The following is a 52,753-nucleotide window of genomic DNA, read 5'->3' as shown; positions in this document are numbered from 1 at the left end:
ACCCTGCCAGGCGACACCTCCGCCTCACGCCGCTACTACGCCACCGACATCACCGAACCGTTCGAGCTGTCCGACGGCCACCTGAGCGTCCCGGCAGGGCCGGGGCTCGGCGTGGAGCCGATCCCGGCCGTGCTCGACGAGGTCACCACCGCCACCGAGTGGATCCCGCTGGGAGGTTGACCTTCGGGCGCGCCGGGGGTGACGCGGGCGGCCGGGTCCCGTACGGAACCCGGCCGCCGTCATGCGGCTAGTCGAGGACGGTCAGCACGGTGCCCGCGCCGACCGTCAGGCCGCCTTCGCGGACCGCGAAGCCCATCCCCGGCTCCAGGGCCACCGCCCTGCCCAGCTCCACCAGCGCCTCGACCGTGTCGCCGGGCCCGGCCGGCGCGTCCATGACGATCTCGCCCGGCACGTCGGTCGTGCGGAGGTAGAACTGCGGCCGGTAGCCGCTGGCGATGGGCCTGCGCCGCCCGCCCTCGGCCTCCGTGAGGAGGTAGAGCCTGGCGGTGAGGCGCCGGTGGGCGCGCTGCGAGCCGGGCGCCGCCAGCACCTGGCCGCGACGCACCTGCTCGCGCCGGACGCCACGCAGCAGCACCGCGGCGTTGTCGCCGGCCTCGCCCCGGTCCATCGTCCTGCCGAAGGTCTCGACCCCGGTCACCACCGCGGAGAGGCCCTCGCCGAGGCCGACGACCTCGACCGTGTCGCCGACCTTGACCGAGCCGCGCTCGATCGCGCCGGTGACGACGGTGCCGCGCCCGGTGACGGTGAGCACGTTCTCCACCGGCATGAGGAACGGCGCGTCGACGTACCGGACAGGGACCGGGATGTGCTCGTCGACCGTCCGGAGCAGCGTCTCGATGGACGCCGTCCACTCGGGGTCGCCCTCCAGCGCCCGCAGCCCGGAGACCCGGACCATGGGCACGTCGTGGTAGCCGTGCTCGGCCAGCAGCTCGCCGAGCTCCAGCTCGACCAGGTCGAGCAGCTCGGGGTCGGCGCCGTCGGCCTTGTTCAGCGCGACGACCAGGTGCTCGACCCCGACCCGCTTGGCGAGCAGCACGTGCTCGCGGGTCTGCGGCATGATCCCGTCCTGTGCGGACACGACGAGGATCGCCCCGTCGAGCTGCGCCGCCCCCGTGATCATGTTCTTCACGTAGTCGGCGTGCCCGGGCATGTCCACATGCGCGTAGTGGCGGGTGGCCGTCTCGTACTCGACGTGCGAGATGTTGATCGTGATGCCCCGCCGCGCCTCCTCGGGCGTGCGGTCGATCCTCTCGAACGGCGTGTACGTCGCGCCGCCGCGCTCGGCGAGCACCTTGGTGATCGCCGCGGTCAGCGTGGTCTTGCCGTGGTCGACGTGGCCCATCGTGCCGATGTTGAGGTGCGGCTTGTTGCGCACGTAGGCCTGCTTGGCCATGGTTCCTTCCTTTGACGCCTGGGAGTTCGCGTGACCCGTCGTGGGCCGGTCAACCTCCCCCCGCCGGGTCACCTCAGGACTTACGGGAGGAGGTCAGCGCTCCAGGCCGTCGCAGGCACGCTCGAAGACGCCCGCGGCGGCGGGCGTCGTCAGCTGAGCGTGCAGGAACATGAGCGTCATGGTGACGTACCAGAGCATCACCGGGCAACGGATTATTCCGCCGCCCGGTGTCTCGACGGGGCCGCCGCGGAGCGGGCACCCGATGTGACGACGCGGGCACCCGGTGTCTCGGCGGAGCCGGTCAGCCCGCGGCGACCGGCACGTCCGGGCGGTGGGCGGTGGCGAAGCGCACCGTGCGGGGCAGCACGAACCGCTCGTACGGGAGCGCCGACTCCAGGGCCGCCCTCGCCTCCGGGCGCAGGTGCTCAGGGATGGTCTCCAGGGAGGCGCGGCGGGCGGCCGACCACAGCCAGTCCCACACCTGCTCCGCCTCCACCACCACCTCGAACACCACGTCCTGGCAGCGGACGTCCTCCAGGCCGCCCTCCTCCAGCAGGTCCGCGAGCTCTCCTGGGCTGTTGAGCGCGCGCTGGAAGGGGGCGGCCCCGGCGCCGGACGTGTACGGGGCCAGCGCGTGCGCGACCGCGCCCAGGAACTCGAGCTCGGCGGGGGCGGGCTGGGCGAGCAGGCTGGCGGCCAGCCGTCCGCCCGGCCGCAGCAGGCCCGCCATGGAGCGGACGGCGGCCAGCGGGTCGGGCAGGAAGTACAGCATCATGCCCGCGAGCACGATGTCGAACCGCTCCCCCGCCAGCAGGTCGTCGGCCTGCTCGGCGTCGCCCTGTAGGACGCTGGCGTGGCTGAGCCCGCTCCGCTCGATCTCGGCCTCGGCGGCGGCCACCATGCCCGGGGCCAGGTCCAGCCCGACGACGCGCCCGTCCGGGCCGACCGCGTCGGCGGCGGGGAGCAGCGAGGCCCCGGTGCCGCATCCGGCGTCCAGGACGCTGTCACCGGGGGCGGGCGCGGCCCGCCGTACCAGCTCGGCGGCGACCGGGCCGAAGAACGGCACGCCGACCCGCTCGTAACTGGCGGACGCCCGGTGGAACACTCCGGCCATGTACTGCTTTTCGTCCACGACGACTCCTCAACGGGTCCGTTTCTACGGAGACGGGGCGGAGCGCCTTCGTCGGACACTCCACCCGGTGCGATCAGGCAGTGCGATCAGATGGGGCGATCAGATGGGGCGGCGGAAGGCGCTGCGGTATGCGCCCAGGCCCCTCAGGTGGGTCGGACGGGTGAACGCGGTGCCGGGGGTGTGCGCCAGGCACCGCGCGGACGGGTGAACGCGGTGCCGGGGGTGTGCGCCCCCGGCACCGCGCGGACGCGGGTCAGACGGATGAGAAGCGGAGCCGGAGCGTGGTCGGCCCGGCTTCGAGCACGTACGTCGGAAGGGCGCCGGGCCCGCACGAGGCGGTGCCGACCCCCTGCTGGGCCAGGTCCAGGTTGACGTGGACGCGGTCGCCCGGCACCAGGTCGGGCCGGTGGGCGGCGCGTTCCAGATCGGCGGTGGTCCAGCGCCGGGCCGTCAGGCCGAAGACGGGCGCGCCCGTCACCCTGATCCCGGTGCCGTCGGCGGCGGTCAGGTCGGCCCAGCGGACGTCGGCCCGGTGCCCGTTCTCCTGCGGGTAGACGTACGGCGTCTGCAGCTCCTCGACGGTGGCGGACCAGCGTCCGACCCGCGCGGCCATCCCCGTGTCGGGGTAGGCCTCTCCGGGGCCCCGGCCGAACCAGGTGACGTCGCCTATCGCGGCCGGCAGCGACATGACCACGCCGATCCTCGGGACGGGCTCGCTCCAGTCGCCTTCCGGCTCGACGTCCACGGTCAGGTCGAGCGCGTCGCCTGCCGCGCTCCACCGGTAGGTGGCGCGCATCCCGAGGTCGGTGTCGGCCGGCGCGACCCTGGTGCGGACGACGAGCTCGTCGCCGAGCTCGACCTCGTCCACGCGGTGGGTGAGCCGGTGCAGGCCGAGGGCCCGCCACCTGGTCGCGAGGCCGCCGAAGCGGTCGTTGTCGATCGGCGCCCGCCACAGCTCCAGCCGCGGGCCCTCGACGTCCAGGCCGAAGAGCCCGGTGAGCCTGCCGGTGCGCGGGTGGAAGGTGCCGCCGCCCAGGGCGATCTCGCCGGACCGGGCGACGGGCGCGGCGGTCCGCACCGAGACGGCGGGCCGCTCGGAGGATGGCAGGCGGGTCTGGCCCCACGCCACCTCGTGCCCGGCCGGCCCCCACGGCTCGTCGGCGGCGAGGACGGCGCGCACGGTGAGCCAGCGCTCCCCCTCCCCCGGCGGCAGGTCGGGCAGCTTGACCTCGCCGCCCGCCGCGGGGACGTCCAGGGCGAACTCCGCAACCTGGACGCCCTCCGCCTCGACGACGGCGTGGAAGCTCAGGTGCGACAGGTCGCGGAAGCCGTGGTGGTTCGACACCTGCGCGACCCCGTCGCCGAACGTGAACCGGACCGGCTCGTACACCTTCTTGAGGTCGAGCAGGCCCGGCGACGGCGTCCGGTCGGGGAAGATCAGGCCGTCGATGACGAAGTTGGAGTCGTGGACCGGCTCGCCGTAGTCGCCGCCGTAGGCGTACTCCAGGGACGGGTGCGCCAGCCCGTGGTCGATCCACTCCCAGATGAAGCCGCCGGCCAGCCGCGGGTACCGCTCGAACAGCTCCTGGTACTCGGCGAGCCCGCCAGGCCCGTTGCCCATCGCGTGCGCGTACTCGCACTGCAGGAACGGCATCTTCCGCCGTCTGGCGTCGAGTTCCGGGTCGTCCAGCGGGTCCTCGACGCCTCGCCCGATGGCCTCCACCTCGGCGTGGTCGGCGTACATCCGCGAGTAGACGTCGGTGCTGGCACAGGACCAGTCGCCCTCGTAGTGGAGGGGACGCGACGGGTCGCGCTCGCGGGCCCAGTCGGCCATGGCGGCCAGGTTCCGTCCGACGCCCGCCTCGTTGCCGAGCGACCACATGATCACGCTCGGGTGGTTCTTGTCCCGTTCGACCGTGCGGCGCATCCTGTCGAGGCACGCCTCGGCGAAGCGCGGGTCGTCGGTGGGGTTGCCGCGCCAGCCGACCTTGGTGAAGCCGTGCGTCTCCAGGTCGCACTCGTCGATCACCCACAGGCCCAGCTCGTCGCACAGGTCGAGGAAGTCGGGGTGCGGCGGGTAGTGGCTGGTCCTGACGGCATTGACGTTGTGCCGCTTCATCAGCAGGACGTCCGCGCGCATGGTCTCGTACGGGACGGCCCGGCCGTGCTCGGGGTGGAACTCGTGCCTGTTGACGCCCTTGAGCAGCAGCGGACGCCCGTTGGCGAGCAGGACGCCGTCCTCGATGGAGATCGTCCGGAAGCCGACGCGCAGCCGCACCGTCTCCTCGGGCAGAGTGACGGCCGCGTCGTAGAGCCGCGGCGTCTCGGCGGACCACGGCTCGGCGTCGACGCTCACCTCGACGCCTGGCTGGAGGTTCGTGACGCCCAACTCGGGGACGCTGAGCAGGCCCGGCCCGTCGAAGCTGATCGTGCCGTGCCCGTCGCGGTAGGAGGCGTGGACGAAGACGTCGGCGGTGGAGCGGGTGAGGGTCACGTCGCGGAAGATGCCCGGCAGCCACCACATGTCCTGGTCTTCCAGGTAGCTGGCGGCCGACCACTGGTGGACGCGCACGGCGACCACGTTGCGCCCCGGCCTGAGCCAGGGGCCCGCGTCGAACTCGACCGGCAGCCTGCTCCCCGTGGAGAAGCCCAGCTCGTGGCCGTTGAGCCAGACCCTGGCGAACGACTCGACGCCCTCGAACCTGAGCCGTCCGCCGGTCCAGCCGTCGGGCAGGTCGAAGGCGCGCCGGTAGTCGCCCGTCGGGTTCTCGTCGGGGACGCGGGGCGGGTCGATGGGGAAGGGGTAGGAGACGTTGGTGTAGGCGGGGGCGCCGTGGCCGTGCAGCGGCCAGTGCGACGGCACCGGCAGGTCGTCCCAGGACGAGTCGTCGTATCCGGGGTCGGCGAAGTCCGGCGGCACGTCGGCCACCGGGGAGAGGCGGAAGCGCCAGTCGCCGTTGAGGTCAAGGGTGGAGGCGTCGGAACGCAGGGCTGCCCGGGGTTCGAGGCGGCCCGAGCCGGGGGTGAAGGTCTCGAGATCCATCGTCGCCGAGCCTACGGGTTCGAGGCGATTTCGTCAGCGATGAGTCTCGTGTCCTGAGATGGCGTCCTTCGACGACGCTCCCTCATCCCGCCGCCGTGAGGTACCCGGCCAGCAGCGCCTCGGCGACCGCCGCCACGTCGTCGTCGCCCGGCAGGAACTCCGGGCTGTGCAGCCCGGCCGCCGTGTCGACGCCGACGAACATCATCAGCGACGGCGCGATCGCGCCGTAGTAGGCGAAGTCGTCCGCGCCGCACGACCGCAGCTCCTCGGTGACCGTCCGTCCCGCGTGCCTGAGCAGCTCGCCCGTCCGGACGGCCAGCGCCGAGTCGTTGACCAGGACGGGCTCCCCGCGCACGATCCGCACCTCGGCCGCGCACCCGTGCGCCCTGGCGACGTCCCGCACCACCTGGGTGAACCGGTCGTGCAGGGCCTCGCGCCAGGTCTCGGACATCGTCCGCAGCGTCCCCCGGGCGACGGCCTCGCCGGGGACGGCGTTCGGCGCGGTGCCCGCGTTGACGGTGCCGAACGTCACCACGGTCGGCACCATGGGGTCGGCGGCGCGGCTGACGAGCTGCTGCGCGGCGACGATGACCTGCGCCATCGCGACGACCGGGTCGCGGGTCAGGTGCGGGTAGGCGGCGTGCCCCTCCGCGCCCGTGACGATCACCTCGAACTCGTCGGACGAGGCGTTGACGGCTCCCGGCGTGCAGGACACCACGCCGGAGTCCAGCACCGGCTGGACGTGCGCGCCGACCATGGCGGCCACCTGGTGCCGCTCCAGCGCGCCCGACCGGACGACGTCCAGCGCGCCGGACGGGTAGCTCTCCTCCCGCGGCTGCAACACCACGACCAGCGGCTTGGCCGCCTGGACCCGGGACAGCGCTCCGGCCAGGGCGACGACGGCCGCCAGGTGGACGTCGTGGCCGCAGGCGTGCATCGCGCCGTTCACGGCCGCCCACGGGACACCGGTGCGCTCGCTGATGGGCAGCGCGTCCAGCTCGCCGCGCACCGCCACCGCCGGGCCCGGCCCGCCGATCCGCAGCACGGCGCCGGTCTCGGCGACGTACTCCAGCTGCGCGCCGGGCAGCGCTTCCAGGACGCGCTTGAGCGTCGGCCCCTCCTCGCCCGACAGGCACGGCTGCGCGTGCAGCTCCCGCCGCAGCGCCACCGCCCCCGGCAGCTCGGCGGCCAGCGCCTCGCGCAGCAGCGCGCCGCCGGCCCAGTCGCCGGCCCAGCGCTGGGCCGCGGCGGACTCGCTCCCCGTCACGCGCTCTCCCTCCGGCCCGTTCGCGGCCCTCTCATGTGCCCGGTCACGCGCCCGCTCCCAGCCCGTACACGCGCCGGGCGTTCTCGGCTCCCACCATGACGGCGACCCGCGCCGCCTGCTCGGCCGACCACTCCCCGGCGTCCACGAAGCCGCCGAGGACCCGGGACATCGCCCGCCGCCACAGCACCGCCCCGAGGTGGTGCAGCTCGGCGGGGCCCCAGGCGTCGGACGAGAAGAGGAGCTTGGCGAACGGCGCCAGCTCCAGGCTCTCCGCGACCACGGCGACGCTGCGCGCGCCGGTGTAGTTCACGCCCAGCCCCACGTCGAAGTAGACGTTCGGGTACACCTGCGCGAGGAAGCCCGCGTGCCGCTGGTACGGGTAGCAGTGCAGCAGCAGCAGCGGCACCCCGGTCGGCTCGGCCAGCTCGATCAGCCCGCGCAGCAGCAGCGGGTCGGAGCGGTGCAGGTCCACGTCCGGGTCGCCGTAGCCGATGTGGAACTGCAGCGGCAGGCCGCGTTCGAGGCCCGTCCAGATGAGGTGGCGCAGCAGCACCGGGTCCTCGACGCGCCCACCGGACGCGAGCCAGCGCCCGGCGGCCTCGGTGACCTCCTCGGGCGTGGGCGGCGCGGGGTCGAAGTCGAGGCCGTGCCGGTAGGCGACGATGCTCTTGAGGCCGCGGGCCGTCCGGGTGCGGTCCCAGAGGGCCTCGGCGAACCGGCCGGCGAACGCGTCGGCCTCGACCCCGTCGGCGGCGACCTGCTCGGCGACCGCCTCCAGCCGGACGACCTCGTCGGCCGGGACACCGGCGACCTCCGCCATGCCGGACGGGCTGAGGATCTCCTCGCCCCGGTAGCCGGTCTCGATGAGGAAGTGGCCGATGCCGCTGGCCTCCAGGAGCCTGGCGTTGACCTCGTCCGCGCCCAGGACCGCCCGCCTGGCCAGGTACTCCTCGGGCGAGGCGTGCGGGTCGAGGCCGAGCACGGGCGCGCAGTGGCGCAGGATCGCGTACCCGACCTGGGAGTCGAACTGGGTCATCCAGCCGGGCACCGGCCGGTCGGACTCGGTGATCAGCTCTTCGAACGCGGTGCGCGACAGGTCGTGCGCGGACGCGCCGTGCACGTGGTGGTCCACCAGGGGCAGGCTGTCGATGAGCGCGGCGAGGTCAGTAGACATCGGCGATCCTCCGGCAGCACTCGGCGTCGTCGAGCCCGTCGAGAGCGGCCAGTTCGGCGCGCTTGACCGACAGGTACGTGGTGATCAGGTCGGCGGGGAAGAAGCCGCGCACCACGTCGTCGGCCTCCAGCGCGTCGAGCGCCTCGGCCTGCGACTTGGGCAGCGGCGGCACGCCGGCCAGTTCCGCCTCGGTGACGCTCTCCGGCCAGACGCGCGGCGGCTCGTACCCGCGCCTGATCCCTTCGAGGCCGGCCCTGAGCAGGACGCCGAGCGCGAGCCACGGGTTGGCGGTGGCGTCGGCGGCGCGGAACTCCAGGTTGAACTCGGCGGGCGAACCCGGGCAGATGCGCAGCAGCGCCTCCCGGTTGCGCTCGGCCAGGAACACGCCGCCCGCGCTCCACCGGTGCGGGGTCAGCCGCAGGAACGACACCGGGCTGGGGGCCGTGACGGCGGTGATCGCGGCGGCGTGGCGCAGGATGCCCGCGCTGAACGCGGCTCCGGCCCGTGACAGCCCGCCGGGCCTGTCCGGGTCGGCCAGCTTGCCGCCCTCGAACGACACGTGGATGTGCACGCCGTTGCCGCTGCCGTCGGGGTGCAGGATGGGCGCGAAGCAGGCGCGCAGGCCGCGCCGCCTGGCGAGGTCCCGCACCAGCTCGCGCAGCAGCACCGCCCGGTCGGCCGCCTGGAGCGCACCCGCCGGGGCGAGCGTGATCTCGTGCTGCGCCTCGCCGTACTCGGGCAGCCAGGACTCGGGGGCGAAGCCGTTCGACTCCAGCAGCGCCACCAGATCCGAGCCGAACGGCTCCGCCGTCCGGTAGCGGTCGAAGGAGAACGGCAGTGACGAGGGCAGGCCGTCCAGGGTGAACTCGTGCTCGAACGAGGCGACGGGCGTCAGCCCGAGCCCGGCCAGCTCCGCCACGGCGGCCGAGAGGAAGCCGCGCGGGCAGCACTCCCACGGCGTGCCGTCGGGCAGCGCCTGCCCGGCCAGGTAGAGCCTGGTTCCGGGCACGTCGCCGTCGGCGGGGACGTCCACCCGGGTGCCCGGGTCGGGCAGCAGCCGCAGGTCGCCCGTGGAGCCGAACGGGTTCTCGGCGATCGGGCCGAAGCAGGTCAGCGCCAGGTCGGCGGGCACCCAGCCGGTGCTGCCGCGCAGCGCCGCGTCCTCCCTGGAGGCGGGCACGGCCCGGCCGCGCGTCTGCCCGGCCAGGTCGCACGTGGCGACGAACACGTTGGTCATGACAGGACGTCCTCCTCGACAGGGCCGGCGAACTCGGCGGTGAGCCGTTCGCCGATGCGGCGCACCAGGCCGGGCGCGGCGAACACGGCCACCAGCCCGGCCAGGCACCAGGCGCCCGCGATCCACGGGAACAGGCTGAGCGACTGCTGGTAGAACACGTAACACAGGTAGGCGATGGCCAGCACCGGTACCAGGATCTCGTATGTGGGGATCCGGCCGCGTCCCGACACGATGAACGCGACCACTCCCGCCGCCGCCACCGCGTAGGCGACGAGCAGGCAGAGGACGCCGAGCGTGGCGAACCAATAGTAGGCGTCGAACGCCGTCACGCCCGTCAGGTTCAGGATCGCGTCGCCGACCAGCCCGGCCACCAGCGCGACGACCAGCGCCACCGTGGGCGAGCCGGTGCGGGGGTGGGTGCGGGCCAGCCGGCGCGGCCCGAAGCCGTCGCGGGACAGCGCGAACAGCAGGCGGCTGGCCGCCGCCGAGGAGCTGATGGTGGCGGCGAAGGCTGACGCCATCGCGGTGAACGCGATCACCAGCGAGAACCAGGTGCCGATGTAGGACGCGGCGAGGGCCGACAGCGACGACTCGGTGCCCGCGAAGGCGTCCGTGCCGTCCTTGCCGGTGCCGAAGCCGATCGTCTGGGCGAACATCACCACGATGTACAGCCCGCCGGTGAGCAGGACGCTGCCGGCCAGGGCGCGCGGGATGTTGCGCTTCGGGTCGTCGGTCTCCTCTCCGAGGGAGGCGCACGCCTCGAAGCCGGCCCACGACAGGAACGCGAACACCGTGGCCGTCATGACGGCGCCCGTGCTGGTGCCGTCCAGGGTGAACACGGACAGGTCGAGCGTCTGCCCGGAGGGGGCGGTGCCGGTGCCGGTGCGGGCCACGACGACGGCGCTGAGCACCAGCATGCCGACGATGCCGACGCCCTCGACGGCGAGCAGCGTGCGGGCGGTCACCCGGGACTCGCGCGAGTTGACCGCCCACACCCCGGCCGCGGCGGCCAGGGCGACCACGAACCACGGAATGTCCCAGCCCAGGCCGAGCGCCTTGAAGAAGGCCTCGGCGAACACCGCCGTCGCGGCGAGCGTGCAGACGGTGAAGAACAGGTAGGTGCCCAGCAGCGCGAACCCGCCGAAGAACCCGGCCTTGGGGCCGAGCGTCACGCCGGCCAGCGCGTAGACGGACCCGGCGTGGTTGAAGTGCCGTGTCAGCCTGACGAACCCGTACGCGACCAGGGCGACGCCGGCGAGGCCGAGCACGAACACCAGGGGCACGGCCTTGCCCACGGTCGAGGCGACGCCCTGGCCGTTGAGCGCCATGGCCAGGGTGGGCCCCATGAGGCCGACCGACAGGGTCAGCGCTTCCCATAGTCGCAGCTTGCGCGGTGGGCGCGGGTCATCGGTCACCTGGCACTCCAGAGGCTCGTCGGGGGGCTGTTCAGGAACGAAACAGAACATTCACCTCTCGCGTCAAGGAGTCTTTGTGAAATTTATATTTCATCCCGTCCACCGCCACCGCACGGCGACGCCCGCCGAAGGGAACGGCACGGCACGGCGCGTCCACGACAGGAACGCCACGCGCGGCGTCGCTCCCCTGACGGGAGCGGCGGCGCGTCCACGACAGAAACGCGACACGCGGCGTCGTCCGCCCGGAGGGAGCGGTGCCGGTGCCGTGGCGCGGCGGGGGTCAGTCGATCGTGACGTCCCCGGAGATCTCCTCGATCCGGCGCAGCCGGTCCTGCCCCAGCCTCGCCGTCACCCGGGCCACCACGGTCTCCACCAGCGCCATCGCGGGGACCAGGCTGTCGAACGGGCTCGGCGCCTCGACCCTGGCGGGGATCACCAGCTCGGCTGAGTCGGCGGCGGGCGACAGCCACGGGTCGGTGAAGAGCACCACCTTCGCGCCGCGGGCGTGCGCGGCGCGGGCGAAGCTCACGATGTCGCGCTGGTAGCGGCGGTAGTCGAAGACCACGACCACGTCCTTGCGCCCGGCGTCGACGCAGGCGGCGCCCATCGCCTCCGGCCTCGGGTCGAGCACCCGCGTGCCGGGCCTCAGCAGCCGCAGGTGCAGGTCCAGGTACTCGGCGAGGATGTGCGAGTACCGCCCGCCGACGGACGTCACCCTCCTGGCGGGGTCGGAGAGCAGGTCGGTCACCCGGTCGAGCTCGGGGTCGGACAGGGCGGCGAACGTCTCGTCCATGCGCTGCCGGTACACCTCGGCCGCCGCGACGCGCAGCGACCCCTCGGCGGCGTGCCGGCCGAGGGTGAGCGGTGACGCCCGCCGCGCCTCGATCTCCTCCCGCAGCGCCTGCTGGAACGCCCGATACCCGGGAAAGCCGAGCCGGGCGGTGAACCGCACCACGGTGGGAGCGCTCACCCCGGCCCGCTCGGCGAGCCGGGACGCGGTCTCCAGCCCGGCGGCGGGGTAGTTCGCCAGCAGCGCCCGGGCGACCAGCCGCTCCCCCGCCGAGGCGTCGTCCAGCCCCCGCCGGACCCGCTCGGCCACGGACACGACCACCCCATCATCGCCGGCCATCGATCGCCTCTTCCTCGTCGCCGTCCCGAACTCCCATTCTGTCGGCTGCGGCGAACGGGAGAAGCAGGCGAGGAAGCACGAAGGGCCCGGCGGGACGGGCGTGACGGCCGGTCAGGCCGTCACCCGAGTTGCGCCGGGCCCCTGTTCACGGGGTCAGGAGGCGGCCACCACGACCACCGCCTCCTTCCGGACGCCGCTGACCGTCACGCCGACCGTCACCCGGCCCTCGCGCAGGGCCGTGAGGGTGCCGGTCGCGGGGTCGAGGGCCGCCACGTCCCACGGCTTGGCGCCCGCGCGGGAGCCGATGTGCAGGTTGGACGAGCCCGACCACTCCACCGAGACCGGGTAGGCCGCCGGGACCGTGCGGCTGCCCTGCTTCAGCGTCGCCGTGACCTGCGCCGTGCCGCCCGCCGTGACGGTGGCCGGGGCGGCGAGCGTCAGGTCGTCCACGTGCGGCCGGACCTGGGTGCCGATCCAGGTCGGCGCGTCCACGAACCAGTTGTGCCTGACCTTCTCGGCCTCCTTGGACGTCACCGGGTCCACGCCCCACAGCGACCAGCCGGTGAAGCCGCCGTCGTCCGCGGCCGTGGCCGGGTTCTTGCCGGAGTTGCCGTTGATGAAGTACGGCACGGCGTCCACGTGGGAGGCGTGGAAGGTGCCGACGTGCCCGCCGATGTAGGCCGCGCCCTTGCCGGTGGTGCGCTGGAAGTCCGCCAGCCAGCCCTCGACCAGCGCGGCCTCCTTGCGGTCGCCGAGCTGGCTGCCCTTGCCGGGCGTGGGGTCGCGCGGCGGGACGTGGAACAGCACGGCGACCGACCCGACCGCGTCGTCCTTCGCCGCGGCGTCGAGCTGGGAGCGCAGCATGGCCACCTGGTCGTAGCCGCCGCCCCGCAGGTTCAGCCGCGAGGTGTCGAGGGTGACGAACCGGGTGCCCTTGTGGTCGAACGTCTGGTAGGTGTCGCCGAACACGGCCCTGAAGTTGTCGATCTTGCCGCCCATCACCTCGTGGTTGCCGGGCACGTAGTGGTACGGCAGCGTCCCGCCGAGCTCCTCGTCCAGGATCTTCTTGGCCAGCGCGAAGTCGGCGGGCGACGCCTCGTCCACGAGGTCACCGTTGATCAGCAGGAAGTCGGGCTTGGCCGCCTTGATCTCCTGCAGCGTGCGGCGGGCGTTGCGGACGATGTCGCTGTCCGGCTCCCTGGCGACGAACTGCGCGTCCGACATGACCGCGAACCGCCACGGCATCGTGGCCACCTCCGGCCTGACGACCGGGTCGGCGACCTTCTGGGCGGGCGGCGCGGACACCGACGGCGGCACCTTCGCCACGAGCCCGTCGATGAGGATGTCGTTGGTGTAGCTCTGGTCGGCGCGCGTCTCGGCGACGTAGAAGCGCCGCAGCTTCAGCGGGTAGTTGACGCCGGGCGGCACGGCGAACTCGACGTACTTCCAGCCGGTCCACGTCATGTACGGGCCGCGCAGGATCTGCGACTGCCCGAGCGCGTCGTAGAACTCCAGGCTCGGCCACTCCCCCTTGCCGGTGGAGTTGATCCAGAGCCCGAACGCCTGCGGCTGGCCCGGCACCTCGATCTGCTGCGGCGGGCCGGCGTAGGCGGCGCGGGTGGCGGTCGACTGGGTGAAGTCGTAGGACAGCTTGAGCCCGCCCCCGGTCTGCCCGGTCGCGGCCGACAGCGAGCCGGTGGCCCGCGCGGCGGCGAAGGTCCACTTGGCGGCGTCCTCGAAGTCGGCGACCGGCTTGTCCTCGAAGCCGACCGTGACGGGCACGGCGGTGGTGATCGACCCGATCTTGGCGGTGATCAGCCCTGAGCCCGTCGCCTGCTTGGCCTTGACGGTGAAGAAGCCCTGGTCGCCCGGCGTCACCTCGAACAGGTTCCGGTCGTAGCCGAGCGTGAGGTCGCCGGGCTCGATGGGCGCGGAGTTGCCGTTGCGGTCGTAGCCGACGACGCCGAACGTGCCGGTGCCGTCCTTGCCCGCCAGGCCGAGCCGGTCCGTGGTCGCGCCCAGCCGCTGCAGCGGCTGCAGGACGGTCAGCTCCAGGGTGCCCTTGGCGCCGTCCTTGGAGGCGGTGACCGTCGTCTGGCCGGGCACCAGGGCGTGGAACCTGCCGTCGCGCACCACGCCGTGCACGGCCGGGTTGGCGCGCCAGGCGGGGGTGCCGGAGGCGGGTCCGTACGTCTCGTCGTACCCGGCGGCGGTCAGCCGGCGCGTGAGGCCGGGGAAGACGCGGTCGGGACGGCCACCGGCGACCGGGCCGACGCCCGGAGCCTTGGCCGGATCGCCGGCCGTCTCCAGCCAGAAGCCCTTGAGCTTGCCGCTGCCCTCGGGCGCGTACAGGGCGAGCCCGTTCGGGACGGACCGCTCGCCGCCGTCGGACGGGCTGTTCTCCACCTGCACGTCGGCGGAGCCCGGCTCGCGGGCGAGCAGCGTGGACGAGCCGCCGCCGTCGAGGTTGAGCGCGTTGGCGGCGCCCAGCTCGACCATCATGTCGGCCAGCTCGTTGAGCGTGACGCCGCGGCTGTCGACCTGGCGGCCGTCGACTGTCAGCAGGTACATCTTCCTGCCGTCGGCGGAGAAGCCGACCGCGGTGCGCGGGTGGGCGGCCGGGTCGCCGGAGTTCTGTGCGACACCGTCCTTGACCAGGACGACGTTGCCGCCGACGGCCGCCTTGACGGCGCTGCCGTCCGACGCCTTCGGCTGGTACTTCACCTCGACGCGGTCGCCGGCCTTCAGCGCCGCCAGCGCGGTGGCGCCGGCGTCGCGGCCGAGCAGGATGGTGGTGCCCGCCGGGATGGGCCCGGTTCCCGGGGCGTTCCGGACGGCGGTGACCACCCCGCCGGTCAGCTCCACCTCGGTGACGGAGGTGGCGCCCTCGACGGCGCGGGCCCGGGTGTAGGAGCCCCACAGCGGCGTGAACAGGCCGACGCCGCCCTTCTGGACGACCTGGTTGAACTGGGTGAGCGCGACGGGCGAGCCGCCGGCGGGGGTGGCGGTGCCCTCGAAGTACATCTTCAGCACGCGCCCGACGCCGTCACCGGTGATCGCGACGGCGTTGTCGTGGCCGGAGACGGGCGACTGGACGAGCGTGCCGTCCTGGACACCGATGCCCTGCGCGGCGCTGGAGTTGTTGATGTCGAAGAAGTCGCCGTTGACGGCGGCGACGGCGTGGGAGCGCTTGGCGGGCCCCGACAGCGGTTCGGCCTTGGTCACCTCGCCCGACGTCAGGTAGTCGGCCTTCGCGCCGCCGCCGAGGTCGGCGGTGAGGGCGTCGGCACGCAGCCAGCCCAGCGCGTCGTAGGTGTCGAACGAGGTCAGCGAGATGCCGGGGGCGACGGGCCTGGTTCGCTTGTCCGTCGCCAGCCGCTGGGCGGGGGCGTTCTGGACGAGCAGGGTGGAAGGGGGCGGGTAGGACGACGCCTTCAGCGTGTCCTCCGCGGTTGGTGAGGGAGGTGTGGGTTCTGCCTGGGCGGGCGCCGCGATACCTAACACGAGCGCGGCGGCGGCCACATAACGGAGGGTGTGCACGACCGAACTCAATCGCCCATGGATATAAGTTTCAAGACTTGCGAATGAACTAAAAGAAAATTTCAGATCTTGCCGGTCCCGTGACCGGCTTGCACGATGGGACGCGTGGATCAAGAGGCGTTCTACCGCGATCCGTACCCCCGCTACGCCGAGGCCCGCGCGGCTCCCGGCCTGACGTTCGTCCCCGAACTCGACGCCTGGCTGGTCGCCAGGCACGCGGACGTCCGCGAGGTGCTCGGCAGGCCCGAGGACTTCTCCTCCGTCGGCGCGCTGCGTCCGGACGTCATCCCCGGGCCTCCCGCGCTCGCCGTGCTCTCCGCCGCGCCCGGCGGCGGCCCGATCGTGCTCGGCGCCGACGGCGAGACCCACCAGCGGCTGCGCAGGCCCCTCACCCGCGGTCTGTCCCCGGCCAGGGTGGCGACGGCGCTGCCCTTCATCACCGGCCGCGTGGCCGAGCTGATCGCGTCCTTCAGGGACGAGGGCCGGGTCGAGTGGATGAGCGGGTACGCCGGGCCGCTGCCCGCCTCGGTGACCGGCCACCTGCTCGGCCTCGACCCCGGCGACGTCCCGGCCGCGATCCAGGCCGGGCACCGCGCCGAAGCCCTGCTGTTCACGCCGATGCCGAAGGACGCGCAGGTCGCCGCCGCCCACGAGGTCGCCGCCCTGCGCCACCTGCTGGACGCCCACGCGCGGGCCTCCGCCGACCGCGACGACCTGACCGGCGAGCTGGTGCGCGGCCTGCCGTGGGCGGAGGTGGTCGGCAACCTGGAGAACCTCATGCTGGCCGGGCACCTCACCACGACCGCGCTGCTCGGCAGCGCCGTGCACAACCTGCTGCGCGACCGCGGCCAGTGGGAGCTGCTGTGCGAGCGTCCCGAGCTGCTGTCGGCGGCGATCGAGGAGGCGGCCCGGTTCGACGCGCCCATCCAGGGCTTCAGGCGGCGGGTCACCCGTCCGCTCACGCTGAGCGGCACCGACCTGGAGGAAGGAGCCGTGCTGTTCGTCTCGTACGCCTCCGCGGGCCGGGACGAGACGGTGTACGAGCGGCCGGACGTGTTCGACATCGCCCGCGCCCCGGTCAGGCACCTGTCGTTCGGGCACGGCGTGCACGGCTGCCCGGGGTCGCAGCTCGGCAGGGAGCAGGTGCGGATCACCCTGGAGACGCTGACCCGCGAGCTGCCGGGGCTACGGCTGGCCGAACCGCGGGTCACGATGGCCGCCACGTTGATCCACCGCGCCCCCGAAGAACTCTTCCTCACCTGGTGACGCCCGGGCCGCACCCCGCACCCCGCACCCCGCACCCCGCACCCCGCACCCCGCACCCCGCACCCCGCACCCCGCACCCCGCACCGGCAGAGATTGGACCTCTCAGGCGCTCCCCTGGCCGCACCCCAGCATCCGTGCGGTTACACATCCGATGTCTTTGGGTGAGGAGGGGGACCGCGCGTGGGCTGCCAAGACGCGCGGAGGGGTGGGCCCAGCTGGGCGAACGGGATCCCCACCCGCCCAGGCGGACCGGCCGCCCGCCGCACCCCAGCAGACCGGGAGAGGAACCCGCCCACTCAGGAGAACCGAGACGAACCCGGCCGACCTGGGAGGACCGAGACGGGCCTGGCCGACCTGGGTGGCCGAAGGAGCGGCCGGGCGGGCCTGTGAGGGCCCGGCCCGGCCGGGGTGAAGGGGACGGGCGGGCCGGAGGATTCGGCCCGCCCGGGTGGACGTCAGGTGCTGGCGTTGGAGTTGCCTGCCAGCTTGACGCCGGCCAGGTCGTGGGCCTGGATCGCGGTCTCCACCGCGGCCACCGTCGAGCTGGAGGTGACCCCTGGCAGGGTGGCGGTGTCGAGCGCGTACAGGGTGAACTCGTACTTGTGGGTCGAGCCGCCCGGGCACGGCCCGAAGTACTGCAGCGCCTTGTTGCCGCTGCTCATCGCCTTCTGTTTGGCCGGCGACTGGTTCGGCACGTCGTAGCCGAGGCCGAGCCCTTCAGGCAGCGAGCCCTTGGTGGCCGGGATGTCCCACATCACCCAGTGCTTGTTGCTGTTGGCCGTGTCGATGAGCGTGATCGCGTAGCTCTTCGCCGCCGCCGGGCTGTTCGACCACGCCAGCGGGGGCGAGATGTCGTTGCCCGACACGCCGTCCTGCTGGCAGGTGTACTTCACCGGAATCGTCCCGTTGTTGGCGAAGGCCGTGCTGGACAGGGCGAACGGCGCGGCGGCGAACTTGAGCCGCACGATCACGTTGTCCAGCGTGGACGGGGTGCCGCCGTTCTTGTCGTTGTTGGTGGAGGTCAGCCACAGGCCGCCGTCGGGGGTCTTGACGACCGTGCGCAGCCGTCCCCACCTGCCGTTGAAGAACGCCCGCGGGGTGTCGGTGGTGCTGCCGTTGATCTTCATGACCCACAGGCGCTCCCCGCGGACGGCCGCCATGTAGATCCAGTCGTTGACGATCTCCAGGCCGCTGGGCGAGGCGGCGGCGACGTCCCACTGCTGCACCGGGTTGACGTAGGCCGCGTTACTGCACTTGCCCTCGCAGTTCGGCCAGCCGTAGTTCTTGCCCGGCTGGATCAGGTTGAGCTCGTCCCAGGTGGCGTCGCCGAACTCCGACTCCCACAGCCTGCCCTGCGAGTCCCAGGCGATGCCCTGCGGGTTGCGGTGGCCGAGCGAGTAGACGCGCGGCGCGTTCGGGAACGGGTTGCCGGGCGCGCCCGCGCCGGTGGGGGTGACGCGCAGGATCTTGCCGTTGAGCGAGTTGAGGTCCTGCGCCCTGCTCGACGTCTGCGCGTCGCCGACGGTGATGTAGAGCATCCCGTCGGGGCCGAACTTGATCCGGCCGCCGTTGTGGAACTTGCTCTTGGAGATGCCCGTGACGATCGGCTCGCGGGCCCCGATCGCGTTGTTCACGAAGGTGAACCTGGCCACCCGGTTGTCACTGGACGAGGTGTAGTACGCGTAGACGTAGTGGTCGGTGGCGAAGTTCGGCGAGACGGCCAGGCCGAGCAGCCCGCCCTCGCCGACGGTCGTCACCGCTTCGGTGATCTTGCCGACCACGGTCCTGGTGCCGTCCGGGGTCAGGCGGGTGATCTCGAAACGGTCCCGCTCGGCCACCAGGGCGCTGCCGTCCGGCAGGAACGCGATGCCCCAGGGCAGGTCGTAGGCCGTGTTGACGTCCTTGTCGTAGACGGGGTCACCGCCGCCCGCCGTGGAGGTCGTCTTGACCGAGATCGCGGCGCTGCGGGCGGAGGTGTTGCCGTTGGCGTCGAACGCCTCGACCGCGAAGGCGTAGGTGGTGTTGGCGGTCAGCCCGTCGGCGGTCGCGGTCAGGTCCGGGACGGTGGCGAACTTGATGCCGTCCTTGTAGACGTTGTAGCCGGTCACGCCGATGTTGTCGGTGGAGGCGTTCCAGGCCAGCGTCACGCTGGAGGCGCTGACGTTGGTCGACCGCAGGTTGCCGGGCACGCTCGGCGGCTGCGTGTCGTCGCTGGGCGGCGTGGTGATCGGGACGTTGTTGCTGGCGGGCGAGGCGTTCCCGGCCTGGTCGTAGGCGATCACGCTCAGCACGTACCCGGTGTTCGGGGTCAGCCCCGGCACGGTGATCGCGGTGACGTTGCCGCCGACCGTCATCAGCACGTTGCCGCCGTTGTAGATCACGTACGTCGACACGCCCACGTTGTCGGTGGCGGCGTCCCAGGCGAGGTCCACCGAGTACGGCTTGACATCGCCCACGACGCGCAGGTTGGCCGGCGTGGTGGGCGGCTCGCTGTCGCTGGGGGCGGAGGCGTTCAGCCGGTCCAGGTTGGGCCCGCCGTTGGCGGTGGTGGCCGTCGCCCTGACCTTGTTGGCCCCGGCCACCAGTGCGGCCGTGACGGACTTGTCCGTCCAGGTGTCCCAGTTGGCCGTGGCAGGGAAGCTGACGCCGGCGCTGGTCGTGGTGCCGTTGACGGCGATGTCCATGGGCCGGTCGACCGTGGTGCCGTTGGCGTACCTGAACGTCAGGGTGTAGTTGCCGGCGGTGGCCGCGTTGACCGTGAACTCGACGTACGAGCCGGTGATGTTGGTGTAGTCGACGAAGCCCGTGCCGGTGAAGCCGGTGTGGTTGGTGGCGACCGTGCCCTGCGAGATCGTCGCGTTCTCCGCCTGGTACTCGCTGGTCGGCGCGGCCGTCTCGACGTCCACGTAGTCGAGGTTGGGGTTGCCGTTGGCGCTGGTCGAGGTCAGGCGGATCTTGTTGGCACCCGCGTTGACGGGCGCGGTGAGCGTGGCGGTGGCCCAGGTGTCCCAGCTGCCGGTGCCGGTGAAGGATCGGGCCGCCGCGACCACGCCGCCGTTGACCGCGATGTCGGCGGGCCGGTCGAGCGTGGTGCCGTTGGCGTAGCGGATGGCGATCGTGGCGGTGCCGGCAGCGGAGGCCGTGACGGTGAACTCCGTGTAGCTGCCCGCGACGTTGTCGCCGTTGACGAAGCCGGTGCCGGAGTAGCCGGTGTGGTTGGACTCCACCACGCCCTGCGAGATGGTCGCGTTCTCCGCCTCGTACCGGGTGGGGGCGGCCTGCGCGGGGAGCGCGGGCACCATGCCCAGCAGTAATCCGGCCGCGAGTGTGGCGGCCAAGGGCAATCGCATGGAACCTCCTGCTGTCTTGGGGGGAGAGACGGAGGGGGTTGTTAGGAAGGTTTCCTAACTTTGGAATTGATGGGATCACCTGTCACGCGTCCCTGTCAAGCGGTTCGGCGTCCTGGACCGAGACATCCCATCACTGGCGCTGGCGTGACGGACGGCGCAAACTGGAAAGACGGCGATCGCGTGGAGCAGTGGAGCACCCGTGGACAATCACCTTGATCACATGCCGGTTCTGTCCAGAGGCAGGCATCGGACCCCGAAACGCGGGGCCTGTTTCATGGAACTGGCGTCCTACCTAGCCGGAGAAAGGTGGAGCGACCACCCGGCCTGCACGCACCCGTTGCTGGCCGCACTCGCCCGCCTGGTCAACGACAACACCTCGGACGCCGACCGGAGCAAGCTCATCTGGCTGGTCCCCTCGATCATCGGGCTCACCAGCGACGACCTGCGCGTGGACGCCCACATCGCGCTCCGCTGCGCGAGGACCGCGCTGCCGGTGGCGGCGGCCGAACGCCAGCTCGCCCTGGCGGTCTCGGTGCTGGCGGCGGAGGAGATGCTGGCCAGGCTGGACGGCGCCCCGTCGGGCCGGCTCAGCGAGGCCAGTATGGACGCGATGGCCCAGGTGCCGCGCGCGGCGGACCAGGCCAGGCGCTTCAGCCGGGCGGCCCGCATCACGGAGAAGGGCTTCCGCCGCTACGCCGCGCCCAACGCGGTGCAGTTGTCGGTCGTGGGCATCGTCCAGGCCTGCATCCCCGACCCGGACGCCCTCCTGCGCACCCTTCTGTCGGACGCGATCGACGACTGCGTCGCCCTCATCCGCGGCCCGCGGCCCGAAACACTGGACGCGGCGCTCCCAGCCCGCGTCTGACCGACCACAGGCCGGCGGCCCCGCCGCCGGCCGAGTACCGTCCCGCCCCTCCAAGCCCCGCCGGCCGGGTGCCGTCCCGCCCCTCCAAGCCCTCCGCCCCAGCGGCGCGAGCGGATGGCGTCAGGACTCCAGCAGTTCGGCCGGATCGAATGACACCGGGAACGACTCAGCGAGCGTCAGCACCTCGCCCGCCTTGGCCTGGGCCACCAGCTCGTACCCGCCCTCCCCCAGGTGGACCACCTCCGACGACCACATTGGCCGCCTCGACCACTACCAGATCCGCTCCAGCCGCCCTGGCGGCGCGAGCCAGCACGGTACGCAGGCCGCCGGCGCACAGTGCGTGCAGGCCAGATGCGGCCGGGCTCACGACGAAACTCCCGTCGATCAACTCGATGCGATCCCCGGATTCGGGGAGTTTGAGCCAGTCTTCGACGGTGTAACCGGTGGCGTGCGACAGCGGAAAGATCCGCGTGCGCCTGGGCGGACGATGCGCGACCAGCCATCCCTCGTCGGGCGGAGCGCTCATGGCATCGCCGCCTTCCATAGAGCCGACGCCGACCCATCACAGGGCTGTGCGCATCCGTCTGGTCACACCAAGTGACGAGCTGACATTGCCCGGCCGAAACCTGCCGCGGGTGCCGTTCTGACGCATGCCTCTGATTCTTTCGGTCATCTGTTCGCCTGGCGAGACAACATCGCAGGTCAGGGAAGCCTCGCCTTCGTTGCGGATCTTGTCGGCATGTGCCTAAATTTCGGGATAAAGGGCGTTTGAGGAGTGCATGCATGACCATCGAACTGGCTCAGCCGTACTCGGCGGAGAAGCACCACAGCCACCGCGACGTGACCGGCGGATGGCTGAGACCGGCGGTGTTCGGGGCGATGGACGGTCTGGTGTCGAACTTCGCGTTGATCGCCGGTGTCGTCGGCGCGGCCGGAGCCGGGCAGGGAGCGGTGCTGGCCGGGTTCGCCGGGCTGGTGGCGGGGGCCTGTTCGATGGCCGCCGGTGAGTACACGTCGGTCAAGTCACAGACCGAGCTGATGCGCGCCGAGATCGCGGTGGAGCGGCATGAACTGGCCAGGAACCCGAAGGGCGAGCAGGCCGAGCTGGCGGCGCTGTACCGGTCCCGCGGGCTCGACAAGGACCTGGCCGCGCGGGTCGCCGCCGAGCTGTCGGCCGATCCCGAGCAGGCGCTGCGCGTGCACGTCCGGGAAGAGCTGGGGGTCGACCCCGACGACCTGCCCTCGCCCTACCTGGCCGCCGGGTCGTCGTTCTGCGCGTTCGCGACGGGCGCGCTGGTGCCGCTGGCGCCGTTCCTGTTCGGGGCGTCCGGGCTGGCGGTCGCGCTCGTGCTGAGCCTGCTGGCGCTGTTCGGGTTCGGCGCGGCGGTGGCGCGGATGACGGCCCGCCCGTGGTGGCTGGGCGGTCTCCGCCAGCTGGCGCTGGGCGTCACGGCCGCCGCTGTCACGTTCGGCCTGGGCCACCTACTCGGCGTCGCCATCTCCTAACCAGGGGACGGGAACGCCCGCTCAGGAGCGGGTGGTGACGGCCAGCTTGACGCCGAGGGCGATGAGCGCCGCTCCCGTCAGGCCGTCGACCGCTCTGCGGACGGCGCTCCTCGCGAACACCCTGCGCAGGGCGCCCACGACGTTGGCCACCAGCAGGAACCACACCACGGTCCCCGCCAGCGCGATCAGCGACAGCATCAGCGTGTCACCCAGCGGAGCGCCGGCCGAGACGAACTGCGGGACGAGCGCCACGAAGAACAGCGCCGCCTTGGGGTTGAGCGCGTTGGTCAGCAGCCCCTCCGTGAACGCGGCCCACGAGTTCTTCCTCCCGGGGTCGGGCAGCCCCAGGTCCGGCGTGCCGCCCTTGCGCAGCGCCGCCCGCAGCGCCTTCACCCCGAGATACAGCAGGTAGGCCGCGCCCACGACCTTGACCACGGTGAACGCCATCGCCGACACCGCCAGCAGCGCCGCGATGCCGGTGGCCGCCGCCACCACCCAGGCGAACACGCCGACGGAGATGCCGGCCGCGGCGGCCATGCCGTAGCCGCGTCCGGAAACGGCCGAGCGCCGCACGACGACGGCGAAGTCCGGCCAGGGAGACATGGCCCCGAGCATCACCACGCCACCGAACGCCACCACCTGAGTCAGAGAGATCATGCCGCCCACCCTACGAGAGCCGGGCCTCAGAACGAGTCGCCCGCGCGGGTGCCGGAGGCGCTCCCCGCGCGGGCGCGGGTCAGCGTTTGCGGCGCTTCTTCAGGATCGCGCGGACGGTCAGCAGCAGCACGACGGCGACGATCTGGCCGCCGAGCACGATGCGGTTGACGTCCACGGCCGGCTGCCAGCGGACGTCCCCGTCCTTGATCACGAACACGCCCGCGGGCGTCGCGCCGAACCCGAACCCGCCACCTCCGCCCTGCTCGGGGTTCTCGCCCTCACGCCTGCCCATGCCCCCGCCGCCGCCCTGCGCGACGCGGGCGACCGGGATGACGGTGACGTCCCCCCGCTGGATCGGCTCGCCGAAGACGCGCTTGACCGTCACGACGTCCGTGGACTGTCCGGCTAGTTCCATGATGTCCATCCCCACATCGTGGCCCTAGAGCCGCCGGAGGACCAGCATCTCGCTGCGATAGTCGCCGCCGAGCTGCGACCAGGCGGGCAGGGCCAGGCCGTGGTGCATCAGGGTGGCGCCGTGCCGGCGGTCGCCGGTCGCGTCCTCGTAGACGGCGCCGGGGTCGAGCCCCGCCAGGCGCAGCCGCCTGAGCGGCTGCTCGTCGAGCGCGTACGGCTGGTAGGCGAGCACCACGACCCGGTCGCCGAGCGTGTACTGGACGGCCGAGGCGGACGTGCCGGGCACGCCGCCGAGCCGGTGCAGCGCCCCGTGCTGGATGACGGGCCGCACCGCCTTGTACGCGGCGACGAGCTGCCCGGCCTCCTCCAATTCGGCGTCGCTCCAGCGGGTGAGGTCGCCGCCGACGCCGAGCGTGCCCGCCATGGCGACGTGGAAGCGGTAGCGCAGCGGCACCTCGCGGCGGGTCAGCGGGTTCGGGCTGTCGGTGACCCAGCAGGACATGGCCACGGCCGGGTAGAGGTAGGAGAAGCCCTGCTGGATCGGCTGCCGGTCGCGGGCGTCGGTGTTGTCGGACGTCCACACCTGGTCGGTGCGGCGGAGGATGCCGAAGTCGGCCCGGCCGCCGCCGCCCGAGCAGGACTCGATCCGGAGCCCTGGGTGCCGGGCGCGCAGCTCGTCCATGATCGCGTAGACGCCTCTGGTGTGCTCGATCCAGAGCAGGTCGCCACGCTCGGCCCAGCCCGCCTGGCTGAAGCTGCGGTTCATGTCCCACTTGAGGTAGTCCAGGCGGTACTCGCGGACGAGCCGGTCGAGCCAGCCGAGCGCCCACGCGCGGACGTCGTCGCGGGCGAAGTTGAGCACGAGCTGGTTGCGCATGGTGTCGCGGCGGCGCCCGGGGTAGTGCAGCACCCAGTCGGGGTTCTTGCGGTACAGGTCGCTGTCAGGGTTGACCATCTCGGGCTCGACCCAGAGCCCGGCCCGCATGCCAAGGTCGCGGACGCCGTCGAAGAGCTTGCCGAGGCCGTGCGGGAAGCGGTCGGGGTTGGGCCACCAGTCGCCGAGCCCGCGCGCGTCGCCGGTGCGGGAGCCGAACCAGCCGTCGTCCACCACGAACAGTTCCACGCCGAGCGCGGCGGCGCGGCGGGCGAGGTCGAGCTGGCCCTCCTCGGTGACGTCGAACCAGGTGGCCTCCCAGGAGTTGTACAGGACGGGCCGGTCCTCGTCGGCGGCGGGCAGGACGTGCCTGCGGGCGTAGTCGTGCCAGGCGCGGCTGGCCGCGCCGTACCCGCCGCCGGTGTGCAGGCCGAGCGCGGACGGCGTGCGCAGCGACTCTCCGGGGGCGAGCGGCCAGGTGAGCCCCTCGTGGCCGAACCCGGCGCTGACGGCCACGTCGCCTTCCGGGCGGCGCTGGGTGGTGAGCCGCCAGGAGCCGCTCCAGGCCAGCGCGACACTCCAGAGCTCGCCGGTGGTCTCGGTGGCGTCGCCGATCATGATCCACGGGTTGGCCTTGTGCGAGGTGGTGCCGGTCCTGCTGCCGAACGTGGTCTCGCCGCGTGGCAGCTCGCCGCGCTGCAGGTGGGTCTCGCTCCCCCACCCTCCGGCGGCGCCCAGGTAGGTGCACCCGGCCTGCTCGGGGACGACCCAGCTGCCCGAGTCGAGCCTGCGCAGCTGGACGTCCGCCGCCGACTCGTTGGTCAGCACGACCCAGCGTTCGATGACGTCGCAGTCGTCGCAGACCCGCACGTGCAGGCCGACGCGCAGGCCGTGGCCGTGGTCGCGGAGCACCACCTCCAGCTCGTCGCCGCCGGGGACGGCCTCCTCGAAGCCGAGCTCGACCGAGCGGACGCCGCCCTCGTAGACGGCCTGCAGCGACGGCACGCCCCAGCGCCTGCCGCCGTCGACGGGCAGCAGTTCGGTGGCGTCGGCGTGGTCGAGGAATCCGGTGACGGTCCAGGTCGTCGTGCGCTCGGCGACCTGGCCCAGGGCGTCGGCGGGCAGGCGCGGCCCCCAGTACCACTGCGTGACGCGGGTGTCCCCGCTGACCTCAGCGCCGGTCTCAGCGCCGGTCTCAGCGCCGGTCTCAGCGCCGGTCTCAGCGCCGGTCTCGATGCCGAAGACGTACGCGGTGTGCGGGGTGATCGCGGCCCAGGTGTGATCGCGGCCGGAGACGGGGATGACGGGCATGCCTGAGATCGTCGAGCCGTCCCGGCCGCCCGTCAATGCCCCCGATCAGTCGAGCCCCGGTCAGTCGAAGGTCGTGGAGACCTCGTGCCAGCCGCCCGGCGGGATCTGCGCCGCCGCCTCCGGCCCCCAGCTGCCCTTCCGGTACGGCAGAGGCGGATCGGGCAGGTCGAGTACGGGCTGGACGATCCGCCACGCCTCCTCCACCAGGTCGAACCGGGCGAAGCGCCTCGGATCGCCGGTCACCGCGTCGACGAGGATGCGCTCGTAGGCGGCCTCCATCGGCCCGAGCACCTTGGTGAAGTCGACGCTCACCGGCACCTGCATGGTGCGCTGCCTGCCCGGTTCCTTGGCGAGCACGTCGAACGTGACGCCCGCGTCGGGCTGCAGCCGGAACCTGACCAGGTTGGGACGCAGCTCGGCGGCCTGCCCGTGGAAGAGCGACACGGGCGGCTTGCGCAGCTCGGCGACGATCTCCAGGTCGGTCATGGCCAGCGCCTTGCCGGTGCGGACGCAGAACGGCACGCCCGCCCAGCGCCAGTTGTCGACGTAGGCGCGCAGCGCGACGAACGTCTCGGTGGTCGAGCCGGGCCTGACCCCGTCGGTGTCGAGGTAGCCCTCGTACTGGCCGCGGACCACGTCGCCAGGGGCGAGCGGCTGCACCGCGCGCAGCACCCGCCACTTCTCGTCGAGCTGGGCGCGGGCGTCCTTGGACGGCGGCGCGTCCATGGCGATGATGGCCAGCAGCTGCAGCAGGTGGTTCTGCACGACGTCGCGGATCGCGCCGGTGGCGTCGTAGAACGCGCCCCGGCCCGCGACGTCGAAGTCTTCGGCCATGGTGATCTGCACGCTGCGGACGAAGTTCCGGTTCCAGATCGGTTCGAGCAGCATGTTGGCGAACCTGAAGACCATGAGGTCCTCGACCGGCTCCTTGCCCAGGAAGTGGTCGACCCGGCGCAGGTGCTCCTCGTCGAAGTACTTGAGCAGTTCCACGTTGAGGGCGCGCGCCGAGTGCAGGTCCTGGCCGAACGGCTTCTCCACGACGAGCCTGGCGCCCCTGTTCAGCTCCACCCGCGCCAGCCCCTCGGCGACGACGGCGAACAGCGACGGCGGCACGGCCAGGTAGTGGACCAGCGGCCCCTTGCCCTCGGTCTCCTGGCGGAGCCTGTCGAAGGTGCCCGGGTCGCCATAGTCGCCCGCCACCAGCCGCAGGTTGCCGGCCAGCTTCCCGAACACGGCCTCGTCGACGTCGCCGATGGCCTGGCGGGCGTGCTCGCGCAGCCCGTCGAGGTCGAGGTCGGTCTTGGCGACGCCGATGATCGGCAGGTCCAGCTCGCCGCTGTCGGTCAGCGCGTACAGGGCGGGCAGCAGCATCTTGCGCGCCAGATCCCCGGTGATGCCGAACAGCACCAGGGCGCCTGCCTGCTCCATGTCAGGCTCGCCTTCCCCGCAGCTCGCGGTACACGCGGACGAGCCGCTCGGTGGACGGGTCGGGGAAGCTCCGCGGCGGCTCCTCGGAGGTGAGCGCGGGCGCCAGGTCGAGCGCCATCTTCTTGCCCAGTTCGACGCCCCACTGGTCGAAGGAGTCGATGCCCCACACGGTGCCCTCGACGAAGACGACGTGCTCGTAGAGGGCGACGAGCTGCCCCAGCGTGGACGGCGTCAGCTTGGGCGCCAGGATCGTGGACGTGGGCCGGTTGCCGGGCATCACCTTGTGCGGCACGATGCCGGCGGCCGTGCCCTCGGCGGCGATCTCCTCGGCGGTCTTGCCGAACGCCAGCGCCGACGTCTGGGCGAACAGGTTCGCATTGAGCAGGTCGTGCATGCCCGCGTGGTCCTCGTACGGCTCGGCGAAGCCGATGAAGTCGGCGGGCACCAGCTTCGTGCCCTGGTGCAGGAGCTGGTAGAAGGCGTGCTGCCCGTTGGTGCCCGGCTCGCCCCAGAAGATCTCCCCCGTGTCGGCGGTGACGGGGGCGCCGTCGGCCCGCACGGACTTGCCGTTGGACTCCATGGTGAGCTGCTGCAGGTAGGCGGGGAAGCGGTGCAGCCGCTGGCTGTAGGGCAGCACGGCGCGGGTCTGCGCGCCGAAGAAGTCGTCGTACCAGACGCCGAGCAGGCCGAGCAGCACCGGCATGTTCGCCTCGAAGGGGGCGGTGCGGAAGTGCTCGTCGACGGCGTGGAACCCGGCCAGCATCTCGCGGAACCGCTCGGGCCCGATCGCGATCATCAGGGAGAGCCCGATGGCGCCGTCGTAGGAGTAGCGGCCGCCCACCCAGTCCCAGAAGCCGAACATGTTGTCGGTGTCGATGCCGAACTCGGCGACCTTCTCGGCGTTGGTGGAGACGGCCACGAAGTGCTTGGAGACGGCGTCCTCGCCGAGCGCGCCGACCAGCCAGTCGCGGGCCACCCTGGCGTTGGTGAGGGTTTCGAGGGTGGTGAAGGTCTTGGAGCTGACCACGAACAGAGTGGTGGCCGGGTCGAGCCCGGCGAGGTTGCCGCTGATGTCGGCGGGGTCGATGTTGGAGACGAACCTGGCCTGGATCCCGGCGTCGGCGTAGTCGCGCAGCGCCTCGTAGGCCATGGCGGGGCCGAGGTCGGAGCCGCCGATGCCGATGTTGACCACGGTGGTGATGGGCCAGCCGGTGGCGCCCTTCCACTCCTGGGAGCGGACGCGGCCGGCGAAGCCGCTCATCTTGTCGAGCACGGCGTGCACGTCGGCGACCACGTCCTGGCCGTCGACGACGAGCTTGGCGTCGGCGGGCATGCGCAGCGCCACGTGCAGCACGGCGCGGTCCTCGCTGACGTTGATGTGGTCGCCGCGGAACATGGCGTCGATCCGCTCACGCAACCCGGCACGCTCGGCCAGCTGGACCAGCAACTCGATCGTCTCGGCCGTGGCCCGGTGCTTGGAGTAGTCGAGGTACAGGTCGGCGGCGGTCAACGTCATGCGTCCGGCGCGGCCTGGATCGGCGGCGAACAGCTCTCGCAGGTGCTTGCCCGACAGTTCCTCGTGGTGCTTGGCCAGTGCCGCCCATTCCTGGCTCTGGGTGATGTCGCCGCTCACGCGTCCTCCTCGTACCGTCAAACCGATCACATATAGTCCCGTAACCCCGTACCCAGCCGGGTAGATTCCGCGCACGGCGGAGCGGACTCTTTGCCGTCGTGAGGCGTCAGTGGGACTCCCGGCCGACCTCGTCGCCGCTCGACCCGATGAGGAAGTCGAGGTCGGCCCCCTGATGCGCCTGCGTGACGTGGTCGGCGGCGGGTCGGTAGCCCGCGCCTCCGGCGTGCGAGGACGCCGTCTCGGGGCATGAGCAGGGCATGGATCGTATCGACGCTTACTGGCGTGCCGCCAACTACCTGTCGGTGGGGCAGATCTACCTGCTGGACAACCCGCTGCTGGCCGAGCCGCTGCGGCCGGAGCACATCAAGCCCCGCCTGCTCGGGCACTTCGGCACCACGCCCGGCCTGAACTTCTGCTTCGCGCACCTGAACCGGGTGATCCGCGAGCGCGACCAGGACATGATCTACATCATGGGCCCCGGGCACGGCGGTCCCGCGGCGGTGGCGCATGCCTGGCTGGAGGGCTCGTACACGGAGAGGTTCCCGGACGTCACGCGGGACGCGGAGGGCATGCGGCGGCTGTTCCGCCAGTTCTCCTTCCCCGGCGGCGTCCCGAGCCACGCGGCGCCCGAGACACCGGGCTCCATCCACGAGGGCGGCGAGCTGGGCTACTCGCTGGCGCACGCCTTCGGCGCGGCCTTCGACAACCCGGACCTGGTCGTGGCGTGCGTGGTGGGCGACGGCGAGGCGGAGACGGGACCGCTGGCGGCGAGCTGGCACTCCAACAAGCTGCTCGACCCCGAACGTGACGGGGTCGTGCTGCCGATCCTGCACCTGAACGGCTACAAGATCGCGAACCCGACGATCCTGGCGCGGATCCCGCAGGCCGACCTGTTCAAGCTGCTCGAGGGGTACGGCTACCGCCCGCACCTGGTGGGCCCCGACCACGAGGAGATGGCGACCACCCTGGACGAGGTGTTCCGGGAGATCGACGCCTACCGGGCCGGCGAGGCCGACCGGCTGCCCATGATCGTCCTGCGGACGCCGAAGGGCTGGACGGGGCCGCGCGAGGTCGACGGGCTGCCGGTGGAGGGCACGTGGCGGGCCCACCAGGTGCCGCTCGCCCAGGTGCGGGAGAATCCCGAGCACCTGGCGATGCTGGAGGAGTGGATGCGCTCCTACCGTCCCGAGGAGCTGTTCGACCGTGACGGGCGGCCGGTCGGCACGATCCTGGAGACCGTGCCCGAGGGGCCGCGCCGGATGAGCGCCAACCCGCACGCCAACGGCGGCGAACTGCTCGTCCCGCTGCGCCTGCCGGACTTCCGCGAGCACGCGGTGGAGGTCAAGTCCCCCGCCACGCAGTCGAGCGAGCCCACCAAGGTGTTCGGCGGGCTGCTGCGCGACGTGATCGCGGCCAACCCGCGCACCTTCCGGCTGATGGGCCCCGACGAGACCGCCTCCAACCGGCTGTCGGCCGTCTTCGAGGTCACCGACCGCGCCTGGAACGCCGAGCTGCTGCCCACCGACGAGCATCTCGCCCCCGGCGGGCGGGTGATGGAGGTGCTCAGCGAGCACCTGTGCCAGGGCTGGCTGGAGGGCTACCTGCTGACCGGCAGGCACGGCCTGTTCAACTGCTACGAGGCGTTCATCCACATCGTGGACGCCATGTTCAACCAGCACGCCAAGTGGCTGGAGTCGTCGCAGAAGATCTCCTGGAGGCTGCCGGTCGCCTCGCTCACGTACCTGCTGTCGTCGCACGTGTGGCGCCAGGACCACAACGGCTTCAGCCACCAGGACCCCGGCTTCCTCGATGTGGTGGTCAACAAGAAGGCGTCCGTCGTCCGCGTCTACCTGCCTCCCGACGCCAACACGCTGCTCTCCGTCGGCGACCACTGCCTGCGCTCGCGCGACTACGTCAACGTCATCGTCGCCGGCAAGCAGCCCGTCCTCGACCTGTTCACCATGGACGAGGCCATCGCCCACTGCACCCGCGGGCTCGGCATCCTGCCGTGGGCGTCGACCGACGCGGGCGTCTCGCCGGACGTCGTCCTGGCCTGCGCCGGAGACGTCCCGACCCTGGAGACCCTCGCCGCCGCGGCCATCCTGCGCCAGCACCTGCCCGAGCTCAGGGTGCGCGTCGTCAACGTCGTGGACCTCATGCGCCTGCAGCCTCCCACCGCGCACCCGCACGGCATGCCGGACGCCCAGTACGACGCCCTGTTCACCACCGACAAACCCGTCATCTTCAACTTCCACGGCTATCCCGCCCTCATCCACCAGCTGGCCTACCGCCGCCACGGCCACGAGCACCTGCACGTGCGCGGCTACCAGGAGGAGGGCACCACCACCACGCCCTTCGACATGGCCATGCTCAACGACATCGACCGCTACCACCTGGTGATCGACGTCATCGACCGGGTCCCCGGGCTCGGCGCCACCCAGGCCCACCTGCGTCAGCAGATGATCGACGCCCGGCTGCGCGCCCGCGTCCACACCCGCGAGCACGGCGAGGACCCGGCCGAGATCAGGGACTGGACATGGCCGCACGCGTACTCGTCCTGAACACCGGCTCGTCGTCCATCAAGTACGAGCTGGTCGACGTCCGGACCCGGGAGCGTCCCGCCAGGGGGCTGGTCGAACGGATCGGCGAGGACGACGGGCGGCTCACCCACCACACCGGTCTCGAGCGGCCCGGCTTCGAGCGGCGGGGGCGCTTCGCCACGCACGCGGAGGGGCTGGCCGCGATGCTGGAGGCGTTCGCCACTGCGGGCCCCGACCTGCGGGCGGACCCGCCGGTGGGCGTGGGGCACCGGGTGGTGCACGGCGGGACCCGCTTCCGCGAGCCGGTGCTGGTGGACGACGCGGTGATCGCCGCCATCGAGGAGCTGGCGCCGCTGGCGCCGCTGCACAACCCGGTCAACCTGACCGGGATCCGGGTCGCGCGGGACGCCTTCCCCGGCGTGCCGCAGGTGGCCGTGTTCGACACCGCCTTCCACCGGACGCTGCCGCCCGAGGCGTACACGTACGCGGTGCCACGCGAGTGGGCCGAGCGGCTCGGCGTGCGCCGGTTCGGCTTCCACGGGACGTCCTGCGCCTACGTCGCGCGGCGGGCCGCGGCCCTGCTGGACCGCGGCCTGGAGGAGCTGAACCTGATCGTGCTGCACCTCGGCAACGGCGCCAGCGCCACCGCGCTGGCCGCGGGCCGCAGCGTCGACACCTCCATGGGACTGACTCCGCTGGAAGGGCTGGTCATGGGCACCCGCTCCGGCGACACGGACCCGGCGCTGTCCGGGTACCTGGCGCGGGTCGCCGGGCTGGACGCGGAGAAGTCCGAGGACGCGCTCGACCGGCACGGCGGCCTGCTCGCCCTCGCCGGCTCCGGCGACATGCGGACCGTCAGGCGGCGCGCCTCCGGCGGCGACGCCGACGCCCGGCTGGCCCTGGACGTCTACACCCGGCGCATCCGCAAGTACGTCGGCGCGTACTACGCGGTGCTCGGACGGGTCGACGCGATCGTGTTCACCGGCGGGGTCGGCGAGCACGACGCGGCCACCAGGGCCGAGGCGCTGTCCGGCCTCGACCGGCTCGGCATCACGATCGACCCGGCACGCAACGAGGCTTCCTCGACGGAGGAGCGCGCGGTGTCGGCGCCCGGGTCGGACGTGGCGGTGCTGGTCGTCCCCACGGACGAGGAATGGGAGATCGCCAGCCAGACGCTGTCGCTCATCGAGTGACCCGCCCGGCGGCCCGGCCGCCTCGCCCGCCGCCCGCGCGGCGACGCGGCCGGGTCGCCGCCCGTCCACACCGCCCCCCGTCCACACCGCCGCCCTTCTGCCGAGGCCCGTAGGGTACGGGTGTGCTGGTGGGCGAGGGACGGGAAGTCGCGCGGGAGTGGGTGCTCGGCGAGGGGGCCCGGCTGCCGGGCTTTCGCGGGGCGTTCCTGACGGGCTCGACGCTGTGGGCACGGCCTGACGACGTGCTGGCCGACAGTTCCGACGTGGACGTGATGGTCGTGCGCGACCCGTCCGCGCCGCCGGTGGGGCTCGGCAAGTTCCGGCACCGGGGCGTCCTGCTGGAGGTCTCCTGCATGCCGGACGACGGGCCGCTGCGCTCACCCGAGGCCGTCCTGGGCGACTACCATCTGGCGGGCAGCTTCCACCTGCCGGGAGTGCTGGCCGACCCGACGGGCCGGCTGACCGTGATCCAGGAGAGCGTCGCCCGCCACTTCGGCGAGCGGCGGTGGGTACTGGCGCGCTCCCGCCAGGCGCTGGACCGCGTGCGCCACCTGCTCGCCGCGATGGACGAGTCCGCGCCGCCGGCCGACCAGGTCACCACCTGGCTGTTCGGCACCGGGGTGATGACGCACGTGCTGCTCGTGGCGGGCCTGCGGAACCCCACCATCCGGCGGCGCTACGAGGCGGTCAGGCGGCTGCTCGCCGAGCACGACCGGCTCGCCTACCACGAGACGCTGCTGGGCCTGCTCGGCTGCGCCGAGCTGACACCCGACCGTGCCGAGCACCACCTGACGGCGCTGGAGGCGGTGTTCGACGCGGCGAAGGACGTCCTCGCCCCGTCCTACCGTTTCTCCTCGGACGTCAGCGACGAGGCGCGGGCCGTCTCGATCGGCGGCAGCCGCGAGCTGATCCGGCGCGGCCTGCACAGGGAGTCCGTCTTCTGGCTGGTCGCGACCCACGCGCGGTGCCTGGCCAAGCTCTCCGCCGCCGGCGCGCCCCTGCCCGAGGACGCGTTCCTGGAACTGCTCGCCGACCTCGGCGCCGAGACCTTCGCCGCCCGGCGGCACCGCGCCGGCCAGGTCCTGGACGCGCTGCCCGAGCTGTGGCGGCAGGCCGAGGCGCTGGCTCCCGATCCTGACGCCTGAACGTTCCCGGCGGGACGCTCGCGACCGGACCTGCCGGTGGAGACACGTACCGGCTGGCGGCTGATGGGCCCATGAGCGAATCTGTCGGTGGAAACGCACGCAAGCAGCCGGCGGACCCGCTCGCGAGCGGATCTGTCGGTGGCGTCGCGTAGCGTTCCTGGCATGGCCGACAGGAAGCACGGGGCTCCGGCTCCCCCGACCGACACCACCATCAGCGCCGCCGACTGGGACGGCCGCGATCTCACCCGCGAGACGTTCTCCCGCGTCCTGTTCGCCGACGTCGACATGACCGAGGTGGCCGACCAGGGCTCGGTGTTCGAGGAGTGCACGTTCAGGAACGTCCGGTTCAACGTGTCGGTCCACACCGACGCCCTGTTCCTGAACTGCACGTTCTCCCGGTGCTCGTTCTTCGACGCCACCTTCTCCTCCTGCAAGCTGACGGGCAGCATGTTCGACTCCTGCACCTTCGGGCTGCTGAAGGTCGACGGCGGCGACTGGTCGTACGTCGGCCTGCCGGGCGCCGACCTGCGCGGCAGCACCTTCGACGGGGTACGGCTGCGTGAGGCCGACCTGACCGGGGCCCGGCTGGAGCGCGCCGAGGTTCTGCGCACCGACCTGTCGGGGGCGTGGCTGCACAGCGCCGACCTCACCGGCTGCGACCTGCGCGGCAGCGACCTGGGCGACCTCGATCCGCACACGGTCAAGCTCAACAAGGCGATCATCGACCCGTACCAGGCGACGGTGGTGGCGTCCGCGCTGGGGCTGGACGTCCGCGAGCCCAGATGACATCTCTCCGAGACCCGCGCTCGCGGCCGGAAATGTCCACAATGGAGTAGGGTTCAGCGGCTCGGGAGTCCGACCACCGGCGCCGCCGCACCGCAGCCAGGGGGCGGGGTACTCACCGATGGCGCTTGCCCCCTGTAGCAGGGGCTCGCCTTCGCCGAGCTGGAACGTCCGACGAGACAGTGGTGAGGTGGGGCAGTGCAGGATTCGGGGTCCGCGGCACCGGTCGCGGTGCTCCTTCGTCCGCCGGCCAATCTGGTGAGCCGCAAGGCGATCCCGTTCTGGACGGTGCGGGCGGGGCTGGGGTGGGTCGTCGTGACAGCCCTGCAGATCGTCTGGCTGGTGCGCGACGAGCTGAACGCGGCGCACGTGGCCGCGTTCGTCGTGACCGCCGTCCTGGCGGCGGCGCACCTGACGGTGATGCCGCGCTGGCGGTTCAGGGTGCACAGGTGGGAGGCCACACCCGAGGTCGTCTACACGCAGTCGGGGTGGTTCAACAGGGAACGGCGGATCGCGCCGGTGTCCCGGATCCAGACCGTCGACACCCAGCGCGGGCCGCTGGAGCAGCTGTTCGGGCTGACCAACGTCACGGTGACCACGGCGTCGGCACGCGGGCCCGTGCACATCCACGGGCTGGAGTCCGCCGACGCGCAGCGGCTGGTGGCCGAGCTGACCGCCAACACCCAGGCCGTGGGCGGGGATGCGACATGACGTCCACCGACAGCGTCGCCTCCGTCGCCGAGGAGCCCGGCTGGCGTCGCCTGAGCCCGCTCATGCTGGCGGTGCATCCGGTGCAGGAGGTCGTCCGGCTGCTGCCGGTGCTGGTCGGGGTGCTGTTCATCGGCCGCAACGACAACGGCCCGCTGTGGAGCCTGATCGGGCTGGGCGTGGCGGTCGGGCTGGGGCTGGTGCGCTGGCTCACCACCACCTACCGGGTGACGCCCGACCAGGTACTGGTACGCCGCGGGCTGCTGCGCCGGCAGGTGCTGACCGTGCCGCGCGACCGGGTCCGGACTGTGGACCTCACTTCGCACATCCTGCAGCGGGTGCTGGGGCTGAGCCGGGTGGTCATCGGCACCGGCCGCTCCGACCGCGGCGACCAGGGGGTGACGCTCGACGCCCTGTCGACGGCGGAGGCGTCCCGGTTACGCGAGGAGCTCCTGCACCGAGGCCGCCCGTCAACCGTGTCCTCGGTGGACACCGGGAGCGTGCTGGAGGGCGGGCCAGAGACGGGAGGGCCGGGCGGTGGCGCACCGATCGCGGGCGTCGCGGAGGCAGGCGGGGCGGCGGGCGGTGTCTCGGCACCTGGGGTCCCGGCATCGGGCCTGCCCGCGCCGGGTGGGCCGCGGTCAGCTGTGCCCGGCCGTGGCCTGTCTGCGGCGGGCGTGCGGGAGGCGGAACGCCTGGATGATGACGAGGTCGAGGTGGCGGCGCTCGATCCGGCGTGGATCAGGTTCGGGCCGTTCACGCTCGCCGGGCTGGCGACCATCGGGGTGCTGGCGGGCGCGATGGGCCAGGTGTTCAACGAGACGAGACTGAACCCGCGCGACATCGGCGCCCTGCGCGCCGTCTACGACCAGCTCAACGCGGTGGCGGTGCCGCTGGCGGTGCTGGAGGTGACGATCGGGGCGGTGGCCCTGGTGGCCCTCCTGTCCACCATCGGGTACGTCCTCGCGTTCTGGAACTTCCGGCTCACCCGGCACCGCGAAGGCACCCTGCACGTCACACGCGGCCTGCTCACCACCCGGTCCACCACGATCGAGCACCGCAGGGTGGCGGGCGTGGAGATCAGCGAGCCGCTGCTGCTGCGGCTGGTCCGCGGCGCGCGGCTCATCGCGATCGCCACCGGCCTGCGGGTCGGCCGGGGCGCCGAGCGCGGTGGCTCGCTGCTGCTGCCGCCGTCCCCGGTGGCGGAGGTCCAGCGGGTGGCGGGCGAGGTGTACGGCGAGCCGAGCGTGGTGACCTGCGCGCTCAAGCCGCACGGCCCGGCGGCCCGCCGCCGCCGCTACACGCGGGCGCTGGCCGCCGCCGCGCTGGTCACCGCCGCCTTCCTGCTCCTGTGGCGGCTGGCGGGATGGCCTGCCTGGACGTGGCAGGCCGCGCTGGCGCTCTTCCCGATCGGCCTCCTGCTGGCCGCCGACCGGTACCGCAGCCTCGGCCACAACCTGCTCGGCGGGAACCTGGTGGTGCGGCAGGGGTCGCTGGTGCGACGTCGGCACGTCCTGTCCACGGACGGCGTCATCGGCCTGATCGTCCACGAGTCCTTCTTCCAGCGCCGGGCCGGGGTGGCGACCCTCACGGCGACGACGGCGGCCGGCAAGCAGCACTACGAGGCGGTGGACATCGAGGCCGGGGAGGCCGCGTCCCTCGCCGACGCGACCCTCCCCGGCCTGCTGACCCCGTTCCTGGAGCGGCGACCACCCGCGTAACCCCCCGCCGACCGCCCCGGCGCAACCATCCACCGCCCGTTCCGCGCCGACCATCGGCACCATCCACGTGACCGGACCGGTCCAACCAACGTGGCCAGCCGGCCCCCCGCTGTGCCCGGCCACTGTGCCCGGCCGGTGCGGTCGGCCCGCTGTGCCCGGCCGGTGCGGTGGGCCGCTGCGGTCGGCCGACACGTGGGGATGAGCTCGCGGGGACCGGCACATGGGGGCGGAGGGGCACGGCGTCGTTCGCCGACAACCAGAACGAGCCGAGCTTCTCGTCCCGCGTGTGCCGTTCCAGGTCGAAGAGGCGGGCGGAGCGCCGAAGCCGTCGTGGACGCCGCGTGGAGGGTCACGACCCGACGCAGCATACATAACAACTCAGCAACAAGATCTACCGAGCACTCGGTCTGATGGCTCATGCTCCTGGTCAGCGATCCCCCCTCGCCAGATTCGGAGCCCCCCATGAAGCCGAGCCGCCGACGGGCCGCCTTCCTCGCCGCAGGACACGACGTCACCATCGTGGTCGGTCTCAACGTCAACTATCCGACGCGTCCCGGTCTGGCCTCACCCACCGGCATCGCGTTCACCCGGCAGGCCCTCGAGGAGCTGTTCGGCGTCGCCTACAAGCCGAGCGGCGGCGACACCTACACGATGAAGGTCTCCCACGCGAAGGTCTCCTACGCGGAGACCGAGGGTGAGGCGAGGAGCGACCTCGCCGCCCTCGGCCAGGGCGAGGTCAGCATCACCGCGATCGACGCCGACTGGACGGCCGACCCGGCGACCTACGCCGCAACCGCCGCCCGCCTCGCCGGTCTGCGCTGATCTCGGAGAGCCGCTTCGGATCCGCCGTTCGCCGGTATTTCCTCCGAACCCGCCGGCCCCCCGGTACAGCTACCGCACGAGGCGGTCCTACCGCACGAGGCGGGCCGCTGCGCGAAGCACGTCTCCCGTCCTCGGACCACGTCGCCATCACTGATGCCGATCATCCCCTTGGAGCATCATGACCATCAGGACCTCTCGCCCAGGGACCCGCCAGGCCGGCCTCTTCGGGCTCCTGTTCCTCGCCAACACCGCGATGTTCGCCGTCTACTTCGGGGCGGGCGGCCCCCTCGTGCAGAGCGCCATCGAGGTCGCCGACCCCGTCAACAAGGTGTCAAACGCCGGCATGGTCGCCGGGGTCAGCGCGATCTTCGCCACCCTGTTCAACCCGATCGGCGGAGCGCTCTCCGACCGCACGCGCTCCCGGTTCGGCCGCCGCAACCCCTGGCTGCTCGGCGGCGCTCTGGGCGCCTTCGCCGCGCTGTGGTTCCTCGGCACGGCCGGCAGCGTCATCGTCATCCTCGTCACCTGGTCCATCGCCCAGGCCATGATGAACCTCTTCCAGGCCGCGCTCACGGCCATCGTCCCCGACCGCGTGCCCAGGGAACTGCGCGGCACCGCCTCGGCCGTCGCCGGCATCGCCATGTCGGTGGCGGCCATCGTCGGCACCCAGATCGCGGCCGCGTACATCGGCTCGATCGCGGGCTACCTGCTGCTGGGTGCGGGCGTGGTCGCCTCGGCGGTACTCCTGGTGCTGTTCAGCAGGGACCCCCGTCCCGGGGAGTACGAGGTGGTGGTCAAGGAGCGCAGGTCGCCGCTCGCCGCGCTGGCGGACTTCGTGTCCGCCCTGAGGCACCGGGACTTCATGTGGGTGTTCGTCGGCCGCGCGCTGATGAACCTCAGCTATTTCATGGTGCTGATGTTCCAGCTCTACATCCTCCAGGACTACATCGCGCTGCCCTCGGGCGTGACCGCCGTAGGAGGCGTGGCGACCCTGACTCTCATCAACACGGGCACCTCCGTGCTCGCCACCCTGATCGGCGGGCCGCTGGCCGACAAGCTGCAGCGGTACCGGCTGTTCGTCTTCGTCTCCAGCGCGATCACCGGGCTGGCCACGCTGATCCTGCTGCTGTCGCCCTCCTGGACCGGCATGATGATCTTCGCGGCCGTCAACGGGGTGAGCTTCGGCGCCTACTACGCCGTCGACACCGCCCTGGTCACCCTCGTCCTCCCCAACCCGGAGAACGCCGCCAGAGACCTGGGGGTGCTCAACATCGCCAATGCCGGACCGCAGATGATCGCGCCGCTCGCCGCGGCCTTCATCATCGGCCTGGGCGGCTACCCGACGCTCTTCATCGCGTCCGCCGTGGTGGCGATCGTGGGGGCGCTGACCGTGCTCCCCGTCAGGTCGGTCCGCTGAGCCGCACCCGCCGGGATCGGGGCGACGATCGGGCGACGCCGCGTCGCTTCAGACCATCTCCGCCGTATGGAGGGCTATTCGGAGGCCGGGTGGCGGGCTTTCAGGAGGGAGAGGAAGGCGCGGAACAGCCCCGGCATGTCGATCTGGTCGGGGGCGAGCAGCCACTGGAGCTGGAGTCCGTCCATCACCGCGAACATGAGCGGCGCGGCCTGCTCGGGTGTGAGGCCGGCGGGCAACTCGTCGCCGAGTTCGGCGCGGATCACCTCGGCCATCCAGGCGCGGGAGGTTCCGTAGCGCTGCTTGAAGAAGTCTTTGGCCGGGTGGTCCTCGATCACGCTCTCCGCGGACAGGACGGTGAAGGACTGCACGATGCCGCGGCGCTGCGCGTTGTATTCGACCAGCGCGGCCACGGTGTCCAGCGTGATCGCTCCCCCCTCACCGGGCAGCACGAGCACGTCGAGATTGCGCTCGTCGCGCAGCCGCAGAACCTCGGCGAGCAGCCGATCCTTGCTCGGGAAGTAATGCAGCAACCCCTGCTGGCTGAGGCCCACCCGCTCGGCGATCGACGCGATCGACGCCCCCGTGTAGCCGCGTTCGGCGAACACGTCGAGGGCGGCCAGCAGGATCTCCTCCCGCCGGCTCTCGTGTGATCCTCGGCGCCGCACCATGCGTCCAACTCCTCTCGTCGCGCCGAGCCTAACGCGATCAGCAATAATAACGATTACATATCGCAACCTACCGACCACTCGGTAATCGCGGGCATACTCCGGAGGGAAAGCGCGTACGGCGAGATCCAAGGAGATCACGTGGCCGCCCCCCTCGTCGTCTGCCCAGGTAGGCCCGGCGTTTCTCCCGGCCACCGCACGCGCTGGTTTCGCGCGCCGCCCCGCCCTCGCCCGCCCCGGTTCGCCGACGACGCTCCGCGCAACCGCTGGCCCCGGTTCGCCGACGACGCTTCGCGCGACTGCCGGCCCCGGCTCCCGGACGGCGCTGCACGCCTCCGCCGGAGGAACCGGCCGGAGCTCTTCCTCTCCGCCCCGATCGGCGTGATCGTGGGCACCGTTCTGGTCACTCGCATCAAGGGAGTTCACTGACCGTGTCGGGAATCGAACACGACGACATCGTGGAACAGGCGCTGAGCAAACTCGACCTGGACACCAAGGCGCGCATTCTGGCCGGTCAGGACATGTGGAGCCTGCCCGCGGCGCCCGGCGTCAGCCTCGATTCGATCGTCATGTCGGACGGGCCGATCGGCGTCCGAGGCGCCAGATGGACGACCGACGACCCGTCGATCGCCCTGCCGAGCCCGACCGCCCTGGCCGCGACCTGGGACGTGGCGCTGGCCCGCCGCGTCGGCAACCTGCTGGCCCAGGAGGCCCGCCGCAAGGGCGTTCATGTGCTGCTGGCGCCGACCGTCAACCTGCATCGCTCCCCCCTTGGCGGCCGGCACTTCGAGTGCTACTCCGAGGACCCGGTGCTGAGCGGCGAGATCGCCGCCGCGTACGTCACCGGAGTCCAGGAGGGCGGGGTCGCCGCCACGGTCAAGCACTTCGTGGCCAACGACTTCGAGACCGAGCGGATGACCGCCAACGTCCTGGTCGGCGAGCGCGCCCTGCGCGAGCTCTACCTGGCCCCCTTCGAGCTCGTGGTGAAGAAGGCGGGGCCGTTCGGCGTCATGGCGGCCTACAACAGCGTCAACGGGCCCACCATGACAGAGCATGACGAGCTGCAGAACAAGGTCCTGCGTGACGAGTGGGGTTTCGACGGCGTCATCATCTCCGACTGGACAGCCGCCCGCGACACGATCCGGGCCGCGCTCGGAGGGCTCGACATCGCCATGCCCGGCCCCGGCACCGTGTACGGGCCGGCGCTCGCGGCGGCCGTCCGCGCCGGAGAGCTGGACGAGGAGGTCGTGGACGAGCACGCACGCCGGGTGCTGACCCTGGCCCGCCGGATGGGCGCCCTGGGGGGCGCGCCCCGCGCTGAGCCCCTTCCGGCCGTCGACGGGGAGGCGCTGGCCCGTGAGGTCGCGGCGTCGTCGTTCACGCTGGTGCGCAACGACGGCGTCCTGCCGCTCGGCCCGGACACGAGCGTGGCCCTCATCGGAGGAGCGGCGAAGGAGGCCCGCGTGATGGGCGGGGGCAGCGCGCAGGTCTTCCCCTCCCATGTCGTGTCGCCGTACGAGGGGCTCGCGTCCGCGGGGGTCCGGATGGCGTACGCCCGCGGGGCCGATCCCAGCGGCAGGTTCAACCCGGCGCGCTTCCCGCTGCGCGCGGTCTGCCGGGCGGAGGACGGGCGGGTGCTCGGCGATTTCCCGCTGTCCGAGGGGGCGATCCAGTGGCTCGGCGAGATGCCGGAAGGCGTGGCCTTCCAAGAGCTGCGCAGCGTCGATATCACCGGCACGTTCACTCCCGCGGTCGGCGGCGTGCACCGGCTCTCGATCGAGGGGGTCGGCCGCTTCCGGCTCGTCGTCGGCGGGCAGACCCGCTTCGACGGGACGATCGCCCCACAAGGCGATGACCCGGTCGCGTTGTTCCTGGCGCCGCCACACACCGTCGTCGACGTCGAGCTGCGCGCCGGGGAGCCGGTCGACGTCCGCCTCGAGCACAGGGTGCCCCGGTCCGACCCGCTGTCGCTCCCCTTCGTCGGCGCCATGCTCGGTCATCGGGAGCCGTCGCTCGGTTCGGATGAGCTGATCGAGGAGGCCGTACGGGTCGCCTCGGCGGCGGACGTCGCCGTGGTCGTCGTGGCCACGACCAAGGAGGTGGAGAGCGAGGGCTTCGACCGCACGTCGCTGAAGCTGCCCGGCCGCCAGGACGAGCTGGTGTCCCGGGTGGCCACCGCCAACCCGCGGACGGTCGTCGTGGTCAACGCCGGCTCCCCTGTGGAGATGCCGTGGCGGGAAGAGGTCGCGGCCATCCTGCTCACCTGGTTCCCCGGCCAGGAGGGCGGCCACGCGCTGGCCGACGTGGTGCTCGGCCGTACGGAGCCGGGCGGCCGCCTGCCGACCACCTGGCCCGGCGTGCTCGAGGACTGTCCGGTCATCGACGTCACCCCCGTCGGCGGTGTGCTGCGGTACGAGGAGGGCCTCTTCGTCGGCTACCGCGCCTGGGAGCGATCGGGTACGGCTCCCGCCTACGGGTTCGGAGCCGGTCTCGGGTACACGACCTGGCACTACGAGTCCGCCGAGTACGCCGACGGGACGCTCACCGTCCGGGTGCGCAACACCGGCGACCGTCCCGGCCGCGAGGTGGTCCAGGTCTACCTGGCACCCGCGGTGCCCGACGAGTCCCGGCCCGCCCGCTGGCTGGTCGGGTTCGCCGTCGCCGAGGCCGGCCCGGGCGAGTCCGCCGAGGTGTCCGTCGAGATCCCACGCCGCGCGGCCGAGGTCTGGAGCGAGCACGGATGGCGCCTGGTCTCCGGGGACTACGTGCTCCAGACGGGGCATTCACTCGACGACATCCGCCTCACCACCGCCCTGCCCCTGTAGGAGAGCCGGCGGAGACGACAACGGAGCTCCTGCTAGAAGTGTCGACCAAGATCACCGTTCGGCGGGAGCTCCGCTGAATGTCCAGTCCGTCATGTGCCGTGATGTCGTGGCGGCCGCGGGAGCGTTCGCGCCCGGTCATCTGCGTGAGCTGGCGCGGCCTGAGGCCGCGGCTCGCCGTGCTGTGGAGCAGACCCGGGAAGAGATCGCTGGTCTGGAGCATCGGCTGGAGGCCGAGGAGGAGCAGCTGTCCCGGGTGGTGATCGCTCGGGAGGTGGCGGAGGAGATCTTGGGCGAGACGGCTCGGCTGGCGGGAGCGGAGCTAGAGCCCGCACGGGTGAGGCCGGACGGCTCACCGATCGGGGTGACCACGGTGCGGGAGTGGGAGCCGGGGGTGGAGATCTCGGTGTTGCCGCGGGCGTATCGGGACGTGATGGAGGTGATCAAGGATGCGGCGACCGAGCGGACCTCCTTGTTTCGGTCCAGCGCGATCTCGTAGTGGTAGATGTGGGCGGCGCCGCCGTGCAGGCCCCACGGCGCGACCCGGTCCGTGGTCGAGATCGCGATCTCGTCGCCGCGGGTGACCGCCCAGTCGGACATGTCGACGATGGTCTGGTGGGTGCTTCCGTCGGTGTAGATGATCGTCGCCGTGGTCGTCGCGGGGCCGAACGACGCCGAGCCGAGCATGTGCAGCCTGGTGTGCCTGCCCTTGGGCAGCGCCAGTTCCTGGCCGGAGGTCCGTACGTTGTTTCGGGCGTCGCTCGCTCCCGACGGGAACGTGTAGTCGATCATGTCGTGCGTGAACGTGCTACCCGTCCGCGAGCTCCACCGTGACACCCGTTTGGTCCTGAGTGAACCCCGCCACCTCGGCGCCGCGTCTCTGTCGGTCGATCCGCATCAGACATTAGTAGGCGGCCGTGACGACCGTCCCCGCCGTCTCGGGCTGTTCGGCCAGTCGCAGCATCAACTGTGCGGCGTCGGCGCGGCCGATGCGGAAGGCCGCCCGCAGCGGATGACCGTGTGCGGTCCGGAAACGGCCGGTGGCGGGGGCGTCGACCACCCTTGGTACGCGCAGGACCGTCCAGTCCAGGTCGCAGCTTCGCAGGAACTCCTCCATCAGCGCGACGTCGACGAAATGCTGACCGAGCATGCGCCGGACCAGGGGAATGGTCAGGTATTGCATGACGAACCCGGTGCCGGGCTCGCGCCTGGGCGGATGAGGGCGGCTGGGGGTGGGGACGGTGGAGACGCCGACACCGCTGACGACGACGAGCCGCCGCGTGCCTGTGGCTTGCATCGCGGCGGCGATGGCCCGGGTTCCTGCGGACACGATGCCGTGTTCGGCCTGCTTCCTTGGTCCCAGGCCGGACAGCACCGCGTCGGCGCCCCCGACGGCCGACTCGAGGACCACCGGGTCGGGAGCATTCAGGTCGGCGGTGATGACGCGGACGCCGGGGCCGAGCTTTGCTGGATTGCGCGCCACCGCCGTGACGTCATGACCGGCGGCGGTGGCTTGGGCCAGGACGTGTTGCCCGATGCGGCCGGTCGCTCCGAAGATCGTTAGTTTCATCGGGGTTTCCTTGTGTGGATAGTGAACTGAAGGTAGGCGAACGCCGTCACGGGGACGGCTTGAAGGATGATCCAGGCCGTTCCGATCGCGTTGGGGCTGACCCAGCCGAATGTGAGGGCGGCGAGGCTCACCAGCACCCACCCGGCTCCCGCTGCGATGACGAGCCGTACCGGCACAGGTGCGGGGCGGGGACGGCTGGCCAGCAACCCGACGGCCGCGCCGATCAGGAGCATGCCGGTACCGGCCCCCAGCACCAGTCCTTCGGCCACGCTGAGCAGGCGGGCGATGGGGCCGCAGACCAGAAGGTAAGCGAGACCGAAAGCGATCATCCCGGCCGCGTCCGCGGCGAGGACCCAGCGCAGCGAACTGTGGGAGGTCATCGGGCCGGCGGGATGTTGTAGTTCGCGCGGAAGGCGTTCGTCGGATCGTAGACGGCCTTGAGCGCGGCCAGCCGTCCATGGTCATGCGGCTCGTAGGAGGTGCGGACCCGCTCGCGATCGGCGTTGTCGCCGTGACCCATGAAATTGAGGAACCGGCCCGCGCGCCAGGGTCCAAGATCGTGAAACAGGCGGTTGAGGCAACGGTGGGCATCTGCGACACCGGCCCCGGCCAGCGGGGTGAGGACCGCGAGCATGTATGCGGCGTCTCGATGCCCGACGGCGTTGATGTGGGCGGGCGGTTCGGCCAATGCGCCACCCAGATGGCGTAGTTCCACGATCGTGGGCAGCGGTGCGTCCGGCCCGACGTGGCCGAGAAGCGCCTCGATCGCCTTGTTGTCCAGGCTGGTGAGCATGGCGTTGTCGGCGGCCCACGGCATGGCGATGGGCGGGTCGTCGTGAATCGTGGAGCTCTGGCTGTAGGGCAGGTCCGACAGCGTCTCCATCAGCCGCAGCCCGATCAGGCGCAGCGGCTGGACCAGGCGCTCACCCTCCTCGGGAGGGCCGGTGAAGGCGATGCGCACGTGATAGACGTAGCGGCCTCGCATCGGCTCGGGCACCGACGGGTCGTCCGGGAACGGGATCAGCGCCACGGAGCTGTTCATCTGCCTGGGCACGGTGGCCGTCCACTCCGTGTAGCCCTCCAGGAGCCCGGGGACATCCTCGCTGTCGAAGAACAGCCCGCCGCCGTACAGCCGGGTCACTGGGACGAGGTCGAATTCCATGCCGGTGACGATGCCGAAGTTGTCACGTCCTCCGAGCAGCGCCCCGTACAGGTCGACGTCGCTGTCCGGGGTGATGTGACGTAGACGTCCGTCCGCGGTCACCACATCCATTGCCTGTACCCGGTCGGCCGCCCAGCCGTGGCTGCGCCCCAGCAGCGGCAGGCCGCCGCCGAGGGTGTAGGAGACGACGCCGACGTGCGGCGCCGAGCCGTTCAGCGGGGCCAGCCCGTACGGCGCCGCCTCCCGGATCACCTGCTCGAAGCGCACGCCTGCCTCAACCCTGGCGGTTCCGGCCCGGGGATCCACCCGCACGCCGCCCATGCGGCGGGTGGAGATCAGCAGTCCGCCCTCGATGGGCGTCGAGAAACCGTGCCCGGTGTTCTGGACCGCGATCGGCCATCCTCGTCCCATCGCGAACTCCACTGCCGCCGCCACGTCCTCGGCCCGGGTGGCTCCGACGATGACGTCCGGGCTGTGCCGTACCGCCAGATTGAAGCCGGTTCGTTCCTCGTCGAACCCATCCTGGCCAGGCAGCAGCACCGGTCCGTCGACGCGCAAGCTCTTCATGACTCTCCATTCGTCGATTGGTCGATCAGACCCTGCCGCCATAACTTGACATCTGCCGTCATATTCTGAATCGGTGAAATTCGACCGCCTGCTGTCGATCGTGCTGCTGCTCCAGCACCGCGACCTGGTCCCCGCCAAAGAGCTGGCCGACCGCCTGGAGGTGTCGCAGCGCACCATCTACCGCGATGTCGAGGCGCTGTCAGCGGCGGGCGTCCCGGTGTACGCCGAGCGCGGCAAACACGGCGGTATCGCGCTCATGGCTGGATTCCGCACCGACGTCACCGGCTTGACCAGCGACGAAGCGCGTGCCCTGTTCGTACTGGCCTCCCAAAGCGCCCACTCGGCGCTGGGTCTCGACCACGCTCTGAGCACCGCGCTGCGTAAGGTGATGGCCGCACTGCCCGCCCCGCACCGCCCGGCCGCGGAACTGACCAGCCGCCGCATCCTGGTCGACCCCGACCGCTGGCTGGCGGCGCCGCGCCCGGACGGCGACCTGGCAGCCCTGCGCACCGCGATCTTCACCGATCTGCGGCTGCGCATCCGCTACCGGCACAGCGACCAGCCCACGCTGCACACCTACACGGTCGACCCCTACGGGCTGGTGGCCAAGGCCGGCACCTGGTACCTGGTCGCCGACCGCAGGGGCAAGCCACGCCTGTTCCGCGCCGACCGGGTCTCGGGCGTCACCGTGACCGCCGCCGAGGTGCGGCGCCGCCAGGGCGTGGAACTGGACCAGGTCTGGAACGAGCTGCGCCGCCAGGTGGAGGATCGCCGCGGCGGAATCACGGTCGATCTCCGCGTGCGCCGCCAACGGCTGGACATGGTGACCCGGATCGCCGGCGCCTTCTTCACCGGACCGCCCACGCCAACGGACGGCGAGCCGGAGTGGATGGACGCGCAGGTCTCCTACCCCGTCATCGAGGCCGTCTGCCACCTGCTGCAATTCGGCACCGCCGTAGAGGTCACCGGCCCCCCTGAGGCGCGCGCGGAGATGCACCGCGCCTCCACCGAAATCTCCGCCCTGTACGACACTGACGCAGAACGTGTCCAGCACTAGGGCGTTTCTGATGGCTCTTGGACGGTGTCGCGGAGCCAGAACAGGGTGAGGCAGCGCCTGGTTCAGCTGTCCGCGTGAGCGCGGGCGGCCCCGCGCCTTGCCCCGGCCATGCGGGTATCACCGCGTCTTGATATCGATCTTGACAGTCTGACGAGAGATGACGCCGAGCGCATTGGCAAGCTTACTCACGGTTGACTAACGTGACCTAACCGGAATACTGGATCTTTCGTTAGGCCGTCGTTCCAGTAAGACCGAGGATGCCAATGTTGCTTGGCCCCGCCATGCCTCAGGCAGAGCTGCACCAGGCACGCAGCCGTGTCAGCCACGCGGGAGAGCGCGCGCCGCGCCGACGCGGTCCCACCCGGCCGCCGCGCGAGAGCGACACGCGCCGCTAGCACAGGCCCTTCGGCGGTCGACATTTCCCCGCCGGCCCCCGACCCCAGGACTGTCATGCCGCCAGACTTCTTCCGTGTCCCGATAGTGATCGGCTTCGCCGTACTCGTCCTCGCCCTCGCGGGCGTGGTGATCCTCCACATGCGCGTACGCCGACGCCTCGCCCAGGTCGGTGGGCAGCTCGTTCAGGCCCGTCAGGCGCAGGAGCACCTGACACGCGAGACCAGCGCCAGGAACCAGCGGCTGGTGCAGGCCGAACGCCAGGCCCAAGACGGCGCGGAGGTGCTGCGCGAGGCGCGCGCCCAGCAGGACCTCGTGCGCGCCGAGACCGAGCACCTGATCTCGAAGCGGATTCCCGCCTTGCTGTCCCACCTGCGCGCCCCGCACGTAATCGTGCCCGGCGTGCAGAACCAGGCTCTCGCCGGCACGGACGTCGACAAGCAGCACCGCGCCATCCTGGACGCGTTCGCCCGCGGCGTGCGTGACGAAGGCGAGCGCATCGACGAAGCGGCCCAGGCGGTCATCCGGGGCGCGATGTCCCGTGTCCAGACCCAGGCGTTGCGCGCCCAGGACCTGCTCGCGGGCGTGCAGCGGCGCTACAGCGGCGACGAGCACACGACGCTGCTGCGCGAGGTGCTGGGGCTCGACATGTTCAACGAACTGATCATCCGCCGCGTGCAGGTCACCGGCATCGCCTGCGGCGCCACGCCCGGCCTGTCACGTGACGACACCTACCTGGTGGACCTGGTAGTGGGCGCCATCTCCCGGGTGGAGAACTTCGAGCAGCGCATCGAGGGGCCGGCCAACCACCTGCGCCGCCGGATCGGAGTCGCCGCCCGTGCCGCGGAGTCGATCCTGTTCACCACCGCCGAACTGCTGGCCAACGCGGTCCACCACTCCCACGGCACGCTCAAGGTGACCGTCGCCGTGCACGAGACCAACAGCGGCGCCGCCATCGTCATCGACGACGCCGGCGTCGGCCTCAACGAGGACCAGTACGCCCGGGCGACCCAGCTTTTGAGCGGCACCCACCCAGTCCGCTTGGTCGACCTGGGCAACCCGCCCCGCACCGGGTGGGCCGCCATCGGCCGCCAGGTCGCGCACTTCGGCATGCAGGTCACGGTCAAGAAGAGCGCCTTCGGCGGCGTCCAGGCCGTGCTGAGCATTCCCACCGCCCTGCTGGTGGAGATGCCGGAGAACACCCGGCCGTCGGTGCTGGCACCCGAGCCGGTCCGCGCCCCCGTGCCGGCCACCGCCACGGCCATCCGGACGCGGACCGTGGCGACCTCGCGACCGGAGCCCGCGGCGGCGCTCCATCAGGAACCTCCGGCATCGCCCGAACAACGGCGGGCCTCGGCCGAGGACCTGGCGCAGCTGCCGCAGCGCCGCCGCCAGCCGCCGCGGCCCGCGTCCGGTTCCAGGCTCACCGGGAGTTCCGGCAGCTCTGACGGTGCGGACGGCAAGGTGCTCACCACCCCGGAGGAGGCTCAGAAGCGGTGGGGCGACTTCCAGGTCGGAGCCGAAGCGGGCCGCCGCGAGGCGCTCCCGCCCCAGCAGCATGACTTCACCGAAGGGAACTGACCGCTCCATGGACACTCACAGCGCTTCCGGCCGTGTTCAGACCAAGGGGCGCCCGTTGGCCCTCGACGTGTCCTGGGTCCTGTCGCCGCTGCTGGCCCTGCCCGGTGTCGCCCGCGGTGTGGTGCTGAGCCGTGACGGGCTCATCCTCGGCGGCTCGGCCGACCTGACCGCCGAGACTGGCGAGCGTGCCGCCGCCATGACGAGCTCCGTACTGGGTGCCGCCCGCGCCCTGTGCGACGGCCTCAGCAACGGCGCCGACGGCGAGGTGGTGGACGTCGTCATCTCCGTGGGCGGCGGCTATTACTACATCGCCCCGGCCGGTGACCGCGCTGCCCTCGTGGTCGCGGCCACCGGGGCGGTCAACATCGGCTCGCTGGCCTACGAGGTGCAGCTCCAGGTGCAGAAGCTGATCAAGGCTCTCAACGAGGCGAGCGCGGCCAGGGCGCCGGGCGCTCGGGCATGACCTCCGGACGGCAGCGGCGGCGGGTCGTCCCGGATTACATGGCCGCCGCGAGGTTGACCGTGCCCGAGCACATCAGTGTCGAGCGCACGACCCTGGTCTACATCGCGCCTGATGCCCCCACCAACGGGCTGGACCCTCCGGGGTCGCACCTGCTCGCCCTGCTGCAGGACGGGCCGCTATCGGCGTACGAGTGCGCCGCGCACCTGGGCCTGCCGTACTGCGTGGTGCGGTTACTCATCGCCGGGCTCGTCGGCGGTGGAACGCTGCTGACCCGCGATCCGCCAGCCGCCGACATGTCCGACATCAAGATCTTGGAGTTGGTACTCAGTGGCCTCCGCGCCCTCTGACAGCCGTATCAGTGCCGAACACATCCCGGTCAAGTTGGTCATCGCCGGGCCGTTCGGCGTGGGCAAGACGACCATCGTGGGCGCGCTGTCGGAGATCAAGCCCCTCAACACCGAGGAGGTGCTCACCCAGGCGGGCACGCTGGTCGACGACCTCACCGGCGTGAACGAGAAGACGACCACGACCACCGCCATCGACTTCGGCCGCCTCACCCTGCCCGGCGTGGTGCTGTACCTGTTCGGAGCGCCGGGCCAAACCCGGTTCCAGGTGCTGTGGAACGAACTGGTCCACGGCGCGCTGGGGGTGCTGGTGCTGGCCGACACACGCCGCATCGACGACAGCTTCGCCGTTCTCGACCTGGTGGAGAACGCCGGCATCCGCTACGCGGTAGCCGTCAACCACTTCCCCGACTCGCCGGACTACCCGCCGGACGCCCTGCGCCAGGCGCTCGACCTGGACCCCCGCACGCCGCTGCTCGTGTGCGACGCCCGCGACCCCGCCTCCGCCCGCGCCTCGCTGATCGCGCTGGTGGAGCACATCAGAGAGCTGGTGCTGTCATGACCCTGCGCTACCTGCCGGACGCCGGCCGCCTGTACGGACCCGAGTACGCCAGGGACCCGCAGGCGATCTACGCGGAGCTGCGCCGGCGGCACGGCGCGGTCGCGCCCGTGGAAATCGCCCCGGGCATCGAAGCCCACCTGGCGATCGGCTACCAGGCCGCCGTGGACGTGCTCACCAACGCCGGCGGCGTCTGGAGCAAAGACCCCAGAGCCTGGCAGGACCGGCTCCCCGACACCCCGGAGGCCGCCGGGATGATCGCTATGCTCGGTCACCGCCCGAACGCGCTGTTCTCCGACGGGGCCGAGCACGCCCGTTACCGGAAGGCGATCTCCGACTGCTTCCAGCAGGTCCAGCCGCACAAGCTGCGCCAGATGGTGATCGAGGTGTGCGACTCGCTCATCAGCCAGTTCGCCGCGAAGGGCGAGGCCGACCTGGTCGCCGACTTCGCCCGGCTCATCCCGGCCCGCATCTTCAACCTGCTCTTCGGGCGGCCCGACGCCGACAGCGCCGGCCTGACCCAGGCCCTGTCGGACCTGATGGAGGCGGACGGCGAGACGGGCGCGCGGGGCAGCGAGGCGTTCAGCCGCTACATCGGCGAGCTGATCCAGGCCAAGTACGCCCAGCGGGGGGACGACCTGACCTCCTGGTTCATCGACCATCCGGCCAGGCTGGAGAGCGACGAGCTGGCGCAGACCATCGTGCTCGTGGTGGCCGCCAGCTACGAGCCCACGGCCAACCTGATCTCCAACACGATCTCCCGGATGGTCAGCGACGACCGCTACTACAGCTCGCTCACCAACGGCGCGCTCAGCACATACGACGCCCTGATGGAAGCCCTGCGCGCCGAGCCCGCCATGTCGAACTACGGCCCATACTTCGTGCGCCAGCCCGTGCACTTCCACGGCACCTGGATCCAGCCGGCCGAGCTGGTCCTCGTCTCCTACGCCGCGGCCAACACCGAGCCTGCCAACGTGCCCGAGGAGCTGCGCTCCGACGGCGGCGCGTACCTGGGCTTCGGCGCCGGGCCACACCGCTGCCCGGCCAGCGACCCGGCCGTGCTCATCGCCATGACCGCGATCGAACGCCTGACCTCTCACCTGTGCGACCTCGAACTGACCGTGCCCCGCGAGAAGCTGGATTGGCGGCCCGGCCCGTTCCACCGTGCGCTGGCTCACCTGCCGGTGCGCTTCACCCCCATCCACCCTGATCAACCAGGAGAATCCCCTTGGGCAGCACACCCCCCGTCGTCCTCGACCCCTTCGGGGCCGACCTCCCCGGTGAGGTCCGCCGGCTCCGTGACCTCGGCCCCCTGGTCCTCGTAGAGCTAGCAGGAGGCATCCCGGCCTGGGCCGTCACCCGGCACGACCTGCTCAAGCAGCTCATCCTCGATCCGCTGGTCAGCAAGGACAAGCGGCACTGGCGGCTGCTGCCCCAGGCGCTCACCGAGCCCGGCTGGACCTGGATCATGACCTGGATCGGCGTGTCCAACATGCTCAGCGCCTACGGCGAGGAGCACCGGCGGCTGCGCAAGCTGATCGCGCCGAGCTTCACCGCGCGCCGTACCAAGGCCATGCAGCCGATCGTCGAGGGGCTCGTCTCGGAGCTGCTGGGCGCCATGGCCGCGCTGCCGCCGGGCCAGGTCGTCGACCTGCGCAGCGCCTACGCCCACCCGCTGCCGATGCGGGTGATCTGCGAGCTGTTCGGCGTCCCCGCGCACATGCAGGTGGAGATGGCCCAGATGATGGAGGCCATCATGGACACCACCGCCACCCCGGAGCAGGCGGCGGCCACGGCGGCGCAGATCGGCACCGTGCTGCCCGCCCTGGTCACCTACAAACGCGAGCACCCGGGCGATGACCTGACCACGGAGCTGATCAACGTCCGCGACAGCGGCGACTCGCTCAGCGACGACGAGCTGCGCGACACCCTGCTCCTCCTCATCGCGGCCGGGCACGAGACCACCGTCAACCTGATCGGCAACGCCGTGCACGCCCTGCTCACCCACCCGGACCACCTCCGGCGTGTCCTGGCGGGAGAGATCTCCTGGGAGGCGGTGATCGAGGAGACGCTGCGGTGGGCGCCGTCGATCGCCAACCTGCCACTGCGGTTCGCCATCGAGCCGATCGAGATCGGCGGCGTACGCATCGAGGCGGGCGACGCGATCATCACCAGCTACCTGGCGGCCGGGCACGACCCCGACCAGCACGGCCCGGACGCCGACCGGTTCGACCCGGCCAAGGAACACGACGAGCACCTGGCCTTCGGCATCGGCGTGCACCGCTGCATCGGCGCTCCACTCGCCTACCAGGAGGCGCTCACCGCCCTGCCCGCGCTGTTCGCCCGGTTCCCGGACCTGCGGCTGGCCGAGGACGAGACCGACCTGGCGCACGTCCCGTCCTTCATCGCGCACGGCTGGAGCAGCCTGCCGCTCCTGCTGCACCGCTGACCCTCACCGGCGACGCGCGTTTCCCGTGAGGGGATGTGGAGGAGGTTACGGCCGGTGCCGTCGAGGCTGACCACAGGGCTCAGCTCAGCGACGCATCGGCCGTTCTCCGTCGAGAAGATGAAGATGAAGGTGTACCG

41 protein-coding genes and 1 pseudogene are annotated in these 52,753 nt (G+C 71.8%); 20 read left to right on the top strand and 22 right to left on the bottom strand.

Going from position 1 to position 52,753, the window contains the following annotated elements; genetic code table 11:
- Nucleotides 1-180: pseudogene (locus tag ABT294_RS42005) on the top strand (o-succinylbenzoate synthase); the annotation flags it as partial.
- Nucleotides 181-247: 67 nt separating this feature from the next.
- On the opposite strand, the gene tuf reads toward ABT294_RS42005, so the two are convergent.
- The 9 genes from tuf to ABT294_RS41960 all read right to left on the bottom strand — a co-directional run bounded on the left by tuf (nucleotide 248) and on the right by ABT294_RS41960 (nucleotide 15,363).
- Nucleotides 248-1,414: an elongation factor Tu gene (tuf, locus tag ABT294_RS42000; RefSeq protein WP_350812051.1), complete on the bottom strand. Its 1,167-nt coding sequence runs from the start codon at nucleotides 1,412-1,414 to the stop codon at nucleotides 248-250.
- Nucleotides 1,415-1,715: 301 nt separating this feature from the next.
- Entirely contained in the window at nucleotides 1,716-2,546 is an 831-nt protein-coding gene (locus ABT294_RS41995) for a class I SAM-dependent methyltransferase (RefSeq protein ID WP_350812050.1), read from the bottom strand.
- A gap of 253 nt (nucleotides 2,547-2,799) precedes the next feature.
- Nucleotides 2,800-5,589: a glycoside hydrolase family 2 TIM barrel-domain containing protein gene (locus ABT294_RS41990; RefSeq protein ID WP_350812049.1), complete on the bottom strand. Its 2,790-nt coding sequence runs from the start codon at nucleotides 5,587-5,589 to the stop codon at nucleotides 2,800-2,802.
- Between the two features lie 82 nt (nucleotides 5,590-5,671).
- The gene (locus ABT294_RS41985; protein ID WP_350812048.1) at nucleotides 5,672-6,856 is read right to left on the bottom strand and encodes a M20 metallopeptidase family protein; all 1,185 of its coding nucleotides are present in this window, start codon (nucleotides 6,854-6,856) and stop codon (nucleotides 5,672-5,674) included.
- 43 nt (nucleotides 6,857-6,899) lie between these two features.
- Entirely contained in the window at nucleotides 6,900-8,030 is a 1,131-nt protein-coding gene (locus ABT294_RS41980; RefSeq protein ID WP_350812047.1) for an amidohydrolase family protein, read from the bottom strand.
- Nucleotides 8,020-9,267: a glutamine synthetase family protein gene (locus ABT294_RS41975; RefSeq protein WP_350812046.1), complete on the bottom strand. Its 1,248-nt coding sequence runs from the start codon at nucleotides 9,265-9,267 to the stop codon at nucleotides 8,020-8,022. The genes ABT294_RS41980 and ABT294_RS41975 overlap by 11 nt, the downstream gene beginning before the upstream one ends.
- The gene (locus ABT294_RS41970; protein WP_350812045.1) at nucleotides 9,264-10,682 is read right to left on the bottom strand and encodes an APC family permease; all 1,419 of its coding nucleotides are present in this window, start codon (nucleotides 10,680-10,682) and stop codon (nucleotides 9,264-9,266) included. The genes ABT294_RS41975 and ABT294_RS41970 overlap by 4 nt, the downstream gene beginning before the upstream one ends.
- Nucleotides 10,683-10,962: 280 nt before the next feature.
- Nucleotides 10,963-11,811 (bottom strand): MurR/RpiR family transcriptional regulator, encoded by an 849-nt coding sequence (locus tag ABT294_RS41965; RefSeq protein ID WP_350812044.1) that lies wholly within the window; start codon nucleotides 11,809-11,811, stop codon nucleotides 10,963-10,965.
- A 153-nt stretch (nucleotides 11,812-11,964) separates the two neighbouring features.
- Complete coding sequence (locus tag ABT294_RS41960) at nucleotides 11,965-15,363, bottom strand: phosphodiester glycosidase family protein (protein WP_350812043.1); 3,399 nt, start codon at nucleotides 15,361-15,363, stop codon at nucleotides 11,965-11,967.
- Nucleotides 15,364-15,456: 93 nt separating this feature from the next.
- On the opposite strand from ABT294_RS41960, the gene ABT294_RS41955 reads away from it, so the two are divergent.
- Nucleotides 15,457-16,617: a cytochrome P450 gene (locus tag ABT294_RS41955; RefSeq protein WP_350812042.1), complete on the top strand. Its 1,161-nt coding sequence runs from the start codon at nucleotides 15,457-15,459 to the stop codon at nucleotides 16,615-16,617.
- 455 nt (nucleotides 16,618-17,072) lie between these two features.
- Here ABT294_RS41955 and ABT294_RS41950 read toward each other — a convergent pair whose 3' ends face one another.
- Nucleotides 17,073-19,967, bottom strand: a complete 2,895-nt coding sequence (locus ABT294_RS41950) for a YbhB/YbcL family Raf kinase inhibitor-like protein (protein ID WP_350812041.1) — start codon at nucleotides 19,965-19,967, stop codon at nucleotides 17,073-17,075.
- 274 nt (nucleotides 19,968-20,241) lie between these two features.
- Between ABT294_RS41950 and ABT294_RS41945 the strand changes: the two genes are divergently transcribed.
- The gene (locus ABT294_RS41945; protein WP_350812040.1) at nucleotides 20,242-20,832 is read left to right on the top strand and encodes a hypothetical protein; all 591 of its coding nucleotides are present in this window, start codon (nucleotides 20,242-20,244) and stop codon (nucleotides 20,830-20,832) included.
- Between the two features lie 120 nt (nucleotides 20,833-20,952).
- On the opposite strand, the gene ABT294_RS41940 is transcribed toward ABT294_RS41945, so the two are convergent.
- A complete protein-coding gene (locus ABT294_RS41940; protein ID WP_350812039.1) occupies nucleotides 20,953-21,087 on the bottom strand; it encodes a hypothetical protein in 135 nt (44 codons plus the stop codon).
- A 528-nt stretch (nucleotides 21,088-21,615) separates the two neighbouring features.
- Here ABT294_RS41940 and ABT294_RS41935 point away from each other — a divergent pair.
- Nucleotides 21,616-22,338, top strand: a complete 723-nt coding sequence (locus ABT294_RS41935) for a VIT1/CCC1 transporter family protein (RefSeq protein ID WP_350812038.1) — start codon at nucleotides 21,616-21,618, stop codon at nucleotides 22,336-22,338.
- A 21-nt stretch (nucleotides 22,339-22,359) separates the two neighbouring features.
- Here the strand turns inward: ABT294_RS41935 and ABT294_RS41930 are convergent, their stop codons facing one another.
- The 6 genes from ABT294_RS41930 to ABT294_RS41905 all read right to left on the bottom strand — a co-directional run bounded on the left by ABT294_RS41930 (nucleotide 22,360) and on the right by ABT294_RS41905 (nucleotide 28,914).
- Entirely contained in the window at nucleotides 22,360-22,995 is a 636-nt protein-coding gene (locus ABT294_RS41930; protein ID WP_350812037.1) for a LysE family translocator, read from the bottom strand.
- Between the two features lie 79 nt (nucleotides 22,996-23,074).
- Entirely contained in the window at nucleotides 23,075-23,419 is a 345-nt protein-coding gene (locus tag ABT294_RS41925; protein ID WP_350812036.1) for a spore germination protein GerW family protein, read from the bottom strand.
- Between the two features lie 15 nt (nucleotides 23,420-23,434).
- Nucleotides 23,435-25,594: an alpha-galactosidase gene (locus ABT294_RS41920; RefSeq protein WP_350812035.1), complete on the bottom strand. Its 2,160-nt coding sequence runs from the start codon at nucleotides 25,592-25,594 to the stop codon at nucleotides 23,435-23,437.
- Nucleotides 25,595-25,654: 60 nt separating this feature from the next.
- Complete coding sequence (gene zwf / locus ABT294_RS41915; protein ID WP_350812034.1) at nucleotides 25,655-27,022, bottom strand: glucose-6-phosphate dehydrogenase; 1,368 nt, start codon at nucleotides 27,020-27,022, stop codon at nucleotides 25,655-25,657.
- 1 nt (nucleotide 27,023) lies between these two features.
- A complete protein-coding gene (pgi, locus tag ABT294_RS41910) occupies nucleotides 27,024-28,655 on the bottom strand; it encodes a glucose-6-phosphate isomerase (protein ID WP_350812033.1) in 1,632 nt (543 codons plus the stop codon).
- A gap of 106 nt (nucleotides 28,656-28,761) precedes the next feature.
- Nucleotides 28,762-28,914 carry a hypothetical protein gene (locus tag ABT294_RS41905; protein WP_350812032.1) on the bottom strand — a complete coding sequence of 51 codons (153 nt, stop codon included), beginning with the start codon at nucleotides 28,912-28,914 and terminating at the stop codon, nucleotides 28,762-28,764.
- Between ABT294_RS41905 and ABT294_RS41900 the strand changes: the two genes are divergently transcribed.
- The 8 genes from ABT294_RS41900 (at nucleotide 28,913) to ABT294_RS41865 (ending at nucleotide 38,984) form a co-directional block, all read left to right on the top strand.
- Complete coding sequence (locus tag ABT294_RS41900; RefSeq protein ID WP_350812031.1) at nucleotides 28,913-31,216, top strand: phosphoketolase family protein; 2,304 nt, start codon at nucleotides 28,913-28,915, stop codon at nucleotides 31,214-31,216. The two genes, ABT294_RS41905 and ABT294_RS41900, sit on opposite strands and share 2 nt — an antisense overlap.
- Nucleotides 31,192-32,388 carry an acetate/propionate family kinase gene (locus ABT294_RS41895; RefSeq protein WP_350812030.1) on the top strand — a complete coding sequence of 399 codons (1,197 nt, stop codon included), beginning with the start codon at nucleotides 31,192-31,194 and terminating at the stop codon, nucleotides 32,386-32,388. The genes ABT294_RS41900 and ABT294_RS41895 overlap by 25 nt, the downstream gene beginning before the upstream one ends.
- Before the next feature lie 122 nt (nucleotides 32,389-32,510).
- Entirely contained in the window at nucleotides 32,511-33,533 is a 1,023-nt protein-coding gene (locus ABT294_RS41890) for a hypothetical protein (RefSeq protein ID WP_350812029.1), read from the top strand.
- Nucleotides 33,534-33,695: 162 nt separating this feature from the next.
- Nucleotides 33,696-34,319, top strand: coding sequence for a pentapeptide repeat-containing protein (locus ABT294_RS41885; protein WP_350812028.1), 624 nt, complete (start codon nucleotides 33,696-33,698; stop codon nucleotides 34,317-34,319).
- A gap of 195 nt (nucleotides 34,320-34,514) precedes the next feature.
- Nucleotides 34,515-35,027, top strand: a complete 513-nt coding sequence (locus ABT294_RS41880; protein ID WP_350812027.1) for a PH domain-containing protein — start codon at nucleotides 34,515-34,517, stop codon at nucleotides 35,025-35,027.
- Nucleotides 35,024-36,745: a PH domain-containing protein gene (locus tag ABT294_RS41875; protein WP_350812026.1), complete on the top strand. Its 1,722-nt coding sequence runs from the start codon at nucleotides 35,024-35,026 to the stop codon at nucleotides 36,743-36,745. Before ABT294_RS41880 ends, ABT294_RS41875 begins: the two co-directional genes overlap by 4 nt.
- 462 nt (nucleotides 36,746-37,207) lie before the next feature.
- The gene (locus ABT294_RS41870; RefSeq protein WP_350812025.1) at nucleotides 37,208-37,567 is read left to right on the top strand and encodes a hypothetical protein; all 360 of its coding nucleotides are present in this window, start codon (nucleotides 37,208-37,210) and stop codon (nucleotides 37,565-37,567) included.
- A 178-nt stretch (nucleotides 37,568-37,745) separates the two neighbouring features.
- A complete protein-coding gene (locus tag ABT294_RS41865; RefSeq protein ID WP_350812024.1) occupies nucleotides 37,746-38,984 on the top strand; it encodes an MFS transporter in 1,239 nt (412 codons plus the stop codon).
- Between the two features lie 74 nt (nucleotides 38,985-39,058).
- Here ABT294_RS41865 and ABT294_RS41860 read toward each other — a convergent pair whose 3' ends face one another.
- Nucleotides 39,059-39,652, bottom strand: a complete 594-nt coding sequence (locus ABT294_RS41860; protein ID WP_350812023.1) for a TetR/AcrR family transcriptional regulator — start codon at nucleotides 39,650-39,652, stop codon at nucleotides 39,059-39,061.
- Between the two features lie 428 nt (nucleotides 39,653-40,080).
- Between ABT294_RS41860 and ABT294_RS41855 the strand changes: the two genes are divergently transcribed.
- The gene (locus ABT294_RS41855; protein WP_350812022.1) at nucleotides 40,081-42,474 is read left to right on the top strand and encodes a beta-glucosidase family protein; all 2,394 of its coding nucleotides are present in this window, start codon (nucleotides 40,081-40,083) and stop codon (nucleotides 42,472-42,474) included.
- Between the two features lie 135 nt (nucleotides 42,475-42,609).
- On the opposite strand, the gene ABT294_RS41850 is transcribed toward ABT294_RS41855, so the two are convergent.
- From ABT294_RS41850 to ABT294_RS41835, 4 genes are all read right to left on the bottom strand, one after another.
- Nucleotides 42,610-43,308 (bottom strand): beta-sandwich domain-containing protein, encoded by a 699-nt coding sequence (locus ABT294_RS41850; protein WP_502912210.1) that lies wholly within the window; start codon nucleotides 43,306-43,308, stop codon nucleotides 42,610-42,612.
- Between the two features lie 67 nt (nucleotides 43,309-43,375).
- Nucleotides 43,376-44,041, bottom strand: coding sequence for an NAD(P)-dependent oxidoreductase (locus ABT294_RS41845; protein WP_350812020.1), 666 nt, complete (start codon nucleotides 44,039-44,041; stop codon nucleotides 43,376-43,378).
- Nucleotides 44,038-44,421, bottom strand: a complete 384-nt coding sequence (locus tag ABT294_RS41840; RefSeq protein ID WP_350812018.1) for a hypothetical protein — start codon at nucleotides 44,419-44,421, stop codon at nucleotides 44,038-44,040. The genes ABT294_RS41845 and ABT294_RS41840 overlap by 4 nt, the downstream gene beginning before the upstream one ends.
- Complete coding sequence (locus ABT294_RS41835; RefSeq protein WP_350812017.1) at nucleotides 44,418-45,770, bottom strand: FAD-binding oxidoreductase; 1,353 nt, start codon at nucleotides 45,768-45,770, stop codon at nucleotides 44,418-44,420. Before ABT294_RS41835 ends, ABT294_RS41840 begins: the two co-directional genes overlap by 4 nt.
- A gap of 73 nt (nucleotides 45,771-45,843) precedes the next feature.
- On the opposite strand from ABT294_RS41835, the gene ABT294_RS41830 reads away from it, so the two are divergent.
- The 7 genes from ABT294_RS41830 (at nucleotide 45,844) to ABT294_RS41800 (ending at nucleotide 52,616) form a co-directional block, all read left to right on the top strand.
- Nucleotides 45,844-46,827: a helix-turn-helix transcriptional regulator gene (locus ABT294_RS41830; RefSeq protein ID WP_350812016.1), complete on the top strand. Its 984-nt coding sequence runs from the start codon at nucleotides 45,844-45,846 to the stop codon at nucleotides 46,825-46,827.
- 450 nt (nucleotides 46,828-47,277) lie between these two features.
- Nucleotides 47,278-48,801, top strand: a complete 1,524-nt coding sequence (locus ABT294_RS41825) for an ATP-binding protein (protein ID WP_350812015.1) — start codon at nucleotides 47,278-47,280, stop codon at nucleotides 48,799-48,801.
- A gap of 55 nt (nucleotides 48,802-48,856) precedes the next feature.
- Nucleotides 48,857-49,264 (top strand): roadblock/LC7 domain-containing protein, encoded by a 408-nt coding sequence (locus tag ABT294_RS41820; protein WP_350812014.1) that lies wholly within the window; start codon nucleotides 48,857-48,859, stop codon nucleotides 49,262-49,264.
- A complete protein-coding gene (locus ABT294_RS41815; RefSeq protein WP_350812013.1) occupies nucleotides 49,261-49,611 on the top strand; it encodes a DUF742 domain-containing protein in 351 nt (116 codons plus the stop codon). The genes ABT294_RS41820 and ABT294_RS41815 overlap by 4 nt, the downstream gene beginning before the upstream one ends.
- Nucleotides 49,612-49,645: 34 nt before the next feature.
- The gene (locus ABT294_RS41810; protein ID WP_350812012.1) at nucleotides 49,646-50,170 is read left to right on the top strand and encodes a GTP-binding protein; all 525 of its coding nucleotides are present in this window, start codon (nucleotides 49,646-49,648) and stop codon (nucleotides 50,168-50,170) included.
- On the top strand, nucleotides 50,167-51,492 hold the full coding sequence (locus tag ABT294_RS41805; protein WP_350812011.1) for a cytochrome P450 family protein: 1,326 nt from the start codon (nucleotides 50,167-50,169) through the stop codon (nucleotides 51,490-51,492). Before ABT294_RS41810 ends, ABT294_RS41805 begins: the two co-directional genes overlap by 4 nt.
- Nucleotides 51,396-52,616, top strand: a complete 1,221-nt coding sequence (locus tag ABT294_RS41800) for a cytochrome P450 family protein (protein ID WP_350812010.1) — start codon at nucleotides 51,396-51,398, stop codon at nucleotides 52,614-52,616. The genes ABT294_RS41805 and ABT294_RS41800 overlap by 97 nt, the downstream gene beginning before the upstream one ends.
- Nucleotides 52,617-52,753: the final 137 nt, after the last annotated feature.

The organism is Nonomuraea sp. NPDC000554 (assembly GCF_040300065.1).
GTDB lineage: Bacteria > Actinomycetota > Actinomycetes > Streptosporangiales > Streptosporangiaceae > Nonomuraea.
Note: the sequence above shows the minus strand (reverse complement) of the source record. Positions and strands in the feature narration are given on the sequence as shown.

Excerpts from the sequence above, each read along its gene's own strand:
- tuf (WP_350812051.1), bottom strand. The coding sequence starts at position 1,414 with ATGGCCAAGCAGGCCTACGTGCGCAACAAGCCGCACCTCAACATCGGC.
- ABT294_RS41990 (WP_350812049.1), bottom strand. The coding sequence starts at position 5,589 with ATGGATCTCGAGACCTTCACCCCCGGCTCGGGCCGCCTCGAACCCCGG.
- ABT294_RS41980 (WP_350812047.1), bottom strand. The coding sequence starts at position 8,030 with ATGTCTACTGACCTCGCCGCGCTCATCGACAGCCTGCCCCTGGTGGAC.
- ABT294_RS41975 (WP_350812046.1), bottom strand. The coding sequence starts at position 9,267 with ATGACCAACGTGTTCGTCGCCACGTGCGACCTGGCCGGGCAGACGCGC.
- ABT294_RS41965 (WP_350812044.1), bottom strand. The coding sequence starts at position 11,811 with ATGGCCGGCGATGATGGGGTGGTCGTGTCCGTGGCCGAGCGGGTCCGG.
- ABT294_RS41950 (WP_350812041.1), bottom strand. The coding sequence starts at position 19,967 with ATGCGATTGCCCTTGGCCGCCACACTCGCGGCCGGATTACTGCTGGGC.
- ABT294_RS41945 (WP_350812040.1), top strand. The coding sequence starts at position 20,242 with ATGGAACTGGCGTCCTACCTAGCCGGAGAAAGGTGGAGCGACCACCCG.
- ABT294_RS41940 (WP_350812039.1), bottom strand. The coding sequence starts at position 21,087 with ATGTGGTCGTCGGAGGTGGTCCACCTGGGGGAGGGCGGGTACGAGCTG.
- ABT294_RS41935 (WP_350812038.1), top strand. The coding sequence starts at position 21,616 with ATGACCATCGAACTGGCTCAGCCGTACTCGGCGGAGAAGCACCACAGC.
- ABT294_RS41930 (WP_350812037.1), bottom strand. The coding sequence starts at position 22,995 with ATGATCTCTCTGACTCAGGTGGTGGCGTTCGGTGGCGTGGTGATGCTC.
- ABT294_RS41925 (WP_350812036.1), bottom strand. The coding sequence starts at position 23,419 with ATGGACATCATGGAACTAGCCGGACAGTCCACGGACGTCGTGACGGTC.
- ABT294_RS41920 (WP_350812035.1), bottom strand. The coding sequence starts at position 25,594 with ATGCCCGTCATCCCCGTCTCCGGCCGCGATCACACCTGGGCCGCGATC.
- zwf (WP_350812034.1), bottom strand. The coding sequence starts at position 27,022 with ATGGAGCAGGCAGGCGCCCTGGTGCTGTTCGGCATCACCGGGGATCTG.
- ABT294_RS41900 (WP_350812031.1), top strand. The coding sequence starts at position 28,913 with ATGGATCGTATCGACGCTTACTGGCGTGCCGCCAACTACCTGTCGGTG.
- ABT294_RS41905 (WP_350812032.1), bottom strand. The coding sequence starts at position 28,914 with ATGCCCTGCTCATGCCCCGAGACGGCGTCCTCGCACGCCGGAGGCGCG.
- ABT294_RS41895 (WP_350812030.1), top strand. The coding sequence starts at position 31,192 with ATGGCCGCACGCGTACTCGTCCTGAACACCGGCTCGTCGTCCATCAAG.
- ABT294_RS41885 (WP_350812028.1), top strand. The coding sequence starts at position 33,696 with ATGGCCGACAGGAAGCACGGGGCTCCGGCTCCCCCGACCGACACCACC.
- ABT294_RS41875 (WP_350812026.1), top strand. The coding sequence starts at position 35,024 with ATGACGTCCACCGACAGCGTCGCCTCCGTCGCCGAGGAGCCCGGCTGG.
- ABT294_RS41870 (WP_350812025.1), top strand. The coding sequence starts at position 37,208 with ATGAAGCCGAGCCGCCGACGGGCCGCCTTCCTCGCCGCAGGACACGAC.
- ABT294_RS41865 (WP_350812024.1), top strand. The coding sequence starts at position 37,746 with ATGACCATCAGGACCTCTCGCCCAGGGACCCGCCAGGCCGGCCTCTTC.
- ABT294_RS41860 (WP_350812023.1), bottom strand. The coding sequence starts at position 39,652 with ATGGTGCGGCGCCGAGGATCACACGAGAGCCGGCGGGAGGAGATCCTG.
- ABT294_RS41845 (WP_350812020.1), bottom strand. The coding sequence starts at position 44,041 with ATGAAACTAACGATCTTCGGAGCGACCGGCCGCATCGGGCAACACGTC.
- ABT294_RS41840 (WP_350812018.1), bottom strand. The coding sequence starts at position 44,421 with ATGACCTCCCACAGTTCGCTGCGCTGGGTCCTCGCCGCGGACGCGGCC.
- ABT294_RS41835 (WP_350812017.1), bottom strand. The coding sequence starts at position 45,770 with ATGAAGAGCTTGCGCGTCGACGGACCGGTGCTGCTGCCTGGCCAGGAT.
- ABT294_RS41825 (WP_350812015.1), top strand. The coding sequence starts at position 47,278 with ATGCCGCCAGACTTCTTCCGTGTCCCGATAGTGATCGGCTTCGCCGTA.
- ABT294_RS41815 (WP_350812013.1), top strand. The coding sequence starts at position 49,261 with ATGACCTCCGGACGGCAGCGGCGGCGGGTCGTCCCGGATTACATGGCC.
- ABT294_RS41805 (WP_350812011.1), top strand. The coding sequence starts at position 50,167 with ATGACCCTGCGCTACCTGCCGGACGCCGGCCGCCTGTACGGACCCGAG.